Annotated in this window: 46 protein-coding genes and 1 tRNA gene (1 of these 47 only partly in view); 26 read left to right on the forward strand and 21 right to left on the reverse strand. The window is 40.7% G+C overall.

Going from position 1 to position 57,671, the window contains the following annotated elements; translation table 11 throughout:
* Nucleotides 1-39 precede the first annotated feature (39 nt).
* On the reverse strand, nucleotides 40-744 hold the full coding sequence (locus tag IPI59_04185) for an ABC transporter ATP-binding protein (protein MBK7526752.1): 705 nt from the start codon (nucleotides 742-744) through the stop codon (nucleotides 40-42).
* 471 nt (nucleotides 745-1,215) lie between these two features.
* Nucleotides 1,216-3,129, reverse strand: a complete 1,914-nt coding sequence (gene rpsA, locus IPI59_04190; protein ID MBK7526753.1) for a 30S ribosomal protein S1 — start codon at nucleotides 3,127-3,129, stop codon at nucleotides 1,216-1,218.
* A 129-nt stretch (nucleotides 3,130-3,258) separates the two neighbouring features.
* On the opposite strand from rpsA, the gene IPI59_04195 reads away from it, so the two are divergent.
* On the forward strand, nucleotides 3,259-4,134 hold the full coding sequence (locus IPI59_04195) for a hypothetical protein (protein MBK7526754.1): 876 nt from the start codon (nucleotides 3,259-3,261) through the stop codon (nucleotides 4,132-4,134).
* Nucleotides 4,135-4,381: 247 nt separating this feature from the next.
* Here the strand turns inward: IPI59_04195 and IPI59_04200 are convergent, their stop codons facing one another.
* The 4 genes from IPI59_04200 to IPI59_04215 all read right to left on the reverse strand — a co-directional run bounded on the left by IPI59_04200 (nucleotide 4,382) and on the right by IPI59_04215 (nucleotide 7,135).
* Nucleotides 4,382-5,188 (reverse strand): DUF1573 domain-containing protein, encoded by an 807-nt coding sequence (locus tag IPI59_04200; protein MBK7526755.1) that lies wholly within the window; start codon nucleotides 5,186-5,188, stop codon nucleotides 4,382-4,384.
* 118 nt (nucleotides 5,189-5,306) lie between these two features.
* A complete protein-coding gene (locus IPI59_04205) occupies nucleotides 5,307-5,627 on the reverse strand; it encodes a hypothetical protein (protein MBK7526756.1) in 321 nt (106 codons plus the stop codon).
* Nucleotides 5,628-5,639: 12 nt separating this feature from the next.
* Nucleotides 5,640-6,752: an endonuclease/exonuclease/phosphatase family protein gene (locus tag IPI59_04210; protein ID MBK7526757.1), complete on the reverse strand. Its 1,113-nt coding sequence runs from the start codon at nucleotides 6,750-6,752 to the stop codon at nucleotides 5,640-5,642.
* Between the two features lie 309 nt (nucleotides 6,753-7,061).
* Nucleotides 7,062-7,135, reverse strand: a tRNA-Ala gene (locus tag IPI59_04215).
* 161 nt (nucleotides 7,136-7,296) lie between these two features.
* Between IPI59_04215 and IPI59_04220 the strand changes: the two genes are divergently transcribed.
* Entirely contained in the window at nucleotides 7,297-7,902 is a 606-nt protein-coding gene (locus IPI59_04220) for an HAD-IIIA family hydrolase (GenBank protein ID MBK7526758.1), read from the forward strand.
* Nucleotides 7,903-7,934: 32 nt separating this feature from the next.
* Here the strand turns inward: IPI59_04220 and IPI59_04225 are convergent, their stop codons facing one another.
* On the reverse strand, nucleotides 7,935-10,028 hold the full coding sequence (locus tag IPI59_04225; GenBank protein MBK7526759.1) for an OmpA family protein: 2,094 nt from the start codon (nucleotides 10,026-10,028) through the stop codon (nucleotides 7,935-7,937).
* 227 nt (nucleotides 10,029-10,255) lie between these two features.
* Here IPI59_04225 and IPI59_04230 point away from each other — a divergent pair, with 227 nt between their 5' ends.
* Nucleotides 10,256-11,653 (forward strand): hypothetical protein, encoded by a 1,398-nt coding sequence (locus tag IPI59_04230; GenBank protein ID MBK7526760.1) that lies wholly within the window; start codon nucleotides 10,256-10,258, stop codon nucleotides 11,651-11,653.
* A 106-nt stretch (nucleotides 11,654-11,759) separates the two neighbouring features.
* Here the strand turns inward: IPI59_04230 and IPI59_04235 are convergent, their stop codons facing one another.
* Nucleotides 11,760-12,926, reverse strand: coding sequence for an AI-2E family transporter (locus IPI59_04235; GenBank protein ID MBK7526761.1), 1,167 nt, complete (start codon nucleotides 12,924-12,926; stop codon nucleotides 11,760-11,762).
* A 295-nt stretch (nucleotides 12,927-13,221) separates the two neighbouring features.
* On the opposite strand from IPI59_04235, the gene IPI59_04240 reads away from it, so the two are divergent.
* The 3 genes from IPI59_04240 (at nucleotide 13,222) to IPI59_04250 (ending at nucleotide 17,939) form a co-directional block, all read left to right on the forward strand.
* Complete coding sequence (locus IPI59_04240) at nucleotides 13,222-14,886, forward strand: AMP-binding protein (protein ID MBK7526762.1); 1,665 nt, start codon at nucleotides 13,222-13,224, stop codon at nucleotides 14,884-14,886.
* Nucleotides 14,887-15,194: 308 nt separating this feature from the next.
* Complete coding sequence (locus IPI59_04245) at nucleotides 15,195-17,348, forward strand: RNA-binding transcriptional accessory protein (GenBank protein ID MBK7526763.1); 2,154 nt, start codon at nucleotides 15,195-15,197, stop codon at nucleotides 17,346-17,348.
* A gap of 33 nt (nucleotides 17,349-17,381) precedes the next feature.
* Nucleotides 17,382-17,939, forward strand: a complete 558-nt coding sequence (locus tag IPI59_04250) for a TIGR00730 family Rossman fold protein (GenBank protein ID MBK7526764.1) — start codon at nucleotides 17,382-17,384, stop codon at nucleotides 17,937-17,939.
* Between the two features lie 17 nt (nucleotides 17,940-17,956).
* Here the strand turns inward: IPI59_04250 and IPI59_04255 are convergent, their stop codons facing one another.
* Both IPI59_04255 and IPI59_04260 read right to left on the reverse strand, forming a co-directional pair.
* Entirely contained in the window at nucleotides 17,957-19,327 is a 1,371-nt protein-coding gene (locus IPI59_04255; GenBank protein MBK7526765.1) for a M23 family metallopeptidase, read from the reverse strand.
* Between the two features lie 229 nt (nucleotides 19,328-19,556).
* Nucleotides 19,557-21,560, reverse strand: a complete 2,004-nt coding sequence (locus IPI59_04260; protein ID MBK7526766.1) for an OmpA family protein — start codon at nucleotides 21,558-21,560, stop codon at nucleotides 19,557-19,559.
* 447 nt (nucleotides 21,561-22,007) lie between these two features.
* Here IPI59_04260 and IPI59_04265 point away from each other — a divergent pair, with 447 nt between their 5' ends.
* Nucleotides 22,008-22,370 (forward strand): MerC domain-containing protein, encoded by a 363-nt coding sequence (locus IPI59_04265; GenBank protein MBK7526767.1) that lies wholly within the window; start codon nucleotides 22,008-22,010, stop codon nucleotides 22,368-22,370.
* Between the two features lie 290 nt (nucleotides 22,371-22,660).
* Here the strand turns inward: IPI59_04265 and IPI59_04270 are convergent, their stop codons facing one another.
* Nucleotides 22,661-24,118, reverse strand: coding sequence for a T9SS type A sorting domain-containing protein (locus IPI59_04270; protein MBK7526768.1), 1,458 nt, complete (start codon nucleotides 24,116-24,118; stop codon nucleotides 22,661-22,663).
* A 648-nt stretch (nucleotides 24,119-24,766) separates the two neighbouring features.
* Here IPI59_04270 and IPI59_04275 point away from each other — a divergent pair.
* From IPI59_04275 to IPI59_04285, 3 genes are read left to right on the forward strand one after another with little or no spacing between them, the layout of a single operon-like run.
* Nucleotides 24,767-25,765, forward strand: a complete 999-nt coding sequence (locus IPI59_04275) for a toxin-antitoxin system YwqK family antitoxin (GenBank protein ID MBK7526769.1) — start codon at nucleotides 24,767-24,769, stop codon at nucleotides 25,763-25,765.
* A 59-nt stretch (nucleotides 25,766-25,824) separates the two neighbouring features.
* Entirely contained in the window at nucleotides 25,825-26,547 is a 723-nt protein-coding gene (locus IPI59_04280; protein ID MBK7526770.1) for a glycosyltransferase family 39 protein, read from the forward strand.
* A gap of 28 nt (nucleotides 26,548-26,575) precedes the next feature.
* Nucleotides 26,576-28,174, forward strand: a complete 1,599-nt coding sequence (locus IPI59_04285) for a hypothetical protein (protein MBK7526771.1) — start codon at nucleotides 26,576-26,578, stop codon at nucleotides 28,172-28,174.
* A gap of 46 nt (nucleotides 28,175-28,220) precedes the next feature.
* On the opposite strand, the gene IPI59_04290 is transcribed toward IPI59_04285, so the two are convergent.
* From IPI59_04290 to IPI59_04315, 6 genes are all read right to left on the reverse strand, one after another.
* The gene (locus IPI59_04290) at nucleotides 28,221-29,129 is read right to left on the reverse strand and encodes a pseudouridine synthase (protein ID MBK7526772.1); all 909 of its coding nucleotides are present in this window, start codon (nucleotides 29,127-29,129) and stop codon (nucleotides 28,221-28,223) included.
* Between the two features lie 78 nt (nucleotides 29,130-29,207).
* Complete coding sequence (locus IPI59_04295) at nucleotides 29,208-29,687, reverse strand: damage-inducible protein DinB (GenBank protein MBK7526773.1); 480 nt, start codon at nucleotides 29,685-29,687, stop codon at nucleotides 29,208-29,210.
* A gap of 29 nt (nucleotides 29,688-29,716) precedes the next feature.
* Nucleotides 29,717-30,991, reverse strand: coding sequence for an SAM-dependent methyltransferase (locus tag IPI59_04300; protein MBK7526774.1), 1,275 nt, complete (start codon nucleotides 30,989-30,991; stop codon nucleotides 29,717-29,719).
* A 95-nt stretch (nucleotides 30,992-31,086) separates the two neighbouring features.
* Nucleotides 31,087-32,325 carry an ABC transporter permease gene (locus IPI59_04305; GenBank protein ID MBK7526775.1) on the reverse strand — a complete coding sequence of 413 codons (1,239 nt, stop codon included), beginning with the start codon at nucleotides 32,323-32,325 and terminating at the stop codon, nucleotides 31,087-31,089.
* A 116-nt stretch (nucleotides 32,326-32,441) separates the two neighbouring features.
* Nucleotides 32,442-33,098 (reverse strand): SPOR domain-containing protein, encoded by a 657-nt coding sequence (locus IPI59_04310; protein ID MBK7526776.1) that lies wholly within the window; start codon nucleotides 33,096-33,098, stop codon nucleotides 32,442-32,444.
* Nucleotides 33,099-33,225: 127 nt separating this feature from the next.
* Entirely contained in the window at nucleotides 33,226-34,593 is a 1,368-nt protein-coding gene (locus tag IPI59_04315) for a TlpA family protein disulfide reductase (protein MBK7526777.1), read from the reverse strand.
* A gap of 227 nt (nucleotides 34,594-34,820) precedes the next feature.
* Between IPI59_04315 and IPI59_04320 the strand changes: the two genes are divergently transcribed.
* From IPI59_04320 to IPI59_04345, 6 genes are all read left to right on the forward strand, one after another.
* Entirely contained in the window at nucleotides 34,821-35,543 is a 723-nt protein-coding gene (locus IPI59_04320; protein MBK7526778.1) for an NUDIX hydrolase, read from the forward strand.
* A gap of 74 nt (nucleotides 35,544-35,617) precedes the next feature.
* Complete coding sequence (locus IPI59_04325; GenBank protein ID MBK7526779.1) at nucleotides 35,618-35,944, forward strand: RS21-C6 protein; 327 nt, start codon at nucleotides 35,618-35,620, stop codon at nucleotides 35,942-35,944.
* Between the two features lie 199 nt (nucleotides 35,945-36,143).
* On the forward strand, nucleotides 36,144-37,136 hold the full coding sequence (locus IPI59_04330) for a hypothetical protein (GenBank protein MBK7526780.1): 993 nt from the start codon (nucleotides 36,144-36,146) through the stop codon (nucleotides 37,134-37,136).
* Nucleotides 37,137-37,146: 10 nt separating this feature from the next.
* Complete coding sequence (locus IPI59_04335; GenBank protein MBK7526781.1) at nucleotides 37,147-37,572, forward strand: EamA family transporter; 426 nt, start codon at nucleotides 37,147-37,149, stop codon at nucleotides 37,570-37,572.
* An 18-nt stretch (nucleotides 37,573-37,590) separates the two neighbouring features.
* Nucleotides 37,591-37,983, forward strand: coding sequence for a DUF1801 domain-containing protein (locus IPI59_04340; GenBank protein ID MBK7526782.1), 393 nt, complete (start codon nucleotides 37,591-37,593; stop codon nucleotides 37,981-37,983).
* 13 nt (nucleotides 37,984-37,996) lie between these two features.
* The gene (locus IPI59_04345; protein ID MBK7526783.1) at nucleotides 37,997-38,362 is read left to right on the forward strand and encodes a DUF2200 domain-containing protein; all 366 of its coding nucleotides are present in this window, start codon (nucleotides 37,997-37,999) and stop codon (nucleotides 38,360-38,362) included.
* A 13-nt stretch (nucleotides 38,363-38,375) separates the two neighbouring features.
* Here IPI59_04345 and IPI59_04350 read toward each other — a convergent pair whose 3' ends face one another.
* Nucleotides 38,376-38,957, reverse strand: coding sequence for a hypothetical protein (locus IPI59_04350; GenBank protein ID MBK7526784.1), 582 nt, complete (start codon nucleotides 38,955-38,957; stop codon nucleotides 38,376-38,378).
* 65 nt (nucleotides 38,958-39,022) lie between these two features.
* Between IPI59_04350 and IPI59_04355 the strand changes: the two genes are divergently transcribed.
* From IPI59_04355 to IPI59_04400, 10 genes are all read left to right on the forward strand, one after another.
* Nucleotides 39,023-40,198, forward strand: coding sequence for a glycosyltransferase (locus IPI59_04355; protein MBK7526785.1), 1,176 nt, complete (start codon nucleotides 39,023-39,025; stop codon nucleotides 40,196-40,198).
* A gap of 194 nt (nucleotides 40,199-40,392) precedes the next feature.
* A complete protein-coding gene (locus IPI59_04360) occupies nucleotides 40,393-42,366 on the forward strand; it encodes a DNA primase (protein ID MBK7526786.1) in 1,974 nt (657 codons plus the stop codon).
* A 398-nt stretch (nucleotides 42,367-42,764) separates the two neighbouring features.
* Nucleotides 42,765-43,571: a 1-acyl-sn-glycerol-3-phosphate acyltransferase gene (locus IPI59_04365; protein MBK7526787.1), complete on the forward strand. Its 807-nt coding sequence runs from the start codon at nucleotides 42,765-42,767 to the stop codon at nucleotides 43,569-43,571.
* Nucleotides 43,572-43,627: 56 nt separating this feature from the next.
* Nucleotides 43,628-45,310: an AMP-binding protein gene (locus IPI59_04370; protein ID MBK7526788.1), complete on the forward strand. Its 1,683-nt coding sequence runs from the start codon at nucleotides 43,628-43,630 to the stop codon at nucleotides 45,308-45,310.
* Nucleotides 45,311-45,340: 30 nt separating this feature from the next.
* Nucleotides 45,341-47,275 carry an asparagine synthase (glutamine-hydrolyzing) gene (gene asnB, locus IPI59_04375; GenBank protein MBK7526789.1) on the forward strand — a complete coding sequence of 645 codons (1,935 nt, stop codon included), beginning with the start codon at nucleotides 45,341-45,343 and terminating at the stop codon, nucleotides 47,273-47,275.
* Between the two features lie 98 nt (nucleotides 47,276-47,373).
* The gene (cysC, locus tag IPI59_04380) at nucleotides 47,374-47,988 is read left to right on the forward strand and encodes an adenylyl-sulfate kinase (GenBank protein ID MBK7526790.1); all 615 of its coding nucleotides are present in this window, start codon (nucleotides 47,374-47,376) and stop codon (nucleotides 47,986-47,988) included.
* Nucleotides 47,989-48,037: 49 nt separating this feature from the next.
* Complete coding sequence (gene cysD / locus IPI59_04385) at nucleotides 48,038-48,943, forward strand: sulfate adenylyltransferase subunit CysD (protein ID MBK7526791.1); 906 nt, start codon at nucleotides 48,038-48,040, stop codon at nucleotides 48,941-48,943.
* A 307-nt stretch (nucleotides 48,944-49,250) separates the two neighbouring features.
* The gene (locus IPI59_04390) at nucleotides 49,251-50,834 is read left to right on the forward strand and encodes an FMN-binding glutamate synthase family protein (protein ID MBK7526792.1); all 1,584 of its coding nucleotides are present in this window, start codon (nucleotides 49,251-49,253) and stop codon (nucleotides 50,832-50,834) included.
* Nucleotides 50,835-50,873: 39 nt separating this feature from the next.
* A complete protein-coding gene (locus IPI59_04395) occupies nucleotides 50,874-52,376 on the forward strand; it encodes a hypothetical protein (GenBank protein ID MBK7526793.1) in 1,503 nt (500 codons plus the stop codon).
* A gap of 259 nt (nucleotides 52,377-52,635) precedes the next feature.
* Nucleotides 52,636-54,744, forward strand: a complete 2,109-nt coding sequence (locus IPI59_04400; GenBank protein MBK7526794.1) for a hypothetical protein — start codon at nucleotides 52,636-52,638, stop codon at nucleotides 54,742-54,744.
* A gap of 70 nt (nucleotides 54,745-54,814) precedes the next feature.
* On the opposite strand, the gene IPI59_04405 is transcribed toward IPI59_04400, so the two are convergent.
* The 3 genes in view from IPI59_04405 to IPI59_04415 are tightly spaced (at most 39 nt apart) and all read right to left on the reverse strand, a layout consistent with a single transcriptional unit that may run on beyond the window.
* Nucleotides 54,815-56,050, reverse strand: a complete 1,236-nt coding sequence (locus IPI59_04405) for a PHP domain-containing protein (GenBank protein MBK7526795.1) — start codon at nucleotides 56,048-56,050, stop codon at nucleotides 54,815-54,817.
* Between the two features lie 16 nt (nucleotides 56,051-56,066).
* A complete protein-coding gene (locus IPI59_04410; protein ID MBK7526796.1) occupies nucleotides 56,067-56,546 on the reverse strand; it encodes a GyrI-like domain-containing protein in 480 nt (159 codons plus the stop codon).
* Nucleotides 56,547-56,585: 39 nt separating this feature from the next.
* On the reverse strand, nucleotides 56,586-57,671 hold the final stretch of the coding sequence (locus tag IPI59_04415; protein MBK7526797.1) for a transglycosylase domain-containing protein. Its footprint extends 1,449 nt past the window's final position; only the last 1,086 of its 2,535 coding nucleotides appear in the window; its start codon lies off the right edge, out of view; its stop codon occupies nucleotides 56,586-56,588.

The raw sequence follows: 57,671 nt of genomic DNA on the forward strand, positions 1-57,671 counted from the left end.
GCTTTGAACAGACTGTGCTTTTTGCTGACAAGGTCAAGCTTAAACCTGCGCATTAGCTAATTTTATTTGGGTGTTAATTTCATCGCGCTCAACTATGCCATCGCGCACACGCACAATGCGATGCGCGTGTAAGGCTACATCTTCTTCGTGCGTAACCAAAATAATGGTATTACCTTGCGTATGGATGCGGCCAAATATTTCCATAATTTCGTAACTGGTTTTGGTGTCTAAATTACCAGTTGGTTCATCAGCTAAAATAATGGAGGGGTTATTTACTAAAGCGCGGGCAATAGCTACCCTTTGTCGTTGCCCCCCCGACAGTTCATTTGGTCGGTGGTCGGTGCGGTCGCCCAAGCCTACCAAGTCGAGGGTGGCAATGGCTTGGCGTTTGCGTTCGGCGCGGCCAACTGCGGCATATACTAAAGGCAAAGCTACGTTTTCCCAGGCGGTAAGGCGTGGCAATAAATTAAACGTTTGAAAAACAAAGCCAATTTCTTTATTGCGCACTTCGGCCAACTCATTGTCGCCCATTTGGGCTACCTCCTGGCCGTTTAAAATATAGCTGCCTGTTGTTGGTGTATCCAAACAACCCAATATATTCATTAACGTTGATTTTCCCGACCCCGACGGCCCCATTAAAGCAACATACTCGTTGCGGGCAATTTGTAAGGTAATACCATTAAGCGCCTTAATAACTACAGGCCCCAATTTAAAATGTTTAGTAATGCCTTGTAATTCAATGATGGTATTTACTGGTTGGGTGGCTGACATAATAGATATAAAAACGTGAACTAAGCGCAAAGATACAATATACCGCCAATAAACCTTCTCAAATGAACAAAAGTTCCGGATGAAGTGTTTGGCTGGCTTGTTTGATTTTGAATACATTTAACAAAACAGCAAGTTCGTAACCATTTATTTTATTCGATTTCAAATTTAACTTTAGTTTTCCCTTCATTTTCTTTCCGGATTTAGGGTATGGCAAAAGCAAAAAATTAAATTGCCGAATTAAGAAAAAACAAAAAAGCGATTGCACTTTAATCTTAAGAATTAAGTACAATCGCTTAAATGGTTTTGTTTGATTTTTCTGTCCTTCCGGAAAAAATCCGGAAAAAGAGACGTGCTAAAATAAATCATACGCCCTAAACCAAACAAAAGAGTCTTCAACTAACAAAAAGATAGTAGTCCCTATTTTTTATTAATTCAAGGAATTATTTACGCTTCTTTTATTTCTTCATTTTCTTTGCCTTTATCATCTTCGTTTAATTCGGCAGCCTCCGTTTCAGGTTCAGTTTCATTGTCGCTGTCGTCCATTTTAGATTTTAACTCTGCCAAGACATCAAGGTCACCAAGGGTAGTTTTGCTGCTTTTAGCCTCTTGGTTTAATTTTTCAATATTAGCTTGTGTTTCGGCTTCGGCTTGTTGATTAGCAGCACGTTGAGCATCATCGGCGGCTGTTTTTTGGTCGTATTCATAATCGGAATGCGATACGACAATACGTTTTTCGTTGCGGTCAAATTCAATTACCTTAAAAGTAAGGGTATCTTCAATTTGTGCAGTTGTGCCATCGGCTTTCCGGAGGTGTTTAATGGGGGCAAATGCCTCAATTCCATAAGGCAGCGATACAATTGCGCCTTTGTCGTCGCGGCGAATGATGGTGCCTTCGTGGAGCGAGCCTTCCGGAAATATTGTGGCAAAAGTATCCCACGGGTCTTCTTCAACTTGTTTATGTCCAAGTGATAGTTTACGGGCTTCTTTATCAATAGAAAGTACTACTACTTCTAATTTTTCGCCAATTTTGGTAAACTCCGATGGGTGGTTAAAACGTTTTGTCCACGAAATATCTGAAATATGTACCATGCCGCCAATACCTTCGGCCAATTCTATGAATATGCCATAAGGGGTAATATTTTTTACTTCGCCGGTAAAGCGGCTACCAGCTGGAAAGCGCTCTTCGATGTTTTCCCATGGGTCGGAAAGTAATTGTTTAATACTCAACGACATTTTTTTCTCGTTGCGGTCAAGGGTAACAATTTTGGCTTCGTGTGTGTCGCCCACTTTAAAGTAGTCGCGCGGGTTAATTGGTTGGTTTGACCAGCTTACCTCCGAGATATGAATCAAGCCCTCAACGCCGGGGGTAATTTCTAAAAATGCGCCATAGTCTTCAATATTTACGATGCGGCCGGTAACGGTACTATTTTCAACAATTTCTTCGCCTAACACATCCCATGGGTGTGGCGTTAATTGTTTTAGGCCTAACGAAATGCGTTTTTTCAAGTCGTCAAAATCGGTAACAACAACATTAATTTTTTGGTTAATTTGTAACACATCACTTGGGTGGGTAATACGTCCCCACGATATATCGGTAATGTATAACAAGCCATCTACGCCACCTAAGTCAATAAAGGCACCAAAGTCGGTAATGTTTTTAACCGTACCTTCAAGTACCTGGCCACGCTCAAGTTGTGCAATAATTTGCTGGCGTTGTTCTTCAAGGTCGCTTTCAATAAGGGCTTTGTGTGATACAACGGCATTTTTAATGTTCTCGTTAATTTTTACCACTTTAAACTCCATGCGTTTGCCCACGTATTGGTCGTAGTCAAGTACGGGTTTAACGTCAATTTGCGAGCCGGGTAAAAATGTTTCGAGTCCAAAAACGTCAACAATTAAGCCACCTTTAGTTTTGCTAATTATTTGTCCGGTAACAATTTGGTCAATTTTGTGTGCATTTACAATAGCCTCCCATGCACGAAGCAGGCGGGCATTACGGCGCGAAAGTACTAATTGACCATTGCGGTCTTCTTTGCGCATAACATAAACCTCAATCTCGGTGCCGGGTTTAATTTCGGCCATGTCCCTAAACTCGGTTTTGGGTATTAAGCCATCCGATTTAAAACCTACATCAACTACTACGTCCGAGTCTGTAACAGACACAATAGTAGCTGCTATGATTTCGTTTTCTCCGATTTGTTTAAAAGTGCTATCGTAATACGATGCTAACTCTTTGCGCTCCTCTTCGGAGTAAGATTTACGGGCGCGCTTGTCCAACGACCAATCAAAATCGTCGTGGGGGTGTTGATTTGTTGCATGCGCCTCGTCAGCCCCATGCAATAAGTTGTTGTTTTCTATCAAAACAACTAATTTTTTTAATGGTTAAACAATAAGATTTAATATTTTTGCCAAAAGGCGGGCAAAGGTACAAAAAAAAAGCCTTTTATTAGCCTTTTTTTTAGTTTTTTATTTAGTTTCGCGGCAACTATGTCACATTTTTTAATTCAACTTCTTAGTTTTTTAGTTCGGTATTATATTTGGATTGCAATTTGTGCTGTCAGCATGTTGTACCGAACTTTATTATTATTGGATTTGCCTTTTTCAGGATGCTTGGGCTTAACTGTTTTTAGCAGTACTGTTGTAGGTTATTATGGCTGGCAAATGTTTGGTTTGTACCGGATTGCTGCCGCAGCTAAACAAGATAAGCAAGTGGTAAAACTGCCAAATCATTTGCTTTATCATGTTGTTTGGTTTGGTTTAAATGTGGTGATTGTTGTTATTTGCTTTCTCTTTTGCCTAAGCGCGTGGGCGCAGTTTTGCTTGTTATTTTCCGGATGTTTAGTGGCGTTGTATGTAGTTCCGGTAATAAAATCAAAAAATTTACGGCAAATAACAGGTCTTAAAATACTAATTATAGCTATGGTTTGGGTCTTAGCAACGGTTGTTTTACCGGTCGTACAAATTGGCGCGCCCGATTGGGCTAATTATACAGGTGTTTTGGGGTGGATACTTGCCGAAAGGTTCGTTTTTTTAATCTTACTTTGCCTGCCCTTCGACTGGCGTGACGTAGCAGTCGACCAAAAGGCAAATATAAAAACATGGCCAAGGTTATTAGGGTTAGAGAAGACAAAGTATCTATTTTTTACATTAGTATCATTGCAATGTGTATTAAATATTGTTATTTATTATTTGTTTTTACAGCAAATAAATTTAGTACTAATAACAATAATATTGCCAATTTTATTGATATTTTTAGCTACAAAGGCTTTTAAATATCCACAAAATTCGATTTTATTTATTTTTTTAGACGGTATGATGGTCGTACAAACTTTATTATTAATTGTGGTGGGTAAATACTTATAAAGAGTTAGGACTACAAGAGAGGTTTCCTTACCAAACATGCCTAAAGTTTTTTGGTGTAAATTAATTTTACCCAGCTAATTCCTATATAATAAAAAACAACTTTTTTGCAAGCCAAATATTAGGCAATGGTGGCACTTAAATATTTGCTGCTTGTGATTAAACGGAAGATGGAATAAAAAATCCGGACAAAACATTAATTGCACGTGTTTTATCCGGATAAATAAATATCTATTTCTTTAATTGTTTGTTAATTTCCGCTACTTTTTAAGGGTATTTCGTTGGTAGCGTTTGCTTCAGGGGTAGGAAATTTTGGTGTTCCTCCGGATGCTTTTTTATCGTCTTTTTTAAAAGTAGTTACCACACCGTTTAAGGAAATAACTTTTTTGCCAATATTCGTATCCAACTCAATATTTTTACTTTGTACGCCCACTTTATTAGTGCTGTCAAAACTTACTTTTATTGCTGCTTTTTGGCCAGGTAAAATGGGTGCATTGGGGTATTCGGGTATAGTACAGCCGCATGTTGAAGTGGCGTTACGAATAATAAGTGGCTCTGAGCCTGTATTCGTAAAAACATACTCGTGATTAACTTTGTCGCCTATATAAACAAAGCCAAAATCCCAGCTTTCATGTTCAAAAACCATTTTAGCACCATTTGAACGTGCAATGGGAGTTGTAGCGGTATTATTGGCCGATGCTGATTTTGTTGGTGGTGTTTTTGACGTTAAATCAGCAGCTGAACCATTTTCAGTTATATTGGCAGACGATTTAACATTGCTTTTACCATTTGTTGTAGCATGTGTTGCAGTTGGTTCAGGTTGGGCGGCATTATTATTAGACGTTGCAATATTATTTTCAGGCTCAGTTATTGCTGCCGGTACGGTAGCATTATCGGCCATCATTTCGGTTGCCTGAGATGTAGTAGCAGGTACAGTTGTTTCGTTACCTTGATTAGTTGTTGTTTTTTCGGCAGCTGGAGCAGTAGAGCAACTATATATAATAATATTAATAACAATTAAGGCGGCAACAGCACTTAACAAGTATTTTAAAGACATTTTTATAAATTTTTACAAAAAAATTACAATTACAATGTGAAAGTACAGTGTTTTTTCTTTAAAACAAAATTTTTATTTAAAGTTAAAAAAATCCGAACAAAACTTTCTATTGCCTTCATTATTCTATGAATATTTGGTCTCGGAAATACCAAACCAGGGCAAATATTAATAAAATAGTTGTGCCTACCAAACCTTTAAGGGCTATACCGCGCTCTTGCCTCGAAAAAACTTGTAATGGTAAGATGTTTGCCACTACCGAAACTGTAGCCATAAACTTAATACTAAAAACACCTCCGGGTATTTTCAAGAAAAAGCCAATTAGCCAATCAAGCCCTAGCAATATAAAAAAACAGATAAACGGGGCAGTTACTCCGGCAATTATGCCGTTAAATACGGTATCGCCGGGGTCGTTATTAGAACCAAAGGAATGCTTATTCATAAAAATATATACTTAGAAATAAAGTTCGGCAGCTACCGCGTAATGGTCAGAGTTTTTGTAGGGCAGCACAATAAAACGACCTGTTTTAATAGTAGAACTGGTTAACACATAATCAATCCGGAGGTAGGGTAATGGCCCGGCATAAGTACCTCCTAAGCCTAATCCGGCTTCTAAGAAAGCATCTTTTAAGGTATTTCCTCTAATAGTTTTGTACGTAAATGAGGTTGGTGTGTCGTTAAAATCGCCACAAACAATTGCCCTGTGTGGCGACTGGGCAATGGCGGCGGCAACCGTTTGCGCTTGCGAACCGCGTTTTATATACGCATCTTTTAGTTTACCGACTATGTTTTCAACTGTTTTGGTATTCGCTTTTGTATTATTTTCCTTCGGAGTGGCAATATCTTGAATAAACTCCAACTCGCGGTCTGCCAAACTAAATGACTGTAAGTGCATATTAAATACTCTTACTGTATTTTGGTCGTCAATGGCTACATCAACCCAAGTAGCAGCATTTGTTTTTGAGTTCTCAAAAAGAAACTGCCCTTTATTTGTAATTGGGAGTTTTGAGAAAATTGCCAAACCCCACTCGTTTTTATTTTTGGTGGTTAGTGTATTAACAAAATAGCTATGTGGGTAACCTTCTTGCTCAAAATACGCAACGTTTTCAAAATTACCGCCTTTTTCGCTGTAAAAATCCTGAAAACATATAATATCGGGTGATTCTTGCCGTATTAAGCGGGCAATTTTATTGCGTGGTTCGGGGTCGCGCCTCCAGTTGTACAATTTAAAGTTTTGTACATTATAACTTAGTACTTTTATTTTTTGAAGCCCCTCAGTATCTACTTTAGGGTTTATGTTTAAGGCAAGTGTATTTTGCAGTAAATTAAACCCCAATGTCAATACCACCGCCGATAAAAAAGCTTGCAATTTGCGCCTAAACAGCCAAAATATAAAAAACCCAATATTTATGGCTACCATAACCGGAAAACTTAACCCCCAGGCCGCTATGAGCCAAAATTTATGTGCTGGCACGAGCGGGGCCAAATAAGTAATAGCCAATAGTACAGCAGCTACTATGTTAATGCCAAAAATAGAGTTGTTAATCCAAGCAAATAACCGTTTCATAGTGTTTTAGCGAAGACAACTTACAAATTAAAGCCAAAAAGCAAGCATTTAAGCTTTGAGTTAATTAAGTGCAATATTGTGTTTAGCTCAGAAAAAATGTAAAACGCGAAAATAGGCAAGATTTTTTAATCTTAAGCTAAAAAACTTTCCGGAGAAAAGAAAATTAAAACATAAACGGTATAAAAAGCAAAAAAGTGTGAATTTTAAGAAATTCACACTTTTTATTTTCTCTTTGAAACGCTAGTTAAATAGACAGACAATTACAGTTTCCTGAACTCCTTTGTTTGTAATGTTGCGTTTTAAAATTTGTGGAGAATATCGGAGTCGAACCGATGACCTCTTGCATGCCATGCAAGCGCTCTAGCCAGCTGAGCTAATCCCCCTTTTTGCTATTTTCTTTAGCGAGTGCAAAGGTAAGGTGATTTTTTTGCATTTGCAACCATCCGGATATTTTTTTTCATCCGGATATTATTGTAACCGAATCACCTCGGCGAAAAAAATCTTAACTTTGTAAGTTAAAATAAAGATTTAAAAAGAGAAAATAATGCCCTTGCTGCCTTTGCATTACCAGCACAAACTAATACAAAGTTGGCAAATTAACCCTTCGTGGACACTTTTTTTAGACCGCGATGGCGTAATTAACTACAATTTACCTAACCAGCCATATATTCAATACCCACACCAACTACAATACATTAATAACTCGCCCTATGCCTTGTCGCAGTTAATGCCGTTTTTTGGCCTAATAATAGTAGTTACCAACCAGCAAGCAATTGGCAAAAGTTTAATGACAAAAGACAATTTAAACGAAGTGTTTAAGGCCATGCAACAAACATTTTTACAAGGGGGTGCAAATATAAATGCTTATTATTATTGTCCCCATTTAAGTACGGTAAATTGTAGTTGCCGCAAGCCAAAAACACAAATGGCAATACAAGCCCAAGCCGATTTTTGCACTATTCAGTTTTCGCAGGCGGTAATGATTGGCGACCAACGCAGCGATATGTTGTTTGGCAAAAACATGGGCATGAAAACCGTTTTTTTAACGGCTAACTCGCCCCAGTACAACGCACCTCCTCCATTCGAGGCCGATGTAGTGTACCCAACTTTGCTCGATTTTGTTACCCAAGGTGTTTTACCTTCAGTATAAACCATTCAACACCCCAAGGCATATTAAAATTACTACAAAACCCTAAAAGTAGTGCGGCGGTTTTGCTCGTGCTCCTCGTCGGTACAATCAACACCATTGCGGCAATCGTTTACCAATTGGGTTTCGCCGTAACCGCGTGCTATTATCCGGTTAGTATCAATGCCTTTCAGCAATAAATAATCAACAGCCGATTGGGCGCGGCGTTGCGATAGCTCTAAATTATAGCGGTCGCTGCCACGCGCGTCTGTGTGCGAGCCAAGTTCAATCCGGATGTTTGGGTTTTCGAACAACATGGCAGCTAAGGCATCTAAGGTTGGGCGGGCATCTTCGCGTATGTCGGCTTTGTCAAAATCGTAGTAAATATTTTTAAGTACTACTTCTTTTTGTTTAAAGATGCGGTCTAAGGCAATTTGTGCAGAAACATAAACGGTATCATTTCCGGATGCTGCCGTTGTATTTAAAGGCGTTTTCCCTTTAGTGGAAACGTTGCTCGATTTTGTAAAAAATCCTTGTTGCGAGGCGGTAAGTTTGTAATCGGTATTAGGCTCGAGGGTCAGGTTGAACTGCCCTTTTGCATTGGTTACTATGCGCCTTGCAATATTGCTGTTGGTGCTTAGGCCCAATACCTCGGCAACGGCACTTGGCAAAGGTATTTGGTTAAGAACAGCACTATTTGGATTCGCAGGGTCGGTTAATTGATTTTCAAAAACTTGCCCTTGCAATATATAAACTGTTGTTTTGGGTTTTTCTATGGCTATTATGGGCGTATCAACGGTTGCGGGTGTTTTAGGTATTTCAAGCAAAATCCGGTAAATATCGTCGTTGCCGTTGCCTCCCTCGCGTGCAGAGGCAAAGTAGCCTGTTTGCTCCAAATCATCCAATAAACTGGGGTCAATGGCAGGGTCAAGTATCAAGCCAAAATCGTCGGCAGGCGAGTTAATAGGGGCTTGTAAATTTTGTGGATTTACCCATCTGTTTGTTTCCCAAGTAGCGGCAAAAACGTCTAAGCCGCCCATGCCTAAATGTCCGTCTGAGGCAAAATATAAACGTCCGTCAGCACCAAGTGCCGGAAAGCCGTCGTAACCATCGGTGTTTATTTCGGGGCCTAAATTTTCCGGATTACCCCAGCTACCATCCGGATTTTTGTGTGCAACATAAATATCTTTATTGCCAAATCCTTGTGGTGCATCGGCAACAAAATACAAATCTTTTCCGGTTGGCGATAAAAACGGCTGAGCCACGTTAATAGTGGCATCATCAAAAAGCACTACCGGTTGTGGTTTTAGCCAATTTTTTCCATCGGAGGTTTTGTATGCGTGGTATAGTTGGCAATAGTCGTCGGTATGATTTGGACTACCGCAGGCGGCAAAATATATTTCGGTAAAACTGTTGTTAAATGTGGCGGTGCCTTCAATAAATTCGGTGTTTATGCTATCCGGCAGTTGGGTTGGCGTCGAAAAAGTTTTGCCAAAATCGGCGGTTGTAGCTATAAAAAGGTCGGTATGTTTTTCACCTGTCCAGCCATAATTACGGCTGCCTCTTGCGGTTGCGCGGGCGCTGGTAAATACCAAATTATTTTGCTGGTAAAGAACGGGGGCAAAATCGGAGGCAGGGCTGTTTAGTTCCCATAAGTTTACAACCTTATAATTGGTGGGCATTTTAAGCCATTCACGGGCTTGTTTGCAGGCTTGCATGGCGCGGGCGGCGCGGGTGCGGTCGGCGGGGTTATTTAGGCCATATTCGTTAAAAATAGCTATGGCCTCGTCGTATTTGCCGTTTGCTTTAAGCATTAAACCATATTTATAAGTAGTAGCGGGGTCGCTGGCATACTCTAACGCACGGCTAAACCATTGCTCGGCTTCGCTGGTGCGGTTCGACAAGCGGTACGATTCGGCAATTTTGTAGGCAATTTCTGATTTTTTAATTAATTGCTCGGTGCGTTGATATTCATCGGTATAAAGTTTGGCGGCAACGGCATATTGCTTGTTTTGGTAGGCTGTAGCAGCATCAATAGGAGCTTGCAACAAACGACTACAGGCACTAAACTGAGTTAAAATAAGGAGAACAAAAAAAACAGAAACGGCAATTGCCACCAACGATTTAAAAAATGAACGAATTATGGTCATGCAAGGTAAAATAAGTAAACTTGTTTGATGTAGGGTGCAAAACTACTTATAATCTAAGGTATAAAATAATAAATATGGCAGCCAACTGTGGGTATTAAACGCAGCAATCCGTGTTTTTGTTGCTTTTATTGTAGCTATATATTAATCTGTGGGCTATTTTTGTTTTTTTAATTTAAGTTGTAAATTTGCCTCTTAATAAAAACATTATAATTTGTTTGTTTATTTTTATGCCCGATTCTGCTTTTTCTGTTCAAATATTGCCGAGGCAATGGAATTCTTTTAATAGGGTCTCTATTTTTGCTTTGTTCTTCTTTGTTTTTATTTTTTGTGGCTGCGACAATTATTGCCTACTCGACGCCAATTTGCTTACTAGTATCCACCAACAAACAACACCCAATAACGCACAACCTTTTACCGAAGGTATAGATGTGTATATTGATTTTTCGGATGGTATGCACCCCGCAATTCAACAAGCTAATGCCGAGTACAGGCAAGCCCTTTCATTGGCTGATAGCCCTACTACTCAGTATTTTGAGGTAGGTACCGAAACCAATTTAAAACCTAAAGGCAAAGAACAACTGCGCAACCCCGATTTAGTGAGTAGTTTTAGCGATAACGTGTCGAAAATTGACGTTCCATTGCAACGCATTGTTAAAACCAACAAACAAGCCATTTTAATTACCGATTTCGAACTTATTTCAGACGGCATTACCAAAGAGCAATATACACCACAGGGTAAATTTAAAACCATAATTAACCTGTCGAATTGGTCGAAACAGTTTTTTGCCGACTGGCTTGCGCGAGACGGCAACACCCTCGATATTTTTGCCAAACCGTTTACCAAAACCAATTCGGCAACTAAAACCAAACAAAATCAGCATTTATATTTTTTGGTGTTTACCCCTAACGAACTGCCAGCAGATGCCGAAAAAATAGTATCCGGTTTAAAACGCGATTTTCCGGGACTACCGCATTTTCAGTTTTCGCGCAGCAATTTTAATATCGTTACAGATTTTACCAAAAATCCGACCCCCACCAACAATGGCCTTAACGAGTACGTAGTGTTGCACAATTATATTGAAAACCCAAGCGAAAAATTTGCCTATTACCAAATTAATTTTAACGATTTAGGTAATTTAGACCAAGCTACAACCGACAAAAGTATTTTGCGTTATCTGTACTTTGACGACAATATGATGCTGTACGACAATTTTCAATTTACCCTTGAAGTTACTGATTTAACCGATAATTTGGCGGCATTTTGCGATAGCGTAGCCGTAGGAAGCGAAGGCAGCTATAAATTTTCTAAAGCACCCGCCGACAACCAACGCTTTGAATTAGTAACTAATAAATTAGAAAACAACCGATACGAATTATTATTGTACAAACATGCTAATTTTACCAGTTTAGACGGTTTGCCCAAAAAAATATATAAAGTTGATATTAAAATTGCCAGCGCCTCCTTAAACTTAAACGAACCCGCCATTGACCGCGTACTGCGCTGGAACGATGCGCGAGGTTTTTGGGTTGAAAGCTTGGCCTCGAGCCTTAAAAATGTGGTGCGGCAAGACCTAAAACCCAACAAAACTTTGCTCTACACTTATTATATTGAAGTGCAAAAGTAATTTAACTGGCTATAAGTTTTCGATGGTTTTGTGTAAGATGATTTAGCTTGAAATAAATCTTATTTTTATTCCGGATATTAGTTTATTGCTACAAGCGAAACCAATCTCAATCAACTGTATCCGGATGTTTGGATGGAGGTTGTTCGCTTTTGTTTAGGGTAGCGTGCTTTTGAAGTTCTAATTTTTGTAAAAAACGCTGGTAATACGTTAGCAACAAGGTGGTGGCGGGCAGGGCAATTATTAGGCCCAACATGCCCAGCAATTTACCCCAAACAGAAATAGATAACAAAATTATGGCCGAATTTAAGCCGGTTACATCGCCCATAATTTTGGGGTACAAAATAAAATCTTGCAAAAGGTGAATACCTAAAAAAATTAATAAAACTAACAGCATCATTACCCAAAAACTTTGCCCGGTTTCTAATGCGTGCATTAAGCCAAAAAATGCAGCCGGCACTAAGCCCAACCATTGCAAATAAGGCACCATACTTAACAAGCCAATTAACAAGCCCAGCACTATACCCAAAGGAAGGCCAATTAGGGCAAAACCAATGGCGGTGAGCACCCCAACAATAACGGCAATTATGGCCTGCGCTCTAAAATGTTTGGTCATGGCTGTATCTACGTCATCAGAAAAACGGTAAACCTGTTCGCGGTACTTGGCCGGCACTAACGATTTCCACCCCTCGGTAATGGTATCGTAATCGAGCAAAATAAATATAAGGTAGATTAAAATAATAGATGAGCCTACAACAATAGATAATAGATTAAGTGATCCGGAAAAAATAAAATTAACGCCCGGAAGTATTTTTTGCCCAAGTATGGCTGCTATATCTTCAATTTTATCGGCTGTAAACAAGGCCGACACATTGGCTTCGTTTAGATATTCGGTTATCCATTCAAGCCATTCTTTGGGTAAATATTCTAAGGTTTGCTGTTGTAGGGCTGGGTTGGCGGCAAAACGAGCTATGGCTTGCCCAATTTTTACTGCATCGTTTATTAAACGCGGAATGATGGCCCAAAGTGCCGCGCCAATTGTAGTAAGCACCAAAATTAAACTAATAATAACTGCGGCAATACGGCTTTTTATTTTGAGTTTGTGTTGCAAAAAGTGTACTAACGGGTTTATACACCACGCCAAGGCTACTGCTATTACAAATGGCAGTAATATATCGCTTAAATAACGCAATAAAAAAAATGCAACTATTACTAACACTACGTCAATTAAAAGACGAAAAACCTTATCGAGGGTGAAAGGCGTTTGCGAAAACATAATAATATAAAATTTTAATTGTGAGGTGAAACCGTATCAATTCTATAACTATCCGGCCAAGATACATATTTTTTTTGCTTCCTTAAGGCTATATGTTTTAATTTTTTTATCATAAAAAAACAGCTCATACAACTCTTTATTCAACTTTAATAAATCCATAAAACTAACAACTAAATATAATATTAATGAGGCAATTTACTTACCTTTACAACAACAAGTTTTTTAATTGCAAAACAGCTTTAAAACTAATATTACATCGTATTAACAACTCTACCCACTTTGTTATTTAATATATATGGAAACAAACACTATTTTATCGCCACTTGACATGTTGATGCTTCACGAGCGCCAACGCGGGCAGCAATTATTCTTAAATCAACCCTTAGAATCCGGAAAGATTTTAAGCTTTACCTGGTCAGAGGCCGGCCACCAGGCAAGGTGTATGGCCTCGGCATTGCGCGCAATGGGTTATCCTGCACAAAGTCGCATCGCCATCCTTTCAAAAAACTGCGCCCATTGGATTATTGCCGATTTAGCAATTATGATGGCCGGCTATGTTTCGGTGCCCATTTACCCAACCTCAACCGCCGATAGTATTACCTACGTGCTGCAACACTGCAATGCAAGGGCTATTTTTGTAGGTAAACTCGACGATTTTTCCAAACAACGCAGTGCCATAACTCCCGATACCAATATTATTAGCTTTGCCCATTATGGCCCCAACGAACCAGGCCTTCTAAATTGGGAAGATTTAACAAATACCAACGACCCTTTGCCCGTAGTTCCGGAATTAAATTTAGATACCATGGCAACCATTATTTATACCTCGGGCACCACGGGCACGCCCAAAGGAGTAGTGCATAGTTTCAGGGCTTTGGCCTGGGCTTTAACCAAAGCGCTCGAGGTAATTGAACTTGGTAAAGATGGCCGTTTTTTCTCGTATTTGCCCTTGGCACATATTGCCGAACGCATGTTGGTAGAATACGGCAGCATTTACACCGGAAATGCCATTTACTTCGCACAATCGCTCGATACTTTTGCAAACGATTTGCAAAAAGCCAGCCCAACTATATTTTTGGGTGTTCCGCGTATATGGACAAAATTTCAGATGGGAATTTTAAACAAACTGCCACAAAAAAAATTGAGCTTTTTATTAGGATTACCCATTGTTGGCAACCTTATCCGGAATAAATTAAAAAAAGCACTTGGCTTAAACAAGACCGAAATATGTTTATCCGGAGCTGCTCCTATATCGCCAAGTATCATCCTATGGTTTGAAAAAATTGGTATTCGTATTTGCGAAGTCTATGGATTGACAGAAAACGCCGCTTACTCGCATTTTAACTTAATAAACCAGCGCAAAGTGGGTTCGGTTGGCGTAGCATTGCCCGAAGTAAGCATTAAAATTGACCTCGAAACAAGCGAATTGCTGATGAAAAGCTCAGCACTAATGTTGGAATACTACTTAGAACCAGAACTTACCCACCAAACTATTGATACCGATGGTTGGCTGCACACCGGCGATATGGCCAAATTAGATGAAGATGGATTTTTGCACATCATTGGCCGGGTAAAAGAGTTGTTTAAAACCGAAAAAGGCAAATATATTGCCCCTTCACCCCTTGAAATTTTACTAATGCAAAATACCCTAATTGAGCAATGTTGTGTGGTCGGCGCAGGTTACCCGCAACCCATCGCTTTGTTGGTTTTAAGTGGCAGCGCGCAACACCAAGCGAAAGAAACTTTAACTCAGAGCCTCGCAGAAACTTTAACAAACCTAAACAATAAGCTTGAGGCTCATCAAAGAATTAAAAAAATGGTGGTCATAACACAACCCTGGACAACCGATAATGGCCTGCTTACCCCCACCTTAAAAGTAAAACGCGCACAAATTGAAGCTAAATACCAAAACTATTACGACAACTGGTATAAAAATATCGCCGAAATAATTTGGACCTAATTCTTAAAAATTGAAAATGGCTCGCAACAAATACTATCCTTACACCTATCCGGATAGCAGACCTATACAATTAATATAAGTACAGGTTTGAAACGAAGCGCTACTACAGTTTGAATCAGTTAAGGGGTAATTTTTAATTTCCGGATAATTTTTTCTTGGCTTTCCCGCCTGAACACAAGCTAATACAATACTTGTTTATTAGAAACAAAACAAAAGTCCAAGCATGGCCTAAAATACCTAACTTTGCAGCCCGCTATTTTTTACAATATCATATAAATATATGATGCAATAAGACAAGCAAATATTGCATGACCGACCAAAACTTAACAAGTATTTTGCAGCGTTTGGCTACCGAAACGGGCTTACCCATAGCACAAATACAGGCTGCTATTAATTTGCTCGATGCCGGTGCAACAATTCCATTTATTGCCCGTTACCGCAAAGAGGCAACCGGCAGTTTAAACGAGGTTCAAATTGCAGCCATCCGCGATGGCAAAGAACGCCTTGAAGCCTTAGCCGACCGCCGCGAAGCCATTTTATACAGTATAGAGCAGCAAGGCAAACTAAACCCGGCCTTAGAAGCGCAAATTAACGCCGCAACTACCCTTGCCGAACTCGAAGACCTTTACCTGCCTTACCGCCCCAAGCGCCGCACCCGCGCTACTATGGCTATTGAGCGCGGCCTCGAACCTTTAGCCAATGCCATTTTTGAGCAGCAACAAAACAATATAGAAACGTTGGCGCAACAATTTATTGACCCCGAAAAAGGAGTACCCGATGTCAAAACAGCCATTGCCGGCGCTTGCGATATATTGGCCGAACGCATGAACGAAGATGCCCCAGTGCGCGCTAAACTGCGCAACCTTTTTATGCGGAAAGGCGAAATTATTTCAATTATTCATCCGGATAAAGCTGAAACACCCGAAGCTGCTACCTACAAAGATTATTTTAACTGGCGCGAGCCAGCCGCCCGCATTCCATCTCACCGCCTATTGGCTATTTTGCGGGGAACCGCCGAAGACTTTTTGCGCCTAACAATTACTCCAGATGATGCCGATGTTGAAAATATACTTGACAGGCATTTTATCCGGAAACCTAACCACCCCAGCGCGAACTACCTTAAAATCACCCTTCGCGATGCGTGGAAACGCCTGCTTCATCCAAGCTTAGAAAACGAAGTCCGCAGCGAGCTAAAACAAAAAGCCGACAAAGATGCCATCAATGTTTTTGCCGCCAACTTGCGCGAACTATTGCTAACCCCTCCTTTGGGCGAGCACGCCGTTATGGGCATTGACCCTGGATATAGAACCGGCTGCAAACTCGTATGCCTAAATAAACAAGGTGATTTGCTATATAATACCACCATTTTTCCGCACGACAAAAGTAGTATGCGCCGCTACGAGGCAACAGATGCCATAGAAAACCTTTGTAGAACTTATCAAATTACGGCCATAGCCATTGGAAACGGCACGGCTGGGCGCGAAACTTTTCAGTTTGTAAAACAATTACAATTGCCTCAAATAGAAGTGGTAATGGTAAACGAAGCAGGTGCCTCTATTTATTCGGCCTCCGAAATTGCCCGCGAGGAGTTTCCTGATTATGATCTTACGGTGCGAGGTGCAATTTCTATTGGTAGGCGGCTAATTGACCCCTTAGCCGAATTGGTTAAAATTGACCCCAAAAGTATTGGCGTTGGGCAGTATCAGCACGATGTAAACCAAGCTGAACTTAAAAAAAGTTTAGATGATACTGTAATTAGTTGCGTAAATTTAGTTGGTGTTGAGGTCAATACTGCCAGTGCTGCTTTGTTGACTTATGTATCGGGAGTTGGGCCTAAATTAGCGCAAAATATTGTAGCTTACCGTACAGAAACCGGGAATTTTAAACGCCGGCAAGATTTGCAAAAAGTAAAAGGCTTAGGGCCAAAAGCATACGAGCAATGTGCCGGATTTTTGCGCATCCGGAATGGCGAAAACCCCTTAGATGCCAGCGCTGTGCATCCCGAATCGTACCCAATAGTTTTACAAATGGCTAAAGATGCTAACTGCTCGGTCGAGGCACTTATACAACAACCAACACTTAGGCAAAATATACAGTTAAAAAATTATATAACGGCAACTGTTGGTATGCCTACTTTAGCCGATATTATGGACGAGCTGGCCAAGCCCGGTCGCGACCCACGCCAACAATTTGAAAACGTACAATTTGACGATAATATTTCAAGCATTGACGACCTCCACGAAGGTATGGTTTTAAATGGTATTGTTACAAACGTTACTAATTTTGGTGCTTTTATTGATATTGGCGTTAAAGATAATGGTCTGATACATATCAGCGAAATGGCTGACCGATTTGTAAGCGACCCCCATAAAGTTTTAAAAGTGCATCAAAAAGTAAAAGTGCGTGTTATTAGCATTGATACCAACCGTAAACGCATTAACTTAAGTATGCGTGGAATTTAATTAACTTTACAATATACATTTTAACAATACAATATGAAGGCAAAAAAACTATGTGTCTTTTGTGGTTCGCGCGTTGGGAACGACCCTATTTATGCGCAATCGGCATTAGACCTCGCACAATTAATGGTGCAAAACAATTTTAGTTTGGTCTATGGCGGCGGCAGCGTAGGCATAATGGGTGTAATGGCCAATTATTTGATGGAAAACAACGGCGAGGTCATAGGTGTTATTCCTCATTTTTTAATGGACCAAGAGGTTGGAAAGATAGATATTACCCAACTTATATTAACCAATACTATGCACGAGCGTAAAGCGCAAATGGCTGAAATTGCCGATGCCTTTGCTATCTTGCCCGGAAGTATTGGCACTATGGATGAATTTTTTGAAATTTTAACCTGGCGGCAACTTGGTTTACACCAAAAACCCATTGTTTTGCTTAATGTCAATGGTTATTACAACAGCTTACAAAACCTAATTCAACAATTTTGTCAATTCGATTTTATAGACAAATCCGTACTGCAATACATCCATTTTACCAATACTCCAAACGAATTAATTGAATACTTGCTCTTGCTCCGCCAAACACATTAAAACAATGCTTATGATACTCAGGGCACAGTAATACTTACCAGCACTTGCCCGGTGCTATCGGTATTATTCCAAACAATTTCGACAGTTTGCTCGCCTTGCCCATTAATTATAGTGCCATTAGTAACTGTCCAGTTGTAGTACGAGCCGGTTGGCGCTAAGGTTGCTGTATATAAATATGATGTTCCGTTACAAGGGTTTGCTACTCCGGAAATAGAAAGATTGTTATCTACAAAAAATTGATGGGTTACCGTTTCTCCGGCATAAGTAGCCTCAAAAATCCACGTGCCACCTTCGGCAGCAGCTGGCAAAAAATACGACCAATACCACCACGAGGCATTATAAGTATCCGAAAAATAAAAATTCCAGTCTTTCCAAACAGTATTATTGGGTTTTTTTATTTTAAAACTCGCCTGTGTACCTGCAATTTGGTCAGCAAGATAAATAGCAAAATAGGCAAGTTCGCTAGGTAAAAAACAGTTATCAGTATTTTTTTGGTCGTTATTGGCGGGGCAACCAAAATTAACAACAGGAGGAATATCATGAGTAAGCAATGTATTAATAGTGGGCTTGTGGTAGGGGCGTTGATTTTCCCACCAACTATCGGGGTTTAGGGTATTGCAAGGGCCACTAAAGGGGTCAATTAAAATAGTTTGGGCTGGGTTGGCATAAAATTCGAAATGCAAATGTGGCCCAGTCGAGCAGCCCGAACTGCCTACAATCCCTAAGTATTCACCTGTTTCTACCGTTTCACCTACGGCTTTAGCAGTTAGGCTAAACTTTTTTAAATGTCCATACCATGCCACCGAGCCATCACTATGTTGTACGTACACGGCATTCCAAGGCCAGTTAATACATTCGCATTCTTCATCAAAATAGCCGTCGCTTTTGCCAATAATAGTACCGGGGGCAGCAGCAACAACGGCAACTTGCTCATCGGCCATCATGTGCCAGCTAAAAGGCCAAGTAAAAAAATCTGTTCCTTTATGGCCATCGTAAGTACGACTATTACAAGTATAATCTAAAATACCAGGACTCGAACTATCATGATCAACAAAATTGCCAATCCCATAATAACTATTATAATTAAAACCATTTATCTGAGCAAGTGGCCAATTTAATAGAATAGATGCCGAACTAGTATTTGTTTTTGCAGTAGCCGAAAAAGGCAGCCCTAATTTTTTAATATTATTCCGGATTTGATTTTTTATTATTTCACGAGCCTTCTCTGATAAACACACTCCATTTATTGGTAAATGCACCTCGCCTCCGTGTGCAGTCTGTTGCTCCCGATAATGGACTTTTTGATTATTTTGAGCGTAGATGCTGTCTTGCAAAAAAAAGATAGAGCCTAAAAATAGAGCGACAATTTTTATTTGTGTTTGGTACATAATTGGGTGAGGAGATTTATATATAGACGAACAAATGAAAATAGTGTGTAAAATTAAGCTTTTATCGAAAACAATACTATATCCGGATAAAAATACAAAAAGCCGTTTGCAGTTGTTACTACAAACGGCTTTTCAATTTTAATTTTCTTTAAATCAACCGCTTAAATTATTGACTGTAATTACTACTCTTACTCAATCAGTTGAAATAAATATCAATTAGTATATTTGTTTAGCGGCGGCCTGCATTTTTAGGACCTGCGGGCATTGCCATATCACTTTCGCCACCATAAACACAACGTATTTCAACGCGGCGGTTAAGGGCGTGTTCGGCATCTAAACCTTTGCGGGCACTTGTAGCCGACAAACCACCGATAACTGGCATAGTAGCAGCTTGATATTTTAACGTTAATTTGTGGCGTGGTACACCGTATTTAGTTGTTAAAATATTTATCACTTCTTGTGCGCGGTTATACGATAATTTATTGCCATAATTGTTGCTGCCTTCGCGAACATCAGTATTACCTACAACAGCCCAGCGGTCGTTACTACACTCTGAAGAGTTAATCATACCGGCTATCATAGCTAATTGCGCTTCGAATTCAGGTTTAACGCCATATCGGTTCGAGTCGAATAGGACGTTTGGCATTACGCGGTCGCAGCAAGTTTTAGGAGCTGGTGGCGGAGTACAAGCTTTAACACAATCGCAAATATTGCCTTCTAAATCTTTACAAGTCATACCAGGGGCTACGCCATATTTATCAACTTTGTCAATCATATTGTAGCGGGTATGTGGTTCTTTGTCGTCGCAGTCTAATACGCCATCACGGTCGCTGTCAAGCATCCGGCCTTTGGTATCAACTGGGCAGCCCTCGCGTGAGTCGGGTTCTACATCAAATAAGTTTGGAACACCGTCATTATCATCATCCGACAAATCCGGAGGAGGTGGTAAATCTTCGCAGCAAGGGGCTTCGTTCAACTCTTGGTAACTATAATCCAAGGGGTTCATCCACCACAAAGGTTCAACTGAGTTTTTGCTGCCAATATTAAAGTTGGCATTAACACCTGTATAAACATAGGTATCATAATCGCGGGTTAAAGCGCCCCATTCTTCCCAACGTTGACCGTCAAGAAGGTCATCATTAGTATAGCTAACACGTGTTTCAAGACCAAGGTTTACGCGGCGGCCCAAACGGAAGGCTATACCAGTACCAACATGGGCTGTGGGTTTAAATGAATATTTTTTAAATGGGGTAAAATCATCCCAATGGCGTTCGGCTTGCGATTCGAATTTGCCATCTAAAGTTTCGTCAATTGCCGACATCATTTCTTTGCGTACCGAAAAGTCAAAGTCTTCATTTGCACGAGCTTCGTTAACCAAATCGGTGTATTGGGCTACCAAGGGGTCAAAATTATATTCATTGCCATCTTCGCCCAACATATCTTGGAAAGTGCGGTAAGCAGTACCACCAATACCAACTAAACCATATAACGAGATGCAAGTTTGACGTTTATGGAAGCGAATATTATGGATGTTTACAATACCCGACAAGCCTAACTCGCGGATTTTGGTTTTATAGTTATAAAATATCGTTTTGCCATATTTTTGACCGTTTGGCAATGCCATGGTATAGTCTGGAACTTTTGTGCCATCGTCTTCAAAGCGGGTATATACCGAGCCAGTATTATCTTCGCTACCAACTAAAGAGCGGTTAGGAATAAAATAGGGATCGGTGTTAATAGAACTTTCTGCCCATCCGCGGGTGGGTTGCCAGTTACGGCCCCAAGTAGTACCCATCATGTAGCTGGCACGCAACGAGAAAATATAACCAAAAGCTTTGCGCACATGCAGTCCAAAGCCAAGTTTAGGGCTAAAATTACCCGAGGCGCTCATTTTCCCCAATCCGGTCTTAATATCGCCACTAACTAATAGTGGGCCAACCGACAGACCAACTTCCCACATATTGCGAGGGCGGGCAGGGTAGTTGTATTTCCTGTCCATAAATTTGTCTTGTTGGTCGTGGCGTTTTTGAGGAACAAAATCGCGATATTCTTCAGTGCGAACTTCCGGGTAGGGATACTCGCATTTTTTACCTTCGCCTGTAGCGCTGGTATCACTTGATTCCTCGCTTTTAGCTGCATCAGGCTGTGCATCATCTTGCGCCATGAGCGGCATTACTCCTGCAAATAATAGGAGTAGGGCAAAAAGCAGGTAATTTTTACTTAACATAGTCATCTTTTTTATGTTTATAATAATTTTATGCTTTGGATACGAATAGGTCTAAAGTAATATAATAAAGTTATTAGCTTATTTAATTTTAGTAGTTTATATGGAATTAACGCCTAAATATACCACTATTATTATTATGGTTATTGTATTTGGTTAATTTTTTTATTTTATTATTAGCCAAGTAGATTTTACCTTAGTCTATCAAGGAGCAAAAATAGGTTTTAAGTTGCCAATAATCAAACAAATTGTGGTTTTTTTTTTGTTTAAATCAAATAAAGTTGTGCAAAAGTCAAAAATAGCGATTTAAAACACAAAAATCGGTTTTTAAATTCATATTTCAAACAATAAATTGTTTATTTGCGGGTATTAATGTAATTTTGCAACATTATTGCAAAAAGCATTTTTAAGTTTCACTAACTAATATATTTGCACACCCAAACACATTTTTTTTACATGTTTAAATATCACCGACTACAGTGGCTTAGTTCCTGGCTTTCGCTTGCCTGCGCTGTACATTGTTTGGCTATGCCCGTTTTAATTCTAATAGCTTCGACTTGGGGCATTGCCAATTTTTCTCACTCTTATTTTGACTATATTATTATACCATTAGTCACGCTTTTAGGGCTCTACAGTTTACAAAAAGATGTAAAATTACATAAAAACAAATGGCCATTGATATTATTCATTCTTGGACTTTCCGGAATAACGATTGGTTTAGCGATGCACCAACATCTTATTACCGGAATAGCTGGGGCATTATTGGCTATAGCTCAATTTTATAATTTTAAATTACACAAACAGATTTGTAAACATTAATTAAGTCTTATTGAGCATTGCTTTTACGAGTGATGTTTTTATTGCGCATTTGGTTGCAAATTTTTACTATACATTATCTTTTGTTTATCTGTTTTTGCTTATTCATTTTTACAGTTTTACTTATTGCAAAAACCATACCGCAAAAATGTATTATTTTAATTACTGAACAATATTGGCCTGTTTTTTCACTCCTTAACCTGACCAAATAAAAAAATGCCGGCAACTATTGGTTTGCCGGCATTTTTTATGTTTTACACCATATAATATATGATGTGCCAATAAATAAGGTCTTATTGTTTAGTAAACTTGCTAATTGTGGTTTCGTTGCCATTGGTAATAACCACTACATACATACCAAAGGGCAAATGGGCAATATTAAATGTGTGCTTAACGTAACCCAAATCGCTTGCTCTATGTGTAGCCATTGGTTTGCCAACTACATCAAAAATAGTAATTTGTACTTCTGTTTGGCTTGGGTTGTTAAATGCGATATTAATGATATCGTTAGCTGGAACCGGGAATAGCTCAACAAGGCCAAAATTGCCATTCTGACGGGTTAAAACGATTACTTTAGCCATTGCGTTAATATTGCCTTCGGTATCAACACTGCGCAAGCGGTAATACGATATGCCAATTGGCGCATTTTCATCGAAATACTGATATTGTTTTTCAATATTAGAGTTACCCGAGCCGGCAATACTTGCAATTGGTGTATAGTTTATGCCATCTGTCGAACGTTCTAAAATAAAGGTTTCGTTGTTTAACTCGGTAGCAGTACTCCAATAAATATCGTTGCCAGTGGTTTTAACCATGCCATAAAAGTCGAGTAAATTAACTGCTAAAACCGATGGTTTGTTTACGTATGCCAAGTCGGTATTTTGGTTTGCAAGATCAAATACACCATCTGTAACAGTAAGTGGGCCTGCTGCGCCAAGTAAAGCCGATTCGTCGTAAATAACCAAGTCGTTGTCTTCAAAATCGTTGGCACCATTAGCTGGCGATACAAAGTACTGGTTATTGTCGGGCAAGGTTTCGGGGTCAACGCCTACCCAGTATTGACCATCAGCCAAACCATCAAAAGCATAAAATCCATTAGCGCTAGTTGTGGTGGTACCAACAATAGCTGAAGTTTTGCCGTCTAAGGCGGGGTCAGAATCATAAAGAACAACGGTTACATCGGCAGGGCGGGGTTCGCCGGCATCAAATTTGCCATTGCCGTTAGTATCGAGCCATACAACACCCGAAATTTGGTGCGTGGGGCAAGCACATTCATCGCCGTTTACAGTGGCCAATGGGGTGGCAGTTAGTACAAACATTGGGCTTGCCGACTCCCAGGTACCTGGTGTTGTTTCAGTGCCAAGTGCCTTTAGCCCACTTAAATCGGCATCAATGGCAGCATAGGCTTCAACGGTAGCTGCATCGGCTAAAGCGTACACTAAGGAGTACATAACGTAATCGCCGGTGGTTACGTTTTCAAAGCCGCCCGATGTTGATACCTGGTCAACCAAGCCATCATCCGGATCTCCGTTTACATCGGCAGCATTTTCATCAACCAATAAATATAATTGGTTTTCGACTGTACCAAACGAGCAAGGTGCCGAGTCGGCTATCAACATACCTGTTCCCTCGCAGTTACAATCTGTGAGTTGTTGTGTGCCACATGGAAATTGTGCCATAACAACTGGGCTGTTATATAGTGCAAAAGTAATAGCACTAAAAAATAACAGTACGTGTAATTGTACTTTCATACTTACTTAATTTAATTCAATAAAGTGTTTGGAGATGTTTTTATTACTAAAACGCAAATGTAGGGGAAAAAAACTTACAAACCTAAAATTTTAGTTCAAAAAGAAGTAAACACTCAGAAAAAACTCAAAAATGCCTATGATGCCAAACCTCATTTAACATTATATAACACACCATCATTATCACGCCATTAGTTTTAAAACATATAAACATAAAATAATGGATATAATCTCCATACGAAGTTATATTGGTTTAAAAGGTCATTAATTGCGTTGAAAAGTTTAATATATTTTTGCTCAAAAAACCTTAAATAAATGGTCAAACTAAATTTCTGTTGCCCCAAAAAATCAAAAATTATTCAGGCAAACCGAGTTCCTCTTAATACTTTTAAATCAGCTAAAAAAGCTCAAACGATTTGCAGTATTTTGTAGGTCTTACCTCCTTCACAGCCCGTTTATATCCGGATTTTGGCCTTAAACTACTATCTTTGGCCGCAAAAACATTGCACAATCAAGACCATGAAGTTTTCTAACTATTTTTTTGTTCAAATTTTGCCTCCTTATTATTATAATGATTATTGCAATTTTAAACCGTTTGGTGATTGCAGACGGTGGAATTTTACATCCGGTATAAACATTATTTATTGTGGTATGATTTTTATACTAAGCGTTCTGATATTATCCGGATCCGGATGCAGTGGTGGTGGTTTAAAAGGCGGAGTCGAAATTACCCAACTCGAAAAACGCGGCGATTCTATATACTACGATTATAAACCCTATTCCGGAAAAGCCATAAAAAAACAAAATAACAAAATTGTATTGGAGGAATCGTATCAAAATGGCAAACGACATGGTTTGGCAAAAGGTTTTTACTTAAGCGGGCTTCCGTATTTTGAAGAAACCTACAACAACGGCAACCGCGAAGGAACTAAAACTATGTGGGCCGAAAATACCGAACGCACTAAAATATTAGAAGAAACCTATGCCAACGGTTTACTTACCGGACTTAGCAAAGAATGGTTTATTAATGGCAAAAAGAAATCGGAAATACCCTACGAAAACGGCCTAAAAAATGGCAAAGCCCTTGAATGGTACAAAACTGGCAAACAAAGCATCGAAGCTACTTACAAAAACGATACTTTAATTGGCAAACGCAAAATTTGGTACGAAACACAATGGCGCGAAGAAGACAAACCTAAACTACTTGAAAATTACGAAAATGGAAAACTGCAAGGCAAAGTAACTGAATACTACCAATCGGGCACGGTAAAACGCGAAACAACCTACCAGAACGGCCAAATTGTAGGCGAGCAAATAACTTTCTATGAAAAATCGGGCAAAATAAGGGCAAGTGTACCCTACCAAAACAACCAAAAACACGGCCTCGCTACCCAATTTTACGAAGATGGCACTAAAAAAGCCGAAAATAATTTTATTGCCAACCGCCGAGAAGGAAGCAGCAAACGCTGGTACAAAAATGGCCAACTCGAATGGGAAGGCAATTTTACCAACGACACCGAAAACGGTGTATTTAAAGCGTACAAACCTAATGGTGTTTTGCGTACTACCGTAACCTACAAAAACGGCCAACAAATTGGCGGCGACCAAACCAGCGAAAAAATTGACACCAAAACTGATGAAACAGAATAATACGTCATAGATGCCCACTCAATTAACTTAAACACTAATATTAATATTTTAATAATACAATGTCGTTGCGCCTTAATAAACACAAACTCAAACAATGGCAGTTGCACCTTATTATTAATAATATTATTAAAAAAATAGTCAAAAAATGGGTGGTTTGGCCAATTTTGTTTTTAGCTCTTGCCCTGCCGCATTTAGGTAAATTTATTTTTGTTGACGAACCACACTTTTTATACAAGGCAGTACCTCAACTGTACGAGGCATTGCGCAACTGCGAGTGGGACCGCACTTTTGTAAGCGACAAACCTGCTTTTATTACAGCACTGTTATCGGGAGTTGTAACCCTGTTCACCAATTTTAACCAATACGACTACACCAACGCACATCACTACCTCTTTTGGTGGCGATTACCCATTGTATTATTTTGTGCTACGTGTATAGCTATAGCCTACCAACTTTGCAAACCTTTGTTAGGGCAAAAAAAAGCGGCATTATGGCTGTTTGCAATAGTAGTTTGCCCCTTGTTAATTGGCGTTTCGCAAATGGTAAATGCCGATGCTACCGCTTGGAGTGCAGCCCTGGTTACCTGGCTGGCTTTTCATAGGTTTTGGCAAACAGGATATTATAAATTCGCCTTCTTATCCGGATGTTTTATGGGATTGGCAATGTTATCTAAATACAATACGCTAATTTTTTACCCATTTTTTTTACTATCCGGATACCTTTTTTATCTTCATACCGATAAAAACAACGAAAAAGCCCCCATGTTGCCCCCTAGTATTTAGGCAACGCTTATATGGCCTGGCTTTACTTTTGCTCATCTCAATTATAACTTATTGGATTGTTTTTCCGGCGGCATGGACAAACCTCAACGAACTGTGGCGCGGCACCATAGGCTCAAAGGCATTGCGCCCGGTAAGGCTGCCTGTAATGGGATTTACAGTGTTTTTAGTAATTGATTTTTGGCTCTTGCGAGGGCATATTTCGGAGTGGTTGCGCAACAAATTGGCATTAAACAACTGGTTTTTAAGGGTTTTATCCGGATTTTTTGCCTTCGGGCTACTATTTTTACTCCTAAATCAATTTTTAGGTTTTTTGTTGTTTAATTACGAAGTCGAAAAATACGGTGCTAAAATTAGTACTTATTTTAGTACCAGTTTTGGTTCATCGCTGTTAATATCTGGGTACAACGCCTTGTATATGTTAGGGTTTGCCATTGTGGCAGGTTTTGGAGCTTACTGTATTTATGGCTTACTTAACCGACAACAAGCCTCGCATTTACAACTATCGGCCATATTGTTTATATTGGCATACTTAGGTGGTTTAGCCTTATTAGGTATTTGGGGTGCAACTCGTTACCAGGCCATTTTAATGCCCATGTATTTACTCATTGGCATTGAAGGCTTATGCTTGTTGCCACGCCCTAATTGGGTTTTGCCTCTTGCCCTTGCTATTACAACCCTCGAAACATTTTGGGTGGCACCCTTTGGGCTGCATTTTACTAATATCATTAATTTTACCAACCGAAGCGTAACTATGGTACAAGGGCACGGTGGCTACGAAGTAGCACAATTTTTAAACGCCCAACCCAACGCCTCTCAACTGCGCATTTGGACAGACCGCGGTGGGTTTAAGCCTTTTTTTGCCGGTATATTTTTTGATGCCGACAAACGCCCCGAAGCCGCTCATGCACATTATTTAGTACTTACAGACGGGGGCTATAAAATGTACATCGAACAAACGCAACTACCCTATTTAAAACCCGCCGACCAAGCCGCATTTATAGCTAAATATGCCTGGTTAAAACCTTACTACCAACAACTCCCCGAATGGGAATTGCACTTAGGCCACAACCCACGCAGTTACGTTCGTATTGTACGAACCGCCGAGCCATTGCCCGGCGCCAAACCCAACCTTAACCTTTATAACGATTTTTTTTGCGACACTTTACAAACCGTTCCGGCTAATGCACCCTTTAGCATATCGGTATGGATATTGCCCGGCGACAATGCCATTTTACAGGGCGGCAACAGCAGTAAATACGGCCTTTATTTAACACCTTTTGAATCCAACTCAAATGGCGCAAAATTCAAAATAGGTTATCATAGCCTCAATCAAACTATTTTTGACAACACTACCGAAAAAACCTACCTGCCCGTTGAAACGCCATTTTTATCCAACAATAAATGGCAACATATTATTATAAGTCAGTATGGCGGGGCGCGTGGCTCAACATTTAAAGTGTATATTAATGGCCAGTTAGCCGATACGGGTTTTGTTCCCGAGTACCAATCGGGGGTGTTTGCCATGGGGGTACTGCCCCAAGCTCAAAACTATGTGCAAGACTTACAAATATACCCATTTTTGCTAAATTCAAGCCAAATTGACTCGTTATACAAAGCAGGACCTTAGTAAAGTAAATAAAAATGTTGTGGGCTAAAATAAAAGGTTTTATTTCTTATTTTACGTCAGCAGCACATTTTTGTACTTCTTTTTCATTTAGGGCGCGCACGAGGCGTGGGGTCATATCGGCAATTTGCAGAGGGCCAAATCCTGTTTGTACCAAGCGCAAGGTAGGAAAGCCAAGTACAGCCGTCATTTGCCGCATTTGCCGGTTAGTAATTTCGTTGGTGGTTAATTTTACCCAACTGGTAGGGATGGCTTTTCGGTAGCGCACGGGAGGGTTGCGTTCGGGCAGTGCTGGGGAGGTATTTAATTTTTGGGCGACAGCACTGGCAGTGCGCATAATTTTGCCATTATTAGTAATTAGTACCCCTTTTTGCAGTTGCTCAACCGCATCGGGGGTAATATCGCCTTCGACCTGCAACATAAACGTGCGGGTAAGTCCTTTAATAGGGTGGGCAATACGGCTACTCCATTCACGGTCATTTGTTAGCAGCAATAAGCCTTCGCTGTCGCGGTCTAAATGGCCAACTGCATATACATCGGTTTCAAAGCCATGCAAATCAGCCAAAACGGGGTGAGTGCTGTCTTTTTCGTTGGTAAACTGGCACAACATGCCATAAGGTTTGTAGCAAACATAGTATCGAAGATCTTCGGGGAGGGGTTGCGGGCGAAGCGTTTTTGTAGTAGCCGGTTTTTTAGCCGTTGCGGGCAGGTTTTTGGCAAATGGCTTTCCGGAAGTGGGCGACGTTTTGCGAACTTTGTTGCCTTTAGTTGAATTTTTATTGACTCCTTTATTTAAAGGTGCACTTTCGGCATTTTTTTCCGGATTTGATTTTTTACCGGATGATTTATTATTAATTGTAGTATTGGCAATACCCTCCGGATTTGATTTTTTCCGGATTTGATTTTTTGCTCCTGTTGTCGCTTTTTTATTGGTCGAGTTGTTTTTTCTTGCTTTCATAATTTTATTATCCGGATAATTGATGGCAATAAACTGCCGTATCGTGTTAAAAAATGCCTAAAAAATCGCTTTGTTTGGTTATGGGCTTACAAAGTTAGCTGTTCTTTTATAAAAAATATAATCGGCTACTAAAGGTTCAATACCGTTTATGCGGCATTCGGTGGCAATTTGCCCGCGGTGGTAAGTTGTGTGATTAATTATATGAAACAAAATATCTTGGGCTGTGTTGCTAAACTGTTCGCCTTTTGTGTTTGTGTAGGTAATAATTTGCTGCAAAGGTACAGATTGTATAATTTGTAGCGTTTGTTGATAGTTTTTAAGGTCTATTTTGGGTAAATCTTCGATTGGATGAATTTGGAAAACGCCAAAATTTGTTTCGCTGTCGTTTGGCATAATTCGTGCATTCCAAATTTGGTGGGTGTTAATGGTATGGTTTAGCAAAAGTATAGCTTTTTCGGAGGTTTTTTGGAAATTAGGATTAGTGGCTAATTTGGCAATCAGCAACTGGTTAAAATGATGCTGGTAATCAAATAAATTGGTGAAAAATTGGCTGTGCATAGCGAAAGATAAATACGAATGAAATTACATTACCTCAACCACTGTTCTAAATAAAGCTGGGTAATTCCGAAATTAGTTTTAAGGGCGGCAATTTTTTGCCAAACCTCGTTACTATTTTTATTATTATTTGCCTCGTCTGCATTTGTATTTTGGTTTGAGGTTTGTTTTTCGGCCACTAAAAGTACATTTTTGGGGGTGTGTTCGGTAGCTACAAACTCAAAAACCCGGGTTTTGTAACCATGTGCCTCTAAAATTAAGGCGCGCAATCCGTCAGTAAGTAATTCGGCCTGCCTTTCGAGTAAAATACCGTGCCGCAGTAATGGTTGCAACAGCGGTGTGGGTTGCAGGTGCTGGCGCAAATGCTTGTGGCAGCAGGGCGCACATATAATAACAGGAGTTTGTAGTTTAATACCCAGCGCAATAGCATCGTCAGTAGCGGTATCGCAGGCATGTAATGCTATAAGCAGGTCGGGGTTTGGTTGTTCTTCTTGTTGTTTAATATGGTTGGTGTTGGGTTGGTAGTTTTTAATGGCTCCGGATATAAAATGCAACCCTTCGAACTGGCATTGCTGGGCAATTTTGTTAGCTTGCGTTACCAATTCTTCTTTTAGTTCTATTCCGGTAATTTGAGGTTGTAAATTGCTCTGTTGCTGTTGGATTAAATAATGATATAAGGCAAAAGTGAGGTATCCTTTACCCGCCCCCATATCCACAATATGCAATTGTTTGCTTAGCAATGGATTGTTTTGCAACAGGTGGTGGATAATTTCGATATAGCGTTGTATTTGCCGGTGTTTGGCCTGCATATTTTTAAGCACCTCGCCATTAGTATTGGTAATGCCTAACAAATACCACCAAATTTGGTCGGTTGGCAATAAATAATTTTTAGTTCGGTTATGCGCTGTATGAGTTGGTTTTATTTGGGTGGCGGCAAAGGTTTTTAGTTGCCATTGTCCTTTTTTTTGGCTATTAATTTCTGTGTCAGCTTGAGTGGAAAAAAGTCTTGCTGTATTAAAAACATGATGTGTTAATAAATGTGTAAGCAGCAACCATCCGGAAGAAATTGGGTAGTTTTTGGTAATATCTTTGGTTTTAAACCTGTACACTGCCTGTAAATGGAAACCCGCCTTTAGCAAAATAGGTCTGAAATAAATATTATTGCATCCGGATAAAGGTATGTCTATGGCAGTATTTTCCGGAAAAGCCAAAGGCAGTTGCAAATTGGTACTTGGATTGCTAAGGGTAATTTTCAGCAGTTGGCTATTTTGCTGGGCTTCTTGGCAAATTTTTATAAAGTTTTGCATACCATACCTAATTGGGCAAAGGCAGTTTTTGTACTTAGACTACCATAAATAGAGGGCAAAATTAATCAATTATGGTTTAAAGATGAGAAAAAAATCTACTCGTACCGCAACGACTCGATGGGGTCAACTAAGGCGGCGCGCCTTGCGGGGTAAATACCCGATATTATACCTACAACAAAGCAAATGACAATACCCAGCAGAAGCCAAAGCCAAGGTATTACAAAGGGGCCTTTTAAAAATAACGACACTATATTGCCTGCCAATATACCTAAGACCATACCCAATAGTCCACCAAGTTGGCAAATTAATATTGCCTCGGTTAAAAACTGAAGCAAAACTGTGCGATTATTGGCCCCAAGTGCTTTGCTAACCCCAATTTCGCGGGTGCGTTCGGCCACAGCTACCAGCATAATATTCATTAAGCCCACTGCGCCGCCCAATAAGGTTATGAGGCCAATTATTGTTGCTGCGCTGGTAATATACCCCGATTGTTCAATAAGTAAATTCGATAGTTCATCGCTTGTTGAGGTTTCAAAATCGTTGTTTTCCTGGTGTTTTAATTTGCGGATACTGCGCATTAAACCTTCGGCCTCGCTTGATGCAGGTTTTATTTCGTAAACTTCGCCAACCGCTACGGTAATAACATACGAAGTGCTGCTTCCGGCATATAAATTTCGGCAGATTTGTATTGGAATTACCGCTATATCATCGCTACTAAACACACTACTCGAACCTTTCGATTTAATAACGCCCACCACTCTAAATCGGCGTGTATCTATTGAAATGGTTTTGTCAATGGCTTTATTAGGCTTGTTGTTAAACAGTTTTTTGGCTACTCCACTGCCAATTATTACAACTTTTTCGCCGGTTTGATGCTCTTTTTCGTTAAAATCGCGGCCATACTCTACCTCAAGGCCAGCAACTTGCAGGTAATTCTCATCTCCACCGGTAATACTTATGGTTGGGTTTGTTTTTTCTTTTTCGTATTGTAAGGTTGTGCCAAAACCTGCCATTGCCGATATAGAAATTATACCCGGATAGGTAAACCGCTCTTTAAACATTTTAGCCTGGTCGAAATTAATGGGCATAGTCTCTGTTTTTTTGCGTCCACGCCGGCGGGTGCCCAATTCTTCGTTGGCTTGCCTAATGGTAAACGAGTTTGACCCCATAGTCGCAAAATTGCTGTTTAAACCTGCTTTCATGGCATCAACAGCGGTAAGTATGCCCACTAAAGCCATTAAACCAAAAGCAATAATCATTAGGGTAAGCGAGGCACGCAATTTATTGCTCCGCACTGCCGTAAATGCTAAAACAATAATATCTGAAAACTTCATAAGGCTATTGGTTGGTGGCTATTGGCTGATGGCTATTGGCTATTGGCTATTGGCTATTGGTTGGTGGCTATTGGCTGATGGCTATTGGCTATTGGCTATTGGTTGGTGGCTATTGGCTATTGGCTATTGGCTGTCAATGGTTTTAAAAATGCTTCGGGAAAGCCCAGTTCGCGCACTTTTGTCAATACATTTTGAGCGGTAGCCCGGCCTGTAAATACACCAACATAAACACGCACTTTTCCATTGTCAATATCGCTTGTAACATCGCCTAACTCGGCAACACGACTAAAATGGCGCACATCAACGCTATTAAAATTGCCTAATTGAATTTTATATGGGGTAGTAATATCCGGTGTTGTGGTAGCAGTATTAATCGGATCCTGTTTTGAGGCTTGTATCACTTTAGCGTCAACATATCCCAAATTTATCAGTTTGGGTAATTGAACTTCGGCATCGGCAACTGTTTTAAATCCGGTAACAAAATAACGTATTAATCCATTGGGGGCCGGCTCGGTAATTACCGTACCTATTTTTTGTAATTCGGGCAGTTTTTCGGTTTGTATCGTTTTAAAGGCACCTAATGAAATTTTAAAGTTACCCGCTGCCTTTGCCTTTGGTGTATTACTAGATTTGGGTGGCGGAGGTGGGTTTTGTGCCTCAAGTTTAGTTGGGGCAAAACTTAGGGTTAGGGCAAATAGCAATATTGCTGTTAAACCATTAAAAAAAATATTGGTACTTTGGTGAGATTTAAAAGAACAAAAGCAATGTAGCATAATAAAACAAGTATATTTATTTTGTATTAACGATGAAGACAGCCTAATTTTTACTATATGTGGGCATAACAACAACGAGGGGCAAAAAATTCCGGATAAGCCAATGCAAAATTAACAAATTAGCAGATTATACCGGTTCGTTGTGTAAAAGTTTCTCAATAAAGGCGGCAATGGTGGCTGCTTCGGCTTGGTATTTGCTAGTTGCCGGCCCATTAAATCCGGTATAAATTTTGGCAATTTTTCCGTTTCTGTCAATATAAATAGTGGTGGGATAGCCTTTAATTTCGGTTAGCTCGGGCAATGCCTTGGCAGTTCCTTGTTTATTGGGCTGCCCAGCCAACAATACTTCGTAAGGAATTTTAAAATAGTTGGCATATTTTTTTAATTGTTCGGTAGCTTGGGCAGGGTCGGTTTGGGTTTCAAAGGCCAGGGCTATTACCTCGAGCCCTTGTGCATTGTATTTGTTGTATAAATCTACTAATAACTTGGTTTCGTCGGTACAGTTTGGGCACCAGCTACCCATAATTTGAACAATTACGGCTTTGTTTTTATATTTTGGGTCGCTTAACGATACGGTTTGCCCATTCACGTTAGGAAGGGAAAAACTAAGCTGTGTATTTGCTTTTTTGGACTTTGTTTGGGTTTCCGGATTGGGCATTATGGCTTTGCCTTCCGGGTCGGGGCTGGCCCACCATTCTTCGTGGAGGTGGTTGCCCGACCAAAACTCGCCCATTATATTGCCGGCCTCATCAAGTTTTCCTTTCGCTAAAAAGGCATGTGCCCCGTCAAAGCACGAGAGCATAAGCCCTTTATTGGTAACGGTGCCCTCCATATAGCGGTAATCGCCGCTTGGTGTTAAAAAAGTGCCAACCACGTGGTTTTGGTTTTGTTTAAACTCGGCCAGCGCATCGGTTTTACTTTTGCGGTCGGTGGCAATAAACTGCACCTCCCATTTGCCGTTTACATTAACAGGCAAGTCGAGGTCAACAACGCTTACCTGAAAACGCGCACTATCGTTAAGCACACAATAAACAGGCAAGTAGTAATTGGGGCCTTTGGCGTAATTATGCCACTCGCCTAAAATACGGCGCTCGTTAAATTGCGCTTTTATCTCGGAGTTGTAATAGGGAAATTTAATAAAAACCGAATCGTCTTTAAATGTAAAATCGGTTACTTCAATTCTTTCGGGGCCGTTAATAATGGTCATCACATACTGGCCGTTATTGTTTTTGGCAAGTTCAAAGTTAAAAGGCAGGTCGCTTGCACCAAAACTATCATTATTGGGGCCGGGTAAATCCATTTTTGCCCGCCATAACCCCGTAAGTAACTGCCGCGAAGCATTATTGCCAATATCGGCATTTTGTTGTGGGGTTTCAGCTTGCGGTGCCGTAGTATTATTAGTGTTGCAACCATATATTAAAAATAAAAACAACAAACAGCTAATTGCAAGAAGCTGAAATATTGTTGGTGCAATAAAAAAAACCAACTTTTTCATGTTGTAATAAATGGCGGTTTGAGAAGGAGAGAAGTTTTTTTATCCGGATAATATATCATAAACGTCAATTCTAATAATATGTTATGTTTAAAGGTAAAATAAGTGCAAAATTGGCATTTTTTCCGGATTTGGTTAAAAAATAAAGTATCCGGATGATTTTAAATAAACTTTGTGCTTTTTGCCTTAACTTTCGCACCTTAAATTTTACTATAATCTAAATATAACAAATGCCTTATACCTACGAGTACCCACGCCCAGCCTTAACAGTAGATTGTGTAGTGTTTGGTTACGACAATATTGATGAAGCGCTGCGTGTACTTTTAATAGAACGCAATAGCGAGCCGTTTAAAAACCAATGGGCTTTGCCCGGAGGTTTTGTTGAAATGGACGAAGACCTTAAAACTGCAGCCAAGCGCGAATTAGAAGAGGAAACCGGATTGAGTGATATTTTTTTAGAACAACTTTTTACCTTTGGTATGCCTAACCGCGACCCCCGTGGACGGGTAGTATCGGTAGCCTATTATGCCCTTATTAACCTGCGAAGCACCCCGCCAACAAAACCCGCCACCGATGCCAACCAAGCCGAATGGTTTGACGTAAACAATATACCTTCGTTAGCCTTTGACCACCCCTTGATTTTAGAAACCGCACTTACCCGCCTGCGCAACAAATTGCGTTATGTGCCTATTGGTTTTGAGTTGCTGCCTAAAAAATTCCCGCTATCGGCATTGCAAAAACTCTACGAACTTATTTTAGCCCCCGAGCTTATAAAAGCAGGCAAAACAGGCTTAGATAAACGCAATTTTAGAAAAAAACTACAACGTTTAGGCATCTTAAAAGAATTAGGCGAAAGGCAACAACACGTAGCACACCGCGCCGCCCAACTCTATAGTTTTGACGAACAAAAATACGAGCAACTAATAAAAAGCGGATTTAATTTTGAATTATAATATCATCAGCCATTAGCCATCAGCCATCAGCCTTCAGCCATTAGCCATTAGCCATCAGCCAACCACTCCACAAAATGCCCCAACTACCCCAACAACCCACCCTCCCCCAGCTTCAGCAGTTTATAGCCGAACTTTGCCGCCAAAAAGGCTGGGATAAAAATAACCACCTCGAAATAATGTTGCTGCTTATTGAAGAGGTAGGCGAATTGGCAAAAGAAATAAGAAAAACCACCAAACTATGGGCATCAAACGAAACGCCACCTGCCAATAAAACAGCTTTAGAAAACGAGTTTGCCGATGTGTTAAACTACCTGCTCGACTTGACAAACTATTTTGAAATTGATTTGGAAAAAGCCTTTATCGCCAAAAATACCGAAAATCTAAACCGAACCTGGACTTAGTTTCAACAACCTTTAGCCTTCAGCCATTAGCCATCAGCCTTCAGCCATTAGCCATCAGCCTTCAGCCATTAGCCATTAGCCATTAGCCATTAGCCATCAGCCATTAGCCTTCAGCCATTAGCCTTCAGCCATTAGCCACCAGCCATTAGCCAATAGCCATTAGCCATTAGCCATCAGCCATCAGCCATCAGCCAACAATATGAAACACATTTTACTACTACTTATCTTAACCCTTACCACCACAAATACCCGTGCAGAAAGCAGCAATACCACCGCCACTACCAAACAACCGCAGTTAGTTTACACCGGCGTGTATTTAATGAATGTTTACGACCTAAACTTAAACGAGTACTCGTATTACGCCGACTTTTATATTTGGTTTAAATGGAAAGGCGAACTCGACCCTATGGACATTGAGTTTGTAAACTCGGTCGAAAAATGGTCAATAACACAAACCGCTTTTTACGACACCTTACAAGTACTTAGCGATGGCTATAATTATAACGGTTACAGGGTCGAAGGACGTTTTTTTCATTCGTTTTTACTTGAGCACTTCCCGCTCGATAAACACAACCTAAATATTCAAATAGAAAATACAACTTACCCCGCCGACTCGCTTACTTATGTGCCTATTAACGAAGATGTAAAAAAACGAAATGGATTTATAATGCCCGGATGGAACATTAACGCCGTACAATTAAGCCAGCAAAACAATTTTTACGATACCGATTTTGGCAACCCCGACATAGGGCGACAAGCATACAGCAATTGTACCTTTACCGTAGGTATTGAACGCCCCGTTAATTATTTTATTTTTAAACTGCTTTTGCCCTTGTTTATAGTTATGTTGGCCAGTTTGGGCGCGCTACTGTTAAACCCAAACTATTTAGATGCCCGCATATCTTTGCCCATTGGCAGTTTGCTTACAACTGTATTTTTACAACAATCCTATCAAACAGCTCTGCCCGAGGTAGGCCACATGGTTTTGATGGATAAAATTTATGTAGTAGCCTATTGTTTGTTAGCTTTTGTACTTTTACAAGTTATTTTATCCGGAAACACCCTTAAAAACCTCCCCCAAAACGCAGAAACCCAGCAAATAACACATATACAACGCCGCGAACGGTGGTTAGCCATTTGTTTATTATTAGCCTTTGGGGTAAGTGTTTTGCTGTTAGTGGCTTGGGGATGATGAATATTACATGAAACAATACCAATTATTTGCCCTTATTTCGATGGTGTTTGCAGGGTTTACCGCCGTAATTGCCAAGGCCGGACTTAAAAACATAAACGGAGACACCGGACTTGCCATTCGGTCAAGTTTTGTATTTATATTTGCGTGGATGATTATCTTTTCATCCAACAACAATATTAAAGATTTTTCGAACTTAACAAAAAGAGATGTTTTTATTTTAGGTTGTTCGGCTATTTCTACAACTTTGTCGTGGCTATTTTATTACAGAGCCATAAAAATTGGGGCAGTTTCTGAGGTAGCCCTTATTGATAAGGCAAGCATTATTATTACTTTATTGCTTTCTTTTATTTTTTTAAACGAACAACTAACTTTTAAAATTGCCTTTGGCGCACTGCTCATTATTTCCGGACTTTTAGTTTTAACCGTCAAATAAATCACCACAACAAACTAAATGAATACAGAAACACAAACTTATAACCACAAGCAAACCTCGCCCTACAAAGAAATTTGCGACTTACTTGCCCAAACAATTTGCTCGGAATTACCCGAAGCAACCCATAAAATTTGGCACGCCCACCCCGTTTGGTTTTTAAACGACAACCCCATAGTTGGCTACAGCTTGCAAAAAAATGGACTGCGGCTAATGTTTTGGAGCGGCGCCGACTTTGACGAAGAACTTCTAAATTATAAAGGTAAAAAATTTAAAGATGCTTCTATTTTTTACAATAATATTCCGGAAATTAACTTGAACGACCTAAAACGCTGGCTCAATAAATCAAAAGAAATTCAATGGGATTATAAAAACATTATCAAACGAAAAGGCGTTTTAGAAAAACTTAAATAGACATAATACCAACATGAAAACAACACCTCAACACAATGAACGTATGGCCAAAATAACCTTTGCCGAAATATACCCGCAATACATCCGGAAAGTTGAGTCTAAAGGCAGGACAATAGCAGAACTGCATCAGGTTATAGAATGGCTAACTGGGTTCGACGAAAAAAAACTACAATCGTTAATTGACCAAAAAGTAAGTTTTGAAGTATTTTTTAACGAGGCAACCCTAAACCCGAATGCTCATTTAATAACGGGGCTAATTTGTGGTTATAGAGTAGAAGAAATTGAAAACCCTTTAACCAAACAAGTGCGATACCTCGACAAATTAGTGGACGAATTAGCAAAAGGAAAAAAAATGAAAAGCATTTTAAGAACTGCTTAGATTAGTAAAATTGTTATGGCGGCGTAATAGTAAAAGTTTTTTTATTTTTTTGGCAAGCGGCGGCAAGTCGCACCAACGAGGTTTCCATTTCATTTTTTAAGGCATATTGGGTAATAATTGCCACATAACGGCGCAACGGATTGCTGCCCACCTGCCCCTGAACCTGCCAATTTACCTTAGTAGTTGTACTATCAAAAGGTTGCAAGCTAATTTTGCCATTTAGCAGTAAATTGGCTTTTTCAAGTTTTACGGTATAATTTTGCCCCTCAAGCGCAAACCCCTCGCCCAATACCAACTGCCCCTCGCCATTTTTTGCCGAAGTAAACTGCATGACAGTGCTATTTTCGTCAATAGCGGGTTTGGGGTAAAAGGTTTTTAATCCGGGTGTATTTTTAGGGCTGTAAACACTCCACTCCTCCCAATTTTTTGCGTTGCTTAACTGTTTAAAAATTACATTTTGTGGCGCTTCAATAGTAGCGCTTGCCTCGGCGCTAAACTTCGATGGCAACAACAATCCGGCAACAATTACAATACAGCCGATGGCGCAAAAAACAATAAAAAAACTAACCGCATTTATTCGCATTAACAAAAACATAACAGGTCAAGACTTAGTAAATTACAATACCTTTGCACAAAGGTAGTAAATTGTTATTCTATATTATGCCGCGCATTTTAGTAGCTGTTTTAAATTGGGGTTTAGGCCACGCTACCCGTTGTATTCCGGTAATACGCGCCTTACAGCAAAATGGTGCCGAAGTAATAATTGCCAGCGATGGGTTATCTTTAAAATTATTGCAAACCGAGTTTCCGAGCTTGCCTGCCGAGCCATTACCGCCCTATAATATACGCTACACGGGCAAACATATATGGCTCGATGCCCTTACCCAAGCGCCACACGTGCTAAAACAAATTAAAGCCGAGCAGTTGGCAACACAAAATTTACTTCAAAAACATGGCAATATTACGGCAATTATCTCCGACAATAGGTACGGTTGTTACCACTCACAAATACCATCGGTAATAATTACCCATCAGGTATTTTTGCACCTACCCCACCCTATAAAATGGTTGCAACCTTTGGTTCAGCGTTTTAATAGGCAGCTTATTAACAAATTTAATTATTGCTGGATACCCGACTGGCCACACCCTCAAGCGAATCTATCCGGAGAGTTAGCGCATAAACACCTTTTGCCGACCGAACAATTTGTTTTTGTAGGGCCGCTTAGCCGGTTTAATTATCCGGATGATAATAATATTAATAACGATAATGCCTCTAAGCCCTATTTTTCATCAGAGAAAAATACAAATACAGCGGCAGCGTGGTCAATAGTAGCCTTAGTTTCGGGGCCTGAGCCTTTGCGCACCCAATTCGAAGCAATTATGCAAAACCAGTTGCTTGCCTTTTGTGCTACTACTAACCAAACAGCCTTACTACTACAAGGACAGCCACAAAATAATTCAACTATTAAACCGCACCCAAAAACACCATTACTGCAAATTGCCCCCCATTTGCCCACCCAACAACTACAACACCACCTTAAAAATGCTCAAATAATAATAGCCCGCAGTGGGTACAGTACCGTTATGGACCTTGCCGTGCTACAAAAAAAAGCCATCTTTTGCCCAACGCCGGGGCAAACCGAACAACTGTATTTGGCAAAACAATTTATGAAAAAACAGTTTTTTTACACCCAACCACAACACCGGTTAAACATAGCTAAAGCCTTAGAAGAAGCGGTTAAGTACCAGGGCTTACCCGCGCAACTTAACCCCAACTTAGCAGACAATCAAACCTTATTAAACAAAGCTATTAATAATTTGCTCTCAAAACATTGACCTGTGTATTTGTTTTACCTATTTATATGATTTAAACTTCGTACCTTACAATTTCCGGGGAAAAGTTTTAACCAAAATATACTGTATTTATAGTAAAAAAACATTGTTTGCCCTTTTAGGCCAATAAACGCAGTTTTTTTCGTAATTTTGACCAATTTATTTAAACAACCAACACTTTCGCCCTTAATTTTAACGTGTCGATTATACCCCAACATATTGTCGCTAAAATTATTGAAACAGCCCGGATAGAGGAGGTTGTAGGCGATTTTGTGAACCTAAAACGGCGTGGGGCAAATTACCATGCCTGTTGCCCATTTCACAACGAAAAAACTCCTTCGTTCAACGTATCACCGACTAAAAATATTTTTAAATGCTTTGGGTGCGGCAAGGCAGGCTCTCCGGCCAGTTTTATTATGCTGCACGAAAAAATGGCCTACTACGAGGCATTGCGCTATCTGGCCAATAAATATCAAATAGAAATTCCGGATGAAATTGACCCCTCCGTTCTTGAAGCCGAAAAACAAGCCGAAAGTTTATACATCGTCAATACCTTTGCCGCTAATTATTTTGCTAATTATTTGCAAACCGACCCCGAAGGGCAAACCCTTGGCCTTAGCTATTTTAACGAGCGTGGCTTTACAAACAACGATGTTGTAAAACAGTTTCAGTTGGGCTTTAGCCCTGATAATTTTGATAGTTTTTTGCACGAAGCACAACAAAAAGGCTACTCGGTTGATTTGCTACAAAAGGCGGGCTTAGTGAGCGAAAAAAATGGCAAAGTTTTTCCTTTTTTTCGGGGGCGGGTTATTTTTCCTATTCAAAATTTATCGGGTAAAGTAGTGGCCTTTGCCGGGCGCACCCTACACAGTGCCCAACAACCTAAATACCTAAACACCCCCGAAACGGCAATTTACCACAAAGGCAACTTGCTGTACGGTTTGTATCAGGCAAGGCAAAGTATTAGGCAAAAAGATCAATGTATTTTGGTCGAGGGCTATACCGATGTGCTGTCGCTTCGGTTAGTTGGCATTGAAAACGCCGTTGCGTCGTCGGGTACATCGCTTACTACCGAGCAGTCGAAATTGATAAAACGGTTTACAAACAACGTACTTATTTTGTTTGATGGCGATAATGCGGGAGTAAAAGCGGCCTTGCGCGGTATTGATATTTTATTAGAAGATGACTTAGATGTGCGGGTATTATTACTTCCGGATGGCGAAGACCCCGACTCGTTTGCCAAAAAAAATGGCCGGATGGCGACCGAAGCCTATTTAACTACCGAAAGTGCCGATTTTATCCGGTTTAAAACCAATTTACTACTAACCGAGGCCGCCGGCGACCCCATTAAAACATCCGGCGTAATTAGCAATGTTTTGCAAAGCGTCGCATTAATTCCAAACAGTATTAAACGCTCGTTATATATCCGCGAAGCCGCCGCCCGCTTTAAAATGGACGAGCAAATTGTTATTTCAGAGGTCAATAAATTTAGGCTTCAACACCACACGCACAAACAACAAAAATCGGCTGCTAATCAAACCCAAATTCATCCAAACAGCACCACCGAGGCGGCAGCTGATGCCAATAAAACAATATCGCTGGCACTCGACCAACCCACAGCGCCGGCAGACACACCAGTACAAAATGATAGGGCAAATAACCGCTTAGAACGCGAGCTTTTGCGCGAACTGTTTGAATACGGCGCCGAACTGATACAAACCGATGTGCCTTTGGCAGCCTATATTATCAACGAAATTATAGGCTTGCCGTTTAACAACGACCAATACAATAAAATTATTGATATTTATTGCAAATTATTAGAAAAAGGGCAATTGCCCACCCGCGAAACCCTATCGGCCTTATTAGACGAAGAGCACGCCCAAACCTTAGCCGAAATTGCCAATTTGGTAGGTACACCTAGCGAAAACTGGCGTAAACTACATAAAATTGAACTGCCAAATATTGACAAATTTCAAATTGAACGCACCCTCGAAATAATTAACCGATTTAAAATTGACTACGTTGGCCAATTAATGAATAACAAGTTAGATGAACTTAAAACCCTCCAAAATATTGAAGCCGAAAACGAAATAATACAAGCTTATCAAGAACTGATGACATGGCAAAAAGAATTGGCAAAAGCTACAAAAGAGATGGTAATTGTTCGATAAAAATAAATTGTAGCCTATTTTTCCTTACAAACCCAAACAGTGTTGAGCAAATTGGAAAAGCCAATCGCTCAACAACTATCCGGATTAATAAACAAAACACGTTTCACACGTTTTTTTAGCATAAAAATTACACAATAGGCATATATGGGCAGGCAGAGAGGTTAGCGCTTCGTTTTTTGGCCGATGCCACAAAAATACAGCACGGTTTAATTAAGAAGCCAATACAAAAAAACTACTCCATCAAACAATTTTGACCTCACAGCAAAGTCTTTTTTAAACATAATATACTGATTATCAAATACTTAGGGGTAAACAAAAATTTAAACTTATCGCCTAAAAACAATAGAACTACCATTTAATAAATAGGTTGCCAAATTTTGCTTACTTTGTGGCCTCGTATGATAAAGAGATTATTTTATTGGATTTATACTGGGTATGCTGGTTTTGTTTTTGCCATACCAATGCTAATTGGCGTAGGCTTATCGTTTATTTTACCTATTGTACTGCCCTCTGAACGGCGTTGGCGACGAGCATTTTTAGCTTACTGCCGGTTTTGGGCCAATACATGGGCTAAATTAGTGGGGGTAAAAATAGTAGTGCAAAACGAAGAGGTTTGTGTAAAGCCAAACCAGCAATGCGTATTTGTTGGCAACCACGCCAGCTACGGCGATATTATAGCCTTGGCGGCAGCCGTTAAGCATTCGTTTTCGGGAGTTGCTAAAATGGAGTCAAAAAATTATTTCTTGTTTGGCCATGTGTTTAAACGCTCGTCGGTATTAGTGGACAGAAAAGACCCCGAAAGCCGGAAAAAAAGTTATATAGAAATAAAAAAATTAGCCTTTGACTACGGTATATCTGTATTTATTTTTCCGGAAGGCACTTTTAGCAATCCGGATAAAGAAGTATTGATGCCCTTTAATTCGGGAGCCTTTCGCATAGCCGCCGAACTTAACCTCCCCATTCAACCGATTATCATTACCCATGTACGCGATATGATGCCCAATTTTAAATTGCCGCTTCGCCCATGTACTATTTATTTTAGATATTTGCCCCCAACTTATACACAGGGTTGCACCGTTGAAGATGCCGATAAATTGCGCGCTCAGGTGTGGCAACAAATTCAAGATGCCTTGTTAATACACGAACCACTTTACAAACCTTTTGTAAACAACCCGCCAGCCAACCCTCATGCTGCCGATTTATAGTTATTTTATTTATTATCCAACGAAATTACAAACCTATTAAATAAACGTTTTTCATTATGGCTGCAAAAATTTGGTATCCGTTTTACCCCGAAGGCGTTCCGCAAGAAATAAATGCCGAGCAATACGTCAATATTCCGGAAATGATACAAGAGGCTGTGCATCTTTATGCTAACAGGCCTGCCTATTCTAATATGGGAAAGACCATAACTTTTAACACCCTCGACCAACTGTCGAATAATTTTGGGGCTTACCTGCAAAAAAACCTGGGTTTACGCCCCGGCGACCGCATTGCCTTAATGATGCCCAACTGCTTACAATACCCTGTTGCCTTATTTGGAGCGTTAAAGGCCGGCTTGGTAGTGGTTAATACAAACCCCCTTTACACCCCGCGTGAAATGGAGCATCAATTTAACGACTCAGGGGCTACGGCCATTGTTATCGTTGAGAATTTTGCCGCCAATTTGCAAAAAATATTGCCCAACACTCCCATTAAACACATTATAACTACCGGATTAGGTGATATGTTGTCGTTTATTAAAGGTACATTGGTTAATTTTGTAGTTAAGCACGTAAAAAAAATGGTGCCAGCCTACCAACTACCTGCGACCATTTCGTTTAAATCGGCTTTAAGTGCGGGCAAAAGCTTAAGCTTACAAGTACACAAAGCACAACCCAACGACCTGGCATTATTACAATACACGGGCGGCACTACCGGATTATCGAAAGGCGCTATGCTTAGCCATAAAAACATTATAGCCAACTCTATGCAAATAGGCGCTTGGCTCGATTGTAGCAAAGCAGATCTGAAACGCGGGCAAGAAATAATTATTACGGCATTGCCACTTTACCACATATTTGCATTTACAGTAAATTGTTTGTTTGCCTGCAATTATGGTATGCACAGCATATTAATTACTAACCCCCGCGACATGAAAGCGTTTATAGGCGAACTTAAAAAATACAAATTTAGCTTAATTACGGGCGTGAACACCTTATTTAATGGCTTGTTAAACCAACCCGATTTTGCAAGCATTGATTTTAGTAACCTCAGAATTGCAATTGGTGGAGGCATGGCAGTGCAACGAGCCGTAGCCGAAAAATGGCAAAAAGTAACCGGATGTTATTTAGCCGAAGGCTACGGACTAACCGAGTCTTCGCCGGTATTATGTGCGCAGCCCTTAGATGGTACAGGCACAATTGGCACAATAGGTTTACCCGTACCAAGCACCGATATAAAAATTGTGGACGACAATGGCAACGAATTACCGCTTGGCGAGCGAGGAGAGATTATAGGCGCAGGCCCTCAAATTATGTTGGGCTACTATAACCACCCCGAAGCAACCGCCGAAGTAATTAAAGATGGCTGGCTATATACCGGCGATATAGGCATAATGGACTCAAGTGGTTTAACACGACTTGTTGACCGCAAGAAAGAAATGATTTTAGTATCGGGATTTAATGTTTACCCCAACGAAATTGAAGACGTAATTGCTATGCACCCTCAAGTTTTAGAAGTAGCCGTAATTGGGGTTCCGGATGCAAAATCGGGTGAGGCGGTTAAGGCTTATATCGTAAAAAAAGACGACTCACTAACAGTCGAATCGTTAGAGAAGCACTTCGAAGATAGCTTAACCAGTTATAAAAAACCCAAACATTACGAGTTTCGAACCGAGTTGCCTAAATCGAACATAGGTAAAATTTTGCGGCGTTTGCTAAAAGAAGAATTGAAAAACAAATAGCCTTTATTTAGAACTAATTTAATTTTACGCATGTGCCGAATAGCAGGTTTTTGGGATTTCCGAGACAGCGATGTATCTTATCATCCGGAAAATACCATAAATGCCATGCAAGCGGTCTTAGCGCATGGTGGCCCCGACGATTCCGGAACCGCTATTTTCCACCTAACAAATCCAAAGCAAAGTTTGTTGGCATTTGGGCACAGGCGGCTGTCTATTATTGACACCAGCAAAGCCGGCCATCAACCTATGTCGTGGCAACACTTAACCATTATTTTTAATGGCGAGTTGTATAATTACGCGCAAATTAAACACGAGCTACAAAACCAGTACGGCAGGCAATTTACCACCCAAACCGATACCGAAGTACTGCTTCAGGCATGGCATCAGTGGGGTAGCGATTGTTTAAACAAGTTTAACGGCATGTTTGCCTTTGCTCTGTTCGACCAGCAAACCCAAAACCTAACCTTAGTGCGCGACCGTTTTGGCGTTAAGCCTTTATATTGGTACCAAAAAAATGGATTGTTGCTTTTTGCCTCCGAGTTAAAAGCGTTTCATAAACACCCCCATTTTGAGCCAAGTTTAAACGCCCAAGCAATTTCGTTGTATTTGCAGCAAGGCTATATTCAAGCACCTCACTGTATTTATGAAGAATCGCAAAAATTGCCCGGCGGCACACTTTTGCAAATAACAGCACAAGGGCAAATTACACAACAAACATGGTATAGCGCTGCACAGGTTTACGCAAACCCAATTGAACTGCCCACCACCGAGCCTGAGCTTATAACCCACTTAGAAAAATTACTTCACCAAAGCTTTGCCCTGCGTATGGTGGCCGATGTGCCAATAGGTGTTTTTTTGTCGGGGGGAATTGATAGTACCACCGTAGCAGCCTTGTTGCAACAACAATTTAGTCAACCGCTACAAACCTTTACCATTGGTTTTGACCAACCCGACCTAAACGAAGCCCACCATGCCAAACAAATTGCAAACTACCTAAAAACCCAGCACACCGAACTGTATTGTACCGAAGCCGACTGCCGCAATTTATTGCCTTTATTGCCCACTATTTTTGACGAGCCTTTTGGCGACAGCTCGGCAATTCCTACCTATTTGGTGGCACAACTTGCCAAACAGCAGGTAAAAGTTAGCCTTAGTGCCGATGGTGGCGATGAACTTTTTGGCGGATATACAAAATACCAAGCTACTTTATCCGGATTTAACCAATGGCAAAAGCTTCCGGCAAAACAACTCTTGAGCAAAACTATACAACTATTTAATCCGGATTTTTTAGCTAAAATGCTCTCACTTCTGCCCGCAATACAAAAAAATCATACCAACTTATCCAATAAGCTCTACAAACTGCAAAGAGCAGTACAGGCCAATACTATATCCGACTTTTTTGCAGCAGCATCGGTATATTTAAGCCCTAAAGAGCAGCAGCTAATTTACCCTGTTTTTTGCCCGCGATGGCAGCCCGATTTTCAACCCCAAAACAACCGAATTGTAGGCTATTTGGGTTTAACCGACTTGCTAACCTATTTAGAAGGCGATATTTTAACCAAAGTTGACCGCGCAACCATGCACAACGCCCTCGAAGGCCGCGAACCTTTTTTAGACCACCGCCTCGTAAACTTTGCCCTGTCGTTGCCCGATGCGTATAAAATTAAAAACGGCCAAACAAAATACCTGCTTCGGCAAGTTTTATACAAGTACGTTCCAAAACAACTCATTGACCGCCCCAAGCAAGGATTTGCCATACCCATAACACAATGGCTGCATACTATATTGCGCCAACCTTTACAAGCCTTAACCCACGACCAAACATTTTTTGCCGATACACAGTTACAACAACCAACAGTTTCAAGGCTAATAAACCAATTTTTAAACAAAAAACAATATGTTAATCCACATATAATTTGGTTTATTTATACCTTTTGGGTATGGTGGCATCAGTATAAAAAATAAAACAACGATAAGCGGCAAAATCTAAACGATATAGTTATCATTTGTCAGTAAAAAATGCTTTTACAAGCTTAGGTATAAAATCGTATCTTTGCGGCGCAATGCCACAGCCCCAACATATTTACCCTGTTTTTGACCAACTGCTGCAACGCGCCCACAAAGAACAATTACTGCAACAACGCGGCATAACTTTGTGGTTTACGGGCTTATCGGGGGCCGGAAAAACTACCATTGCCCAAGCCTTAGAGCAAGCATTATACCAAAATGGCATTATTACCCAAGTATTAGATGGCGACAATTTGCGCACCGGTCTAAACAATAATTTGGGTTTTACCGAAGCCGACCGTACTGAAAACATCAGGCGCGTAGCCGAAGTTGCCAAACTATTTACTCATTGTGGCATTGTGGTTATTGCCTGTTTTATTAGCCCTACCCACGCAATACGCCAACAAGCTAAACAAATTATTGGCGCAACCGATTTTAAAGAAATTTTCATTGACGCCCCGCTTGCAATTTGCGAAGAACGCGATGTAAAAGGTTTGTATAAAAAAGCACGTGCTGGCTTAATAAAAGATTTTACCGGTATTGATGCCATTTTTGAGCCACCACAACATCCGGATTTAACCTTAGATACTACACAGTTTACCATCACACAAAACGTAACTCAGGCCTTACAATTTTTGCTGCCACTCATCCGGATAGAAACCCCAAGTTAATAATATAGATAGATAAGTAAGTAATAGTACCTAATCTTTAAAAATAACCATGATTTCGTATAATTTGACCCATCTGCGGGAGTTAGAGTCGGAGGCAATTTTTGTAATTCGCGAGGTAGCTGCACAGTTTCAGCGACCTGTAATTTTATTTTCGGGCGGTAAAGATTCTATCACATTAGTACATTTAGCCCATAAAGCATTTTTTCCGGGTAAAATTCCTTTTCCTTTACTTCACATTGATACAGGGCATAACTTTCCCGAAACTATAGCCTACCGCGATGCGTTAGTAGCCCGGTTAGGTGTAAAATTATTAGTTGGCAGTGTGCAAGAGTCTATCAACAAAGGTACGGCAAAAGAAGAGAAAGGAGCCAACGCCAGTCGTATTCGCCTACAAACCACCACCCTTTTAGAAGCCTTAGAAGCACACCAATTCGATGTAGCCCTTGGTGGCGCACGCCGAGACGAGGAAAAAGCACGCGCAAAAGAACGCTTTTTTTCACACCGGGACGAGTTTGGCCAATGGGACCCAAAAAATCAACGCCCCGAATTGTGGAATTTATTTAATGGGCGCAAGCACGAAGGCGAGCACTTCAGGGTTTTTCCGTTAAGCAACTGGACAGAATTAGATATTTGGCAGTACATTTTACACCAAAATATACCGCTACCTAACCTTTACTTTTCGCATAAGCGTTTATGCGTGGTGCGCAATGGTATTTTACTGGCTCAATCGCCGTTTTTACCCCCTGCTGAGGGCGAGTTGGCCGAAGAAAAAATTGTACGCTTTAGAACCATAGGCGATATGACAAGCACAGGCGCTACCCTTTCGGCTGCTTCATCAGTAGCCGATATTGTGCTTGAAATTGCCGCCAGCAGACATACCGAGCGCGGTGGCCGCGCCGACGACAAACGTTCGGAAACCTCAATGGAAGACCGCAAAAAAGAAGGGTATTTTTAATTTAAAGGCTAACGCTTAATAAGTTTTATTTTCAAAAACTTTGTTTGACTGCCTATGATTAAACACAAGCGGTAAGCCTTACTGACTTTAACTATTAAAGAACCAAATTAGTGCTTTCAATTTTCCGGATAAAAGTAAAATTTACTTGTAGCAACTAATACAACTTGCTGTTTATTCCTTCGAGCCATAAAAAACGGAATTTTACTCAACACTACCTGCTCAAAAACAAAGCCCATTTTATTGTACCTAAATCTCTTTATCTTTGTGCGATATTATTAATAATTTTCAACAGTTATAGCAACAAAACATGCGCAACGAGTTTATTATTTTTTCCGCTATTTCGTTAGTATTGGTTATTGTTCTGGGCTTTTTTTGGCAGCCAGTTTGGTGGATTATGATAGTTTTGTTGCCCCTTGTAGCCATTGGTTTTTACGACATGCTACAAAGCCGCCATGCGTTAATGCGCAATTATCCAATTTTAGGGCGTGGCCGGTGGCTAATGGAGAAACTCAGACCTAAATTGCAACAGTATTTTGTTGAAAGCGATATTGACGGTAGGCCTTTTAACCGCATTCAACGCTCGGTGGTGTATCAGCGGGCCAAAAAAGAGTTAAACACAACCCCTTTTGGAACACAATTAGATGTGTACGAAACAGGTTACGAGTGGATGCACCACAGCATTGCCGCTTTAAATGCGCATAATTTGCCTGCCCACCCGCAAATACAGGTAGGCACAGATTTATGCAAGCAACCCTACATGGCCAGCGTGTTTAATGTATCGGCTATGAGTTTTGGAGCGTTAAGCATCAATGCAATATTAGCTTTAAATGGCGGCGCTAAAGCAGGCAATTTTGCCCACAACACCGGCGAAGGGGGCATAAGCCCGCACCATTTACAACCGGGCGGCGACCTAATTTACCAGGTTGGCACTGGCTATTTTGGCTCAAGGGCTGCAGACGGCAATTTTTCGCCCGAAAATTTTGCCAAAAGTGCTGCTAATCCTACGGTAAAAATGATTGAGCTTAAACTGTCGCAAGGAGCAAAGCCGGGGCACGGAGGCATACTTCCGGCAAAAAAAAATACCCCCGAAATAGCCAAAATTCGCGGAGTAGAACCCTTCACCCAAGTCGATTCGCCGCCTTATCATCGGGCATTTAGTACGCCCATTGGCCTTTTACAACTTTTGCAGACAATGCGCCAGCTATCGAACGGCAAACCTGTTGGGTTTAAACTTTGTGTGGGCAATAAAGCCGAGTTTATAGGTATTTGCAAAGCAATGATTGAATCTAAAATTTTACCCGATTTTATAACTGTTGATGGCGGTGAGGGGGGAACAGGCGCTGCACCACTTGAATTTTCGGACTCGGTAGGGATGCCATTTAAAGAGGGGCTTGCCTTTGTGCATAACTGCTTGGTGGGCTTTGGACTGAGGCAACAAATCCGGGTTTTTGCCTCCGGAAAAATTACAACCGGATTTCACATTTTTAAAACCATAGCCTTAGGTGCCAATGCCTGCTATAGCGCACGCGCCATGATGATGGCTTTGGGCTGCATCCAGGCGTTAGAATGTAACAAAAATACTTGCCCCACAGGGGTTGCCACCCAAGACCCCGAATTGGTAAAAGGATTAGTCGTAGCCGATAAAACTATGCGGATAGCCAATTATCATGCCGAAACCCTCAAAAGTTTTGTTGAGTTGATGGCCGCCGCAGGTATTGACCACCCAAGTAAAATAAATCGCAGCCATATTTTTCGCCGCATCAACCAATACGAAGTGCGCCGGTACGACGAAATTTTTCCTTATATACCCGCTGACTGTTTATTAAATGCCAACACCGTACCCCAAGAATGGCAACATTATTGGCAGGTCGCAGATGCGAACAAGTTTTAGGTTTGTTGTCTTGCTGATTTAATTAAATAAGCAGAAAAAATGAGTAGAATCAAATATTCAAACCTACCGTTCTGGCTTTTTACTTTGGCTACTGTTTTTGCCCTAACCTTACCCATATTAGTACAAGATGGCATGTTTCAAGATGGGGTATTATACTCGGCAGTAGCACACAACTTAAGCCTTGGATATGGTAGTTTTTGGTTTCCGCAGTATAGTGCTTTAAATATCGAGGGTTTACCATCGTTTCATGAGCAGCCGCCCTTGGCCTTTGGTATTGAATCTCTGTTTTTTAAAATTTTAGGCGATAGTTTGTACGTCGAGCGGTTTTATACCTTGCTGACCATGTTATTAACAGTTTGGATTTTGGTAAAAATTTGGCGGTTGGCAACCATTGATGCGCCAGCCAATTGGCAACACCTAACTTGGCTGCCGGTTTTATTTTGGATAATTGTACCGGTTTGTTTTTGGAGCTATCGAAACAATATGCACGAAAACACACTTACCATATTTGCTTTATTGGCTTTTTTAAGTTTTTACTCCGGATGGATACCTATACAAAAGTCATCCAGATTTTTAAGTCTAAACCCTTACGTGGCAGCTGTAATCTCCGGATTCTTTATATTTGGCGCAACCTTAGTGAAGGGGTTTCCGGGCTTTTTTATTCTGGCTGTGCCGGGTTGTTATTGGCTGTTTACAAAGCGTATTAGTTTTAAAAAAATGGCCTTGCAAACCATCGTTGCCTTAGCAGTACCGTTGGCAATATATACAGTTTTATTTTTATGGCCAGTAAGTAAAAGCCTGTCGTACTACCTTTTCGACAGGGCTTTGCTTCGCATGGGTGCAGTGCCTACGGCAGATTATCACCTCGAAATTTGGGTGCAATTACTGCAGCAATTAGTGTTGCCTTTTACTTTGCTGGTTCTTATTTTTTTGCTTGCCTGGAGGGCAAAATGGCGTTTTACCCAGCCTACACCTCTTGTTTGGCGGCAATCCTTGTTTTTTATGGCGGTAGGGGCAGCCGGAACGCTTCCGCTGGCATTAACCTTAGTACAGAAATGGTTTTACATGGTGCCGGCTTTTCCGTTTTGGGCAGTTGGCATGGCTTTAGTAGCAGCTTCTCCAACTTCAGATTTTGTAAATTGGTTGAAAACTAAAAAACGGGCGTTTGCTTTTGTTTTGACCTTTAATGCCCTACTATTGGCAGGTGTGTTAATATATAGTGCTGCACAAATTGGTAAAACCTACCGCGAACATGCCACCTTAAACGACGTCTATAAAATTGGTAAATTAGTGCCATCTTTTACTAATATTGCTGTCCCGTCTTGCCAATACAATCAATACAATTTTATTTTGCAAGGCTTTTTAGTCCGCTTTTTTAATATAAGTGTTGTACCCGAAAACCACAAATTGGCCACTACAACCCCATTTTGGCTTAGCCAATGCGATGCCCTTTGCCAGCATATACCACCTGATGGTTACGAAGTAATACTTGAAGATGGACAAAAATATGCCCTATATAAACGTGTTGAAAACCAACCATAAAGGCAAATTATTGTTAATTTTAGCTAAAACTTGTTTTTTAATAATTCAAAGCACAGACAATAAGGCGGTTTATACGTTTAGTATTTCGTTTATCAGCAAGAATTTACGAACTTTGCCGGCCGTTTGCATTTCCGGAAATAGAAACTGACTTATTATCTTCATTCCGGAAAAAACAGGCTAATAACATTGTGTTTTATAGCAAGGACTTATTTTGCAGTCATCGCACATTTTTATTATCTGCCATCTGTATAAAGTATCTATGAACAACGCACAACAAATAATTTTTGAGCAATACCCCGCCTGGTACTTACTGTTTTGTTTATTGGCCGGAGGTATTTATGCTACAATTTTATATTTCCACGACACCACCTTTAAAGAAGTAACCGGAAACCAACGCCGTTTGTTACCTTTTTTATATGTTCTGCGTTTTTTAGGGGTAAGTACCATTGCTTTTTTGTTATTAGCACCATTGTTGCGCTCCTTATCCATAGACACCATTAAGCCCACAATATTAGTGCTAACAGACAACAGCAGTTCGGTGGGTATGGCCACTAATACTGCCGATAGTACCGCCTTAGTAACGGGTTTAAACACGCTAACCGAACAGTTAGCCGCCAACTATAACGTGGCCACTTACCATTTTGGCGAAAAATTAGAAGATAGCCTGCGCTTTAGTTTTGACGAAAAACAAACCAATATTTCACAATCTATTGCCGAATTACACAGTATTTATACCAATCAAAACGTGGGTGCAGTTGTATTGGCCACCGACGGTATTTACAACCAAGGAAGTAACCCTGTTTATAGCACCGAGCGGCCAAACGCCCCCTTTTACTGCATTGCCCTTGGCGATACAACACCGCGCAAAGACTTAGTGCTCGAAAAAATACTGCATAACCGCATTGCTTATTTGGGAGATAAATTTACCCTTCGGGCCGACTATTCGGCCAAAACACTGCAAGGTAGCAATACCGTTTTAGAAGTGTATAAAGGCGACGGTGGCAGCAAGGTTTATTCTAAACCATTGACCATAAAAAATAACAATTTTTATGGCTCTGACGATATAGTTTTAGATGCTACTACGGTTGGCGTTACGCATTATGTAGTAAAATTAGCAGCAGTTGCCGGCGAATTAACTACTGATAATAACCGGCAAGATATTTATATTGAAGTATTAGACAGCCGGCGCAAAGTGCTTATTTTTGCCGCCAGCCCCCATCCGGATGTTGCCGCCTTGCGCTCGGCCATCGAATCGAATAAAAATTATCAAACCGAAATTGCCTATGCGGGTAAATTTTCGGGGGCAGTTACAGGCTACAATTTGGCCATTTTGCACGGTATCCCTTCAAAAAACGACAATTCCGAAGCCGTAATTAAACAGTTGCACGATGCCAAAATTCCGCAATGGTACATTATAACCTCGCAAACGGCGCCCGCGCTATTTAATACTGCCCAAAACATAGTACAAATGAACAGCGCCCGCGGCGACCAAAGCAACGATGTGCGCTTAGTAAACAATGGCAATTTTAATCTTTTTAATTTAGAGGACGGCACTGCTAATTTTTTAGCCGAATTGCCCCCGCTGCAAAGTCCGTTTGGCGACTACTCGGCAGCCCCCACCTCGCAAACCCTGTTTACCCAAAAGATAGGCAGTATTGCCACCAAATACCCCTTGCTCGCTTTTGAACAAGCCACAGGCGACAAAATTGCCGTACTTGCCGGCGAAGGACTTTGGCGCTGGCGTATTTACAACAACAAAAAAAATAACAATGCTAATGCGGTAAACGATTTAATAACCAAAACTGTGCAGTATTTATCGGTTAAAAACGATAAACGCAAATTTAGGGTAAGTATGCCCAAAACCTTATTCAACGAGGGCGAACAAATAAGCTTTGATGCCGAGTTTTATAACGATAGCTACCAACGCATTACCGACCCCGAAGTAACCCTTACCGTTTACGATAATACTGGCAAAAAATTTCCGTATGTGTTTAGCAAAACCGCCGATGCTTATACTCTAAACATTGGATTTTTGCCCGTTGGCAACTATACTTATAAGGCTAACACCTCGTTTAACGGCCAAAATTACTCCGCCGAGGGGCAATTTAGTGTTGTAGCTATTCAGTTAGAGAGTATGCAAACCCAGGCCAACCATGCTTTGTTGTATTTGTTGGCAAAAGAAACCGGTGGCGCAGTTATTTATCCGGATAGTTTGGGTAGTTTGGCACAAAAAATAGGGCAAATTCCGGCAACACAATACAGCAGTACCAAAACCCAAAGTATGATAAACTTAAAATGGCTGTTCTTTTTAATTTTAGGTTTTGTGAGCTTCGAGTGGTTTATTCGCAAGTATTTAGGTGGGTATTAAACCATTCTTTTACTTACTTGAGCATTTTGTTTGTTAGTAGTATTGTATAACAAATCAAATTTTATAATACCTAATCAATAATAACTGCTTTTGAAAAAGCGCCGTAATGTTTTTTATCGGTTTTGCCTAATAATGTTGCGGTGTAAACGCCCGCATTACCCTCAATATTAACACTCAGGTCAAAAGGTTGGGTGTTGTTTATTGTTTGTTGCAGCAGGGTATCGGCGGTAATGATTGGGCTACTTAAATGATTGGGGCGTGTGTCTGTGCAGACGGTTGCGCGGGTAAGTACTAATTGTGCTGTATTAAGTAGGGTATCGGCTTGGCCGCGTAAACGCAAAATACGGATGCCTGCCGGCGTTTGTGCTCGACATTTATTTATATCGTAGGTATCTAAAAACAAGCGCGATTTGCCTTCAAAAATGGCGGTTTCGCCGTTTTTAAGCCCCTGCATAATAGCAGGCCAGCTAAAGTTAGCTGCAAATACGGCTGTGGTTGGGTAGCCTAATGGTGGGTTTGTTAAATCTCCGGGCGGGTCTTTAAACACTCTGTGGTTATCGCTTGCACCAATAGCAGTAATTTTGCGGCCATTAAGCAAATCGCATAGCCAAGCCATGCGGCCCCAATTGTCGTAGGGGTCAAAGCCTGCTGTACCATTCCAAATTTCAATAGCTTGGTAGTTGTAGTCAGTCCAGTCGTAACAAATCCAGGGCGTAGGCGAATACGGGTGGTTTATTATGCTAAAACATCCGGCAGAATTGGCTTGTTGTAGGGCATTTCCACCGGTAACACTACTTTTGGGCCGGTCTGTAAATACAATATTGGGGTTAAACAAGTTTAAGTCGGCTGGTAAGCAGCCAATATGCCCCGATGGTATGGCCACATTGCTGTTAACAGGGCTTAGCTCATTGCCATTTATCATTAAAAAGTTGCCTTCTTCAGAAAGTTGCGCGCATAATTGCCACCAAGTACACTCAGGGCCTTGATTAAACAAAGCGGGGTCTTCCTCTAACGTATTAGGGTCGCTGCCGGTGCTATTGCTGTGGTCGGTTAGCACTACAAAATGAAGCCCTCGTTGTAAAGCCATGTTTTTAATAGCTTCGGGGGTGCTGTCGCCGCCGGTATCGTTGCTTGCCCCGGTGCTATGCACGTGCAAATCGCCTAAATACCATTGGCCGGGTGGGTCGGCCTCAAAATCAGGAGAACATATTTTAGGGTTGTCTATATCTTTTTTGCAGCCCAAAAATCCAAGCACACCTAATAATCCTATAAAAAATAAAAATGTTATGTTGTTTGACTGCCTCATTTTTTTGTGTTAATTTTTACAAAACCGGAATATAAATATCTATTTCGCCTGTTTCAGCGTTTGGGTCGAAGCGCTCGTCATAAAGTTCAAAATCCGGATAACTATAATCGGCACGGTTCGCAGTTTTTAACCATTCGTCGTAAATATATCGCACCGTATTTCCAAAATCAGCTAATTTGCCTGTGTGGGTAAAAACGGCATACTTTCCGGCGGGCAGCTCAAAAGTGGTCATACCTTGTGGGAGGACTGCAGGGTAAGCATCAACAGCTAACGATGCCATATAAATAAATTGCCCCGAAGGTAGCGTATTAATATCCGGATGCTGCATGGTACAAATACCAAAAGCGTGGTTATTTGCCGCTTGGTTCGGAACTTCGCTCATTCGCGGTACAAAATCATCCCAAAGTTTGCCTATTTGGGCATCCATTGGGTTAAATACGCCTAAAAGCCCCATGGCTTTAGCGCCCTCAAATTGTACTATTTTAGGCATTTGCATAATATTATATGTTTTAATTAAATGGTTTTTTGTTCTAAGTTAAAATATTTCCCACCATTTTTTCTTTTTATCGGGTTCTTGGGCGGGTTGTTTGGGTTTGGTTTTGCCAGCGGGCGAGTTTTGTGTGTTTGGCGTAGTTTGTTGTGAAGGTAGGGTGCGGCCTTTAGTTCCCGAACCGGGTTTGCTTTGTGGCGAGGTGGTGGTATTACTGGGCGGAATAATAATGACATTTCCATCGGCATCGGTTTCAGTTTCTATGTTGGGGAAGTTGTCGGTGCCGCCACCCTCAGAATAATTGTAGTAAGTGCTTGTATCGGTTACCATGTTGGGGCAGGTTAGCTCAAGCAATATATCGTCAGAGATGGTAAATGATCCGGAAGTAAAATAAGCTGTTTTAGGATTCTTTTTTGCGGCTGCCATAAACTCCGCCCAAATAGGCAAGGCCATATTTGCCCCCTGTCCAAGTGAAACGGTATTAAACCTAATGCGTCTGTCGGTGCCGCCAACCCAAGCGCCAGCCACTAATTTAGGAGTATAGCCAATAAACCACCCATCGCTATGGTCTTGGGTGGTGCCGGTTTTGCCAGCAATATCAAAGGTAAAGCCATATTTAGTTCTAAGACGTTTTGCGGTGCCGCTGTCAACAACAGCTTGTAGCATTTTTGTAATAGCCTGACTGGTTTCTTTAGCCAGGGCAATTTCGCGGCGGGGGTAATTTTTACTAAAATCGGCAATACTTTTGCCATTTTTGTCTTCTATTCGCATAAGAAATACAGGCTCAACGTTGTAACCACCGTTGGCAAGTGCCGCATAAGTGCGGGTCATTTCGTATAAATTTAGGTCGGCGGCGCCAAGTGCAATACTGGGCATTTGTGGCAAAGTGCTGGTAACACCCAAACGTTTTGCATAATTAATAACATTATTTAATCCGGCATCAAAAAGTACTTGTACCGACACCGTGTTCATTGATTGAGCCATAGCCCCTGCCATTGAGTAAAAGCCTCCATACTCGCCATCGGCGTTTTGCGGTGTCCAATTCTGATAGTCGGCATAAGTAATTAGCTCGTTAGCATAATATTTACAAGGCTGAATCCCTTGTTCGATAGCAGTTGCATAAACAACTGG

This window comes from Sphingobacteriales bacterium, from assembly GCA_016706405.1.
In the GTDB taxonomy this organism is placed as follows: domain Bacteria; phylum Bacteroidota; class Bacteroidia; order Chitinophagales; family UBA2359; genus BJ6.

What these genes read in the sequence shown, in the direction of transcription:
- IPI59_04195 (MBK7526754.1), top strand. Translation starts at nt 3,259, where the DNA reads ATGTCACATTTTTTAATTCAACTTCTTAGTTTTTTAGTTCGGTATTAT.
- IPI59_04200 (MBK7526755.1), bottom strand. Translation starts at nt 5,188, where the DNA reads ATGTCTTTAAAATACTTGTTAAGTGCTGTTGCCGCCTTAATTGTTATT.
- IPI59_04205 (MBK7526756.1), bottom strand. Translation starts at nt 5,627, where the DNA reads ATGAATAAGCATTCCTTTGGTTCTAATAACGACCCCGGCGATACCGTA.
- IPI59_04210 (MBK7526757.1), bottom strand. Translation starts at nt 6,752, where the DNA reads ATGAAACGGTTATTTGCTTGGATTAACAACTCTATTTTTGGCATTAAC.
- IPI59_04220 (MBK7526758.1), top strand. Translation starts at nt 7,297, where the DNA reads ATGCCCTTGCTGCCTTTGCATTACCAGCACAAACTAATACAAAGTTGG.
- IPI59_04225 (MBK7526759.1), bottom strand. Translation starts at nt 10,028, where the DNA reads ATGACCATAATTCGTTCATTTTTTAAATCGTTGGTGGCAATTGCCGTT.
- IPI59_04230 (MBK7526760.1), top strand. Translation starts at nt 10,256, where the DNA reads ATGCCCGATTCTGCTTTTTCTGTTCAAATATTGCCGAGGCAATGGAAT.
- IPI59_04235 (MBK7526761.1), bottom strand. Translation starts at nt 12,926, where the DNA reads ATGTTTTCGCAAACGCCTTTCACCCTCGATAAGGTTTTTCGTCTTTTA.
- IPI59_04240 (MBK7526762.1), top strand. Translation starts at nt 13,222, where the DNA reads ATGGAAACAAACACTATTTTATCGCCACTTGACATGTTGATGCTTCAC.
- IPI59_04245 (MBK7526763.1), top strand. Translation starts at nt 15,195, where the DNA reads ATGACCGACCAAAACTTAACAAGTATTTTGCAGCGTTTGGCTACCGAA.
- IPI59_04250 (MBK7526764.1), top strand. Translation starts at nt 17,382, where the DNA reads ATGAAGGCAAAAAAACTATGTGTCTTTTGTGGTTCGCGCGTTGGGAAC.
- IPI59_04255 (MBK7526765.1), bottom strand. Translation starts at nt 19,327, where the DNA reads ATGTACCAAACACAAATAAAAATTGTCGCTCTATTTTTAGGCTCTATC.
- IPI59_04260 (MBK7526766.1), bottom strand. Translation starts at nt 21,560, where the DNA reads ATGACTATGTTAAGTAAAAATTACCTGCTTTTTGCCCTACTCCTATTA.
- IPI59_04265 (MBK7526767.1), top strand. Translation starts at nt 22,008, where the DNA reads ATGTTTAAATATCACCGACTACAGTGGCTTAGTTCCTGGCTTTCGCTT.
- IPI59_04270 (MBK7526768.1), bottom strand. Translation starts at nt 24,118, where the DNA reads ATGAAAGTACAATTACACGTACTGTTATTTTTTAGTGCTATTACTTTT.
- IPI59_04275 (MBK7526769.1), top strand. Translation starts at nt 24,767, where the DNA reads ATGATTTTTATACTAAGCGTTCTGATATTATCCGGATCCGGATGCAGT.
- IPI59_04280 (MBK7526770.1), top strand. Translation starts at nt 25,825, where the DNA reads ATGTCGTTGCGCCTTAATAAACACAAACTCAAACAATGGCAGTTGCAC.
- IPI59_04290 (MBK7526772.1), bottom strand. Translation starts at nt 29,129, where the DNA reads ATGAAAGCAAGAAAAAACAACTCGACCAATAAAAAAGCGACAACAGGA.
- IPI59_04295 (MBK7526773.1), bottom strand. Translation starts at nt 29,687, where the DNA reads ATGCACAGCCAATTTTTCACCAATTTATTTGATTACCAGCATCATTTT.
- IPI59_04300 (MBK7526774.1), bottom strand. Translation starts at nt 30,991, where the DNA reads ATGCAAAACTTTATAAAAATTTGCCAAGAAGCCCAGCAAAATAGCCAA.
- IPI59_04305 (MBK7526775.1), bottom strand. Translation starts at nt 32,325, where the DNA reads ATGAAGTTTTCAGATATTATTGTTTTAGCATTTACGGCAGTGCGGAGC.
- IPI59_04310 (MBK7526776.1), bottom strand. Translation starts at nt 33,098, where the DNA reads ATGCTACATTGCTTTTGTTCTTTTAAATCTCACCAAAGTACCAATATT.
- IPI59_04315 (MBK7526777.1), bottom strand. Translation starts at nt 34,593, where the DNA reads ATGAAAAAGTTGGTTTTTTTTATTGCACCAACAATATTTCAGCTTCTT.
- IPI59_04320 (MBK7526778.1), top strand. Translation starts at nt 34,821, where the DNA reads ATGCCTTATACCTACGAGTACCCACGCCCAGCCTTAACAGTAGATTGT.
- IPI59_04325 (MBK7526779.1), top strand. Translation starts at nt 35,618, where the DNA reads ATGCCCCAACTACCCCAACAACCCACCCTCCCCCAGCTTCAGCAGTTT.
- IPI59_04330 (MBK7526780.1), top strand. Translation starts at nt 36,144, where the DNA reads ATGAAACACATTTTACTACTACTTATCTTAACCCTTACCACCACAAAT.
- IPI59_04335 (MBK7526781.1), top strand. Translation starts at nt 37,147, where the DNA reads ATGAAACAATACCAATTATTTGCCCTTATTTCGATGGTGTTTGCAGGG.
- IPI59_04340 (MBK7526782.1), top strand. Translation starts at nt 37,591, where the DNA reads ATGAATACAGAAACACAAACTTATAACCACAAGCAAACCTCGCCCTAC.
- IPI59_04345 (MBK7526783.1), top strand. Translation starts at nt 37,997, where the DNA reads ATGAAAACAACACCTCAACACAATGAACGTATGGCCAAAATAACCTTT.
- IPI59_04350 (MBK7526784.1), bottom strand. Translation starts at nt 38,957, where the DNA reads ATGTTTTTGTTAATGCGAATAAATGCGGTTAGTTTTTTTATTGTTTTT.
- IPI59_04355 (MBK7526785.1), top strand. Translation starts at nt 39,023, where the DNA reads ATGCCGCGCATTTTAGTAGCTGTTTTAAATTGGGGTTTAGGCCACGCT.
- IPI59_04365 (MBK7526787.1), top strand. Translation starts at nt 42,765, where the DNA reads ATGATAAAGAGATTATTTTATTGGATTTATACTGGGTATGCTGGTTTT.
- IPI59_04370 (MBK7526788.1), top strand. Translation starts at nt 43,628, where the DNA reads ATGGCTGCAAAAATTTGGTATCCGTTTTACCCCGAAGGCGTTCCGCAA.
- asnB (MBK7526789.1), top strand. Translation starts at nt 45,341, where the DNA reads ATGTGCCGAATAGCAGGTTTTTGGGATTTCCGAGACAGCGATGTATCT.
- cysC (MBK7526790.1), top strand. Translation starts at nt 47,374, where the DNA reads ATGCCACAGCCCCAACATATTTACCCTGTTTTTGACCAACTGCTGCAA.
- cysD (MBK7526791.1), top strand. Translation starts at nt 48,038, where the DNA reads ATGATTTCGTATAATTTGACCCATCTGCGGGAGTTAGAGTCGGAGGCA.
- IPI59_04390 (MBK7526792.1), top strand. Translation starts at nt 49,251, where the DNA reads ATGCGCAACGAGTTTATTATTTTTTCCGCTATTTCGTTAGTATTGGTT.
- IPI59_04395 (MBK7526793.1), top strand. Translation starts at nt 50,874, where the DNA reads ATGAGTAGAATCAAATATTCAAACCTACCGTTCTGGCTTTTTACTTTG.
- IPI59_04400 (MBK7526794.1), top strand. Translation starts at nt 52,636, where the DNA reads ATGAACAACGCACAACAAATAATTTTTGAGCAATACCCCGCCTGGTAC.
- IPI59_04405 (MBK7526795.1), bottom strand. Translation starts at nt 56,050, where the DNA reads ATGAGGCAGTCAAACAACATAACATTTTTATTTTTTATAGGATTATTA.
- IPI59_04410 (MBK7526796.1), bottom strand. Translation starts at nt 56,546, where the DNA reads ATGCAAATGCCTAAAATAGTACAATTTGAGGGCGCTAAAGCCATGGGG.